Annotated in this window: 58 protein-coding genes (2 of these 58 only partly in view); 25 read left to right on the forward strand and 33 right to left on the reverse strand. The window is 74.3% G+C overall.

Going from position 1 to position 55,909, the window contains the following annotated elements:
• A protein-coding gene (locus ABD665_RS06600; protein WP_204911685.1) for a M1 family aminopeptidase crosses the window boundary here: on the forward strand, positions 1–1,318 show its 3' portion. 251 nt of this gene lie to the left of the window's left edge; 1,318 of the gene's 1,569 nt are visible here — the last part of the coding sequence; its start codon lies off the left edge, out of view; it ends in the stop codon at positions 1,316–1,318.
• A 167-nt stretch (positions 1,319–1,485) separates the two neighbouring features.
• On the opposite strand, the gene ABD665_RS06605 is transcribed toward ABD665_RS06600, so the two are convergent.
• Both ABD665_RS06605 and leuA read right to left on the reverse strand, forming a co-directional pair.
• On the reverse strand, positions 1,486–2,550 hold the full coding sequence (locus ABD665_RS06605; RefSeq protein ID WP_344741535.1) for a proline racemase family protein: 1,065 nt from the start codon (positions 2,548–2,550) through the stop codon (positions 1,486–1,488).
• 144 nt (positions 2,551–2,694) lie between these two features.
• On the reverse strand, positions 2,695–4,443 hold the full coding sequence (gene leuA, locus ABD665_RS06610; RefSeq protein WP_204911684.1) for a 2-isopropylmalate synthase: 1,749 nt from the start codon (positions 4,441–4,443) through the stop codon (positions 2,695–2,697).
• Between the two features lie 365 nt (positions 4,444–4,808).
• Here leuA and ABD665_RS06615 point away from each other — a divergent pair, with 365 nt between their 5' ends.
• Positions 4,809–5,807 carry a GNAT family N-acetyltransferase gene (locus ABD665_RS06615; protein ID WP_204911683.1) on the forward strand — a complete coding sequence of 333 codons (999 nt, stop codon included), beginning with the start codon at positions 4,809–4,811 and terminating at the stop codon, positions 5,805–5,807.
• A 34-nt stretch (positions 5,808–5,841) separates the two neighbouring features.
• Positions 5,842–6,231 carry a cupin domain-containing protein gene (locus ABD665_RS06620; RefSeq protein WP_344741540.1) on the forward strand — a complete coding sequence of 130 codons (390 nt, stop codon included), beginning with the start codon at positions 5,842–5,844 and terminating at the stop codon, positions 6,229–6,231.
• 24 nt (positions 6,232–6,255) lie between these two features.
• Here the strand turns inward: ABD665_RS06620 and ABD665_RS06625 are convergent, their stop codons facing one another.
• The 11 genes from ABD665_RS06625 to ABD665_RS06675 all read right to left on the reverse strand — a co-directional run bounded on the left by ABD665_RS06625 (position 6,256) and on the right by ABD665_RS06675 (position 15,339).
• Positions 6,256–6,633: a nuclear transport factor 2 family protein gene (locus tag ABD665_RS06625; protein WP_204911682.1), complete on the reverse strand. Its 378-nt coding sequence runs from the start codon at positions 6,631–6,633 to the stop codon at positions 6,256–6,258.
• A 39-nt stretch (positions 6,634–6,672) separates the two neighbouring features.
• Positions 6,673–7,269 (reverse strand): hypothetical protein, encoded by a 597-nt coding sequence (locus ABD665_RS06630; RefSeq protein WP_204911681.1) that lies wholly within the window; start codon positions 7,267–7,269, stop codon positions 6,673–6,675.
• 69 nt (positions 7,270–7,338) lie between these two features.
• Entirely contained in the window at positions 7,339–8,274 is a 936-nt protein-coding gene (era, locus tag ABD665_RS06635) for a GTPase Era (RefSeq protein WP_204911680.1), read from the reverse strand.
• On the reverse strand, positions 8,271–8,639 hold the full coding sequence (locus tag ABD665_RS06640; protein WP_204911679.1) for a cytidine deaminase: 369 nt from the start codon (positions 8,637–8,639) through the stop codon (positions 8,271–8,273). The genes era and ABD665_RS06640 overlap by 4 nt, the downstream gene beginning before the upstream one ends.
• A complete protein-coding gene (locus ABD665_RS06645) occupies positions 8,636–9,958 on the reverse strand; it encodes a CNNM domain-containing protein (RefSeq protein ID WP_204911678.1) in 1,323 nt (440 codons plus the stop codon). The genes ABD665_RS06640 and ABD665_RS06645 overlap by 4 nt, the downstream gene beginning before the upstream one ends.
• Positions 9,955–10,437 carry an rRNA maturation RNase YbeY gene (gene ybeY, locus ABD665_RS06650; RefSeq protein WP_204911677.1) on the reverse strand — a complete coding sequence of 161 codons (483 nt, stop codon included), beginning with the start codon at positions 10,435–10,437 and terminating at the stop codon, positions 9,955–9,957. Before ybeY ends, ABD665_RS06645 begins: the two co-directional genes overlap by 4 nt.
• A 28-nt stretch (positions 10,438–10,465) precedes the next feature.
• Positions 10,466–11,404, reverse strand: a complete 939-nt coding sequence (locus tag ABD665_RS06655) for a PhoH family protein (RefSeq protein WP_204914076.1) — start codon at positions 11,402–11,404, stop codon at positions 10,466–10,468.
• A 668-nt stretch (positions 11,405–12,072) separates the two neighbouring features.
• Positions 12,073–13,086 carry a prolyl aminopeptidase gene (gene pip / locus ABD665_RS06660; RefSeq protein ID WP_204911676.1) on the reverse strand — a complete coding sequence of 338 codons (1,014 nt, stop codon included), beginning with the start codon at positions 13,084–13,086 and terminating at the stop codon, positions 12,073–12,075.
• Positions 13,083–13,553, reverse strand: a complete 471-nt coding sequence (locus ABD665_RS06665; protein WP_344741546.1) for a DUF5709 domain-containing protein — start codon at positions 13,551–13,553, stop codon at positions 13,083–13,085. The genes pip and ABD665_RS06665 overlap by 4 nt, the downstream gene beginning before the upstream one ends.
• Before the next feature lie 29 nt (positions 13,554–13,582).
• Positions 13,583–14,410 (reverse strand): inositol monophosphatase family protein, encoded by an 828-nt coding sequence (locus tag ABD665_RS06670; RefSeq protein WP_204911675.1) that lies wholly within the window; start codon positions 14,408–14,410, stop codon positions 13,583–13,585.
• A complete protein-coding gene (locus ABD665_RS06675) occupies positions 14,395–15,339 on the reverse strand; it encodes an ROK family protein (protein WP_204911674.1) in 945 nt (314 codons plus the stop codon). The genes ABD665_RS06670 and ABD665_RS06675 overlap by 16 nt, the downstream gene beginning before the upstream one ends.
• A gap of 129 nt (positions 15,340–15,468) precedes the next feature.
• Here ABD665_RS06675 and ABD665_RS06680 point away from each other — a divergent pair, with 129 nt between their 5' ends.
• On the forward strand, positions 15,469–18,213 hold the full coding sequence (locus ABD665_RS06680) for an Ig-like domain repeat protein (protein ID WP_204911673.1): 2,745 nt from the start codon (positions 15,469–15,471) through the stop codon (positions 18,211–18,213).
• Between the two features lie 151 nt (positions 18,214–18,364).
• Here the strand turns inward: ABD665_RS06680 and ABD665_RS06685 are convergent, their stop codons facing one another.
• From ABD665_RS06685 to hrcA, 3 genes are read right to left on the reverse strand one after another with little or no spacing between them, the layout of a single operon-like run.
• Positions 18,365–19,096 (reverse strand): 16S rRNA (uracil(1498)-N(3))-methyltransferase, encoded by a 732-nt coding sequence (locus ABD665_RS06685; protein WP_204911672.1) that lies wholly within the window; start codon positions 19,094–19,096, stop codon positions 18,365–18,367.
• Positions 19,093–20,262, reverse strand: coding sequence for a molecular chaperone DnaJ (gene dnaJ / locus ABD665_RS06690; protein WP_204914071.1), 1,170 nt, complete (start codon positions 20,260–20,262; stop codon positions 19,093–19,095). Before dnaJ ends, ABD665_RS06685 begins: the two co-directional genes overlap by 4 nt.
• A gap of 54 nt (positions 20,263–20,316) precedes the next feature.
• On the reverse strand, positions 20,317–21,309 hold the full coding sequence (gene hrcA / locus ABD665_RS06695; RefSeq protein WP_204911671.1) for a heat-inducible transcriptional repressor HrcA: 993 nt from the start codon (positions 21,307–21,309) through the stop codon (positions 20,317–20,319).
• 92 nt (positions 21,310–21,401) lie between these two features.
• Here hrcA and ABD665_RS06700 point away from each other — a divergent pair, with 92 nt between their 5' ends.
• The 7 genes from ABD665_RS06700 to wecB all read left to right on the forward strand — a co-directional run bounded on the left by ABD665_RS06700 (position 21,402) and on the right by wecB (position 27,401).
• Positions 21,402–22,223: an MBL fold metallo-hydrolase gene (locus ABD665_RS06700; RefSeq protein WP_204911670.1), complete on the forward strand. Its 822-nt coding sequence runs from the start codon at positions 21,402–21,404 to the stop codon at positions 22,221–22,223.
• An 86-nt stretch (positions 22,224–22,309) separates the two neighbouring features.
• Entirely contained in the window at positions 22,310–23,158 is an 849-nt protein-coding gene (locus ABD665_RS06705; RefSeq protein ID WP_204911669.1) for a DUF4397 domain-containing protein, read from the forward strand.
• A 7-nt stretch (positions 23,159–23,165) separates the two neighbouring features.
• A complete protein-coding gene (locus tag ABD665_RS06710) occupies positions 23,166–23,897 on the forward strand; it encodes a sortase domain-containing protein (RefSeq protein WP_204911668.1) in 732 nt (243 codons plus the stop codon).
• 38 nt (positions 23,898–23,935) lie between these two features.
• Positions 23,936–24,544: a sigma-70 family RNA polymerase sigma factor gene (locus tag ABD665_RS06715; RefSeq protein ID WP_204911667.1), complete on the forward strand. Its 609-nt coding sequence runs from the start codon at positions 23,936–23,938 to the stop codon at positions 24,542–24,544.
• On the forward strand, positions 24,532–25,245 hold the full coding sequence (locus ABD665_RS06720) for an anti-sigma factor domain-containing protein (protein WP_204911666.1): 714 nt from the start codon (positions 24,532–24,534) through the stop codon (positions 25,243–25,245). The genes ABD665_RS06715 and ABD665_RS06720 overlap by 13 nt, the downstream gene beginning before the upstream one ends.
• A gap of 24 nt (positions 25,246–25,269) precedes the next feature.
• Positions 25,270–26,121 carry an NAD(P)H-binding protein gene (locus ABD665_RS06725; RefSeq protein ID WP_204911665.1) on the forward strand — a complete coding sequence of 284 codons (852 nt, stop codon included), beginning with the start codon at positions 25,270–25,272 and terminating at the stop codon, positions 26,119–26,121.
• Between the two features lie 113 nt (positions 26,122–26,234).
• Positions 26,235–27,401: a non-hydrolyzing UDP-N-acetylglucosamine 2-epimerase gene (wecB, locus tag ABD665_RS06730; protein WP_204911664.1), complete on the forward strand. Its 1,167-nt coding sequence runs from the start codon at positions 26,235–26,237 to the stop codon at positions 27,399–27,401.
• Here the strand turns inward: wecB and ABD665_RS06735 are convergent.
• Together ABD665_RS06735 and ABD665_RS06740 are read right to left on the reverse strand one after the other, a co-directional pair.
• Positions 27,356–28,537, reverse strand: coding sequence for a hypothetical protein (locus ABD665_RS06735; protein ID WP_204911663.1), 1,182 nt, complete (start codon positions 28,535–28,537; stop codon positions 27,356–27,358). The two genes, wecB and ABD665_RS06735, sit on opposite strands and share 46 nt — an antisense overlap.
• Positions 28,534–29,553, reverse strand: a complete 1,020-nt coding sequence (locus tag ABD665_RS06740) for a prenyltransferase/squalene oxidase repeat-containing protein (protein WP_204911662.1) — start codon at positions 29,551–29,553, stop codon at positions 28,534–28,536. Before ABD665_RS06740 ends, ABD665_RS06735 begins: the two co-directional genes overlap by 4 nt.
• Between ABD665_RS06740 and ABD665_RS06745 the strand changes: the two genes are divergently transcribed.
• The 4 genes from ABD665_RS06745 to ABD665_RS06760 all read left to right on the forward strand — a co-directional run bounded on the left by ABD665_RS06745 (position 29,546) and on the right by ABD665_RS06760 (position 32,426).
• Complete coding sequence (locus ABD665_RS06745) at positions 29,546–30,289, forward strand: WecB/TagA/CpsF family glycosyltransferase (RefSeq protein WP_204911661.1); 744 nt, start codon at positions 29,546–29,548, stop codon at positions 30,287–30,289. The genes ABD665_RS06740 and ABD665_RS06745 overlap by 8 nt on opposite strands.
• A 66-nt stretch (positions 30,290–30,355) precedes the next feature.
• A complete protein-coding gene (locus tag ABD665_RS06750; RefSeq protein WP_204911660.1) occupies positions 30,356–31,030 on the forward strand; it encodes a histidine phosphatase family protein in 675 nt (224 codons plus the stop codon).
• 83 nt (positions 31,031–31,113) lie between these two features.
• Complete coding sequence (locus ABD665_RS06755) at positions 31,114–31,893, forward strand: isocitrate lyase/phosphoenolpyruvate mutase family protein (protein ID WP_204911659.1); 780 nt, start codon at positions 31,114–31,116, stop codon at positions 31,891–31,893.
• Positions 31,894–32,063: 170 nt separating this feature from the next.
• Positions 32,064–32,426, forward strand: coding sequence for a hypothetical protein (locus ABD665_RS06760; RefSeq protein ID WP_204911658.1), 363 nt, complete (start codon positions 32,064–32,066; stop codon positions 32,424–32,426).
• A gap of 19 nt (positions 32,427–32,445) precedes the next feature.
• Here ABD665_RS06760 and ABD665_RS06765 read toward each other — a convergent pair whose 3' ends face one another.
• Positions 32,446–33,366 (reverse strand): oxidoreductase, encoded by a 921-nt coding sequence (locus ABD665_RS06765; RefSeq protein ID WP_204911657.1) that lies wholly within the window; start codon positions 33,364–33,366, stop codon positions 32,446–32,448.
• 123 nt (positions 33,367–33,489) lie between these two features.
• Here ABD665_RS06765 and ABD665_RS06770 point away from each other — a divergent pair, with 123 nt between their 5' ends.
• Positions 33,490–33,933, forward strand: a complete 444-nt coding sequence (locus ABD665_RS06770; protein WP_204911656.1) for a winged helix-turn-helix transcriptional regulator — start codon at positions 33,490–33,492, stop codon at positions 33,931–33,933.
• Between the two features lie 93 nt (positions 33,934–34,026).
• On the opposite strand, the gene ABD665_RS06775 is transcribed toward ABD665_RS06770, so the two are convergent.
• From ABD665_RS06775 to ABD665_RS06800, 6 genes are read right to left on the reverse strand one after another with little or no spacing between them, the layout of a single operon-like run.
• Complete coding sequence (locus ABD665_RS06775) at positions 34,027–34,404, reverse strand: VOC family protein (RefSeq protein WP_204911655.1); 378 nt, start codon at positions 34,402–34,404, stop codon at positions 34,027–34,029.
• A 12-nt stretch (positions 34,405–34,416) separates the two neighbouring features.
• Positions 34,417–35,139 (reverse strand): GNAT family N-acetyltransferase, encoded by a 723-nt coding sequence (locus tag ABD665_RS06780; protein ID WP_204911654.1) that lies wholly within the window; start codon positions 35,137–35,139, stop codon positions 34,417–34,419.
• Between the two features lie 9 nt (positions 35,140–35,148).
• Complete coding sequence (locus ABD665_RS06785) at positions 35,149–35,730, reverse strand: AAA family ATPase (protein ID WP_344741561.1); 582 nt, start codon at positions 35,728–35,730, stop codon at positions 35,149–35,151.
• 35 nt (positions 35,731–35,765) lie between these two features.
• On the reverse strand, positions 35,766–37,094 hold the full coding sequence (locus ABD665_RS06790) for an MFS transporter (RefSeq protein ID WP_204911653.1): 1,329 nt from the start codon (positions 37,092–37,094) through the stop codon (positions 35,766–35,768).
• 43 nt (positions 37,095–37,137) lie between these two features.
• Positions 37,138–37,794, reverse strand: a complete 657-nt coding sequence (locus ABD665_RS06795) for a response regulator (RefSeq protein ID WP_204911652.1) — start codon at positions 37,792–37,794, stop codon at positions 37,138–37,140.
• The gene (locus ABD665_RS06800; protein WP_204911651.1) at positions 37,782–39,053 is read right to left on the reverse strand and encodes a sensor domain-containing protein; all 1,272 of its coding nucleotides are present in this window, start codon (positions 39,051–39,053) and stop codon (positions 37,782–37,784) included. The genes ABD665_RS06795 and ABD665_RS06800 overlap by 13 nt, the downstream gene beginning before the upstream one ends.
• Before the next feature lie 158 nt (positions 39,054–39,211).
• On the opposite strand from ABD665_RS06800, the gene ABD665_RS06805 reads away from it, so the two are divergent.
• Entirely contained in the window at positions 39,212–40,165 is a 954-nt protein-coding gene (locus ABD665_RS06805) for a CPBP family glutamic-type intramembrane protease (RefSeq protein ID WP_204911650.1), read from the forward strand.
• Positions 40,166–40,185: 20 nt separating this feature from the next.
• On the opposite strand, the gene ABD665_RS06810 is transcribed toward ABD665_RS06805, so the two are convergent.
• Together ABD665_RS06810 and ABD665_RS06815 are read right to left on the reverse strand one after the other, a co-directional pair.
• Positions 40,186–40,866, reverse strand: a complete 681-nt coding sequence (locus ABD665_RS06810; protein WP_344741565.1) for a response regulator — start codon at positions 40,864–40,866, stop codon at positions 40,186–40,188.
• Positions 40,863–42,113 (reverse strand): histidine kinase, encoded by a 1,251-nt coding sequence (locus ABD665_RS06815; RefSeq protein ID WP_204911649.1) that lies wholly within the window; start codon positions 42,111–42,113, stop codon positions 40,863–40,865. The genes ABD665_RS06810 and ABD665_RS06815 overlap by 4 nt, the downstream gene beginning before the upstream one ends.
• Before the next feature lie 161 nt (positions 42,114–42,274).
• Between ABD665_RS06815 and ABD665_RS06820 the strand changes: the two genes are divergently transcribed.
• Entirely contained in the window at positions 42,275–42,616 is a 342-nt protein-coding gene (locus ABD665_RS06820; RefSeq protein ID WP_204911648.1) for an SHOCT domain-containing protein, read from the forward strand.
• A 53-nt stretch (positions 42,617–42,669) separates the two neighbouring features.
• On the forward strand, positions 42,670–43,707 hold the full coding sequence (locus ABD665_RS06825) for a substrate-binding domain-containing protein (protein ID WP_204911647.1): 1,038 nt from the start codon (positions 42,670–42,672) through the stop codon (positions 43,705–43,707).
• An 18-nt stretch (positions 43,708–43,725) separates the two neighbouring features.
• Here the strand turns inward: ABD665_RS06825 and ABD665_RS06830 are convergent, their stop codons facing one another.
• Together ABD665_RS06830 and ABD665_RS06835 are read right to left on the reverse strand one after the other, a co-directional pair.
• On the reverse strand, positions 43,726–44,340 hold the full coding sequence (locus ABD665_RS06830) for an LON peptidase substrate-binding domain-containing protein (protein WP_344741936.1): 615 nt from the start codon (positions 44,338–44,340) through the stop codon (positions 43,726–43,728).
• 681 nt (positions 44,341–45,021) lie between these two features.
• Positions 45,022–46,233 (reverse strand): Gfo/Idh/MocA family oxidoreductase, encoded by a 1,212-nt coding sequence (locus ABD665_RS06835; protein WP_204911645.1) that lies wholly within the window; start codon positions 46,231–46,233, stop codon positions 45,022–45,024.
• A gap of 114 nt (positions 46,234–46,347) precedes the next feature.
• Here ABD665_RS06835 and ABD665_RS06840 point away from each other — a divergent pair, with 114 nt between their 5' ends.
• The 3 genes from ABD665_RS06840 (at position 46,348) to ABD665_RS06850 (ending at position 48,415) form a co-directional block, all read left to right on the forward strand.
• Entirely contained in the window at positions 46,348–46,926 is a 579-nt protein-coding gene (locus ABD665_RS06840; RefSeq protein ID WP_204911644.1) for a hypothetical protein, read from the forward strand.
• A gap of 71 nt (positions 46,927–46,997) precedes the next feature.
• Positions 46,998–47,381: a VOC family protein gene (locus tag ABD665_RS06845; RefSeq protein WP_344741571.1), complete on the forward strand. Its 384-nt coding sequence runs from the start codon at positions 46,998–47,000 to the stop codon at positions 47,379–47,381.
• Between the two features lie 53 nt (positions 47,382–47,434).
• Positions 47,435–48,415, forward strand: coding sequence for an NAD-dependent epimerase/dehydratase family protein (locus tag ABD665_RS06850; RefSeq protein ID WP_344741573.1), 981 nt, complete (start codon positions 47,435–47,437; stop codon positions 48,413–48,415).
• A 21-nt stretch (positions 48,416–48,436) separates the two neighbouring features.
• Here the strand turns inward: ABD665_RS06850 and yczE are convergent, their stop codons facing one another.
• Positions 48,437–49,063: a membrane protein YczE gene (gene yczE, locus ABD665_RS06855; protein WP_204911643.1), complete on the reverse strand. Its 627-nt coding sequence runs from the start codon at positions 49,061–49,063 to the stop codon at positions 48,437–48,439.
• A 182-nt stretch (positions 49,064–49,245) separates the two neighbouring features.
• Between yczE and ABD665_RS06860 the strand changes: the two genes are divergently transcribed.
• Positions 49,246–50,259 (forward strand): substrate-binding domain-containing protein, encoded by a 1,014-nt coding sequence (locus ABD665_RS06860; RefSeq protein WP_204911642.1) that lies wholly within the window; start codon positions 49,246–49,248, stop codon positions 50,257–50,259.
• A 6-nt stretch (positions 50,260–50,265) separates the two neighbouring features.
• On the opposite strand, the gene ABD665_RS06865 is transcribed toward ABD665_RS06860, so the two are convergent.
• Positions 50,266–52,131 (reverse strand): alkaline phosphatase D family protein, encoded by a 1,866-nt coding sequence (locus tag ABD665_RS06865; protein WP_204911641.1) that lies wholly within the window; start codon positions 52,129–52,131, stop codon positions 50,266–50,268.
• A 122-nt stretch (positions 52,132–52,253) separates the two neighbouring features.
• Here ABD665_RS06865 and ABD665_RS06870 point away from each other — a divergent pair, with 122 nt between their 5' ends.
• Positions 52,254–53,120, forward strand: a complete 867-nt coding sequence (locus ABD665_RS06870) for a DUF3097 family protein (RefSeq protein ID WP_204911640.1) — start codon at positions 52,254–52,256, stop codon at positions 53,118–53,120.
• 193 nt (positions 53,121–53,313) lie between these two features.
• On the opposite strand, the gene ABD665_RS06875 is transcribed toward ABD665_RS06870, so the two are convergent.
• Positions 53,314–54,444, reverse strand: a complete 1,131-nt coding sequence (locus tag ABD665_RS06875; protein WP_204911639.1) for a VanZ family protein — start codon at positions 54,442–54,444, stop codon at positions 53,314–53,316.
• 46 nt (positions 54,445–54,490) lie between these two features.
• Between ABD665_RS06875 and ABD665_RS06880 the strand changes: the two genes are divergently transcribed.
• Entirely contained in the window at positions 54,491–55,501 is a 1,011-nt protein-coding gene (locus ABD665_RS06880; RefSeq protein ID WP_204911638.1) for an ElyC/SanA/YdcF family protein, read from the forward strand.
• Positions 55,502–55,509: 8 nt separating this feature from the next.
• Here ABD665_RS06880 and ABD665_RS06885 read toward each other — a convergent pair whose 3' ends face one another.
• A protein-coding gene (locus tag ABD665_RS06885; protein WP_204911637.1) for an SRPBCC domain-containing protein crosses the window boundary here: on the reverse strand, positions 55,510–55,909 show its 3' portion. The gene runs 110 nt beyond the window's last position; 400 of the gene's 510 nt are visible here — the last part of the coding sequence; its start codon lies off the right edge, out of view — the gene reads right to left on this strand; its stop codon occupies positions 55,510–55,512.

Genomic DNA, 55,909 nt, shown 5'->3' on the forward strand with positions numbered 1-55,909 from the left:
CCGCTACTACCCCGACGCCGGCAACGGCGGCTACGACGTCACGCGCTACCGGATCGGCGTCAGCTTCGACCCCCGCACGGAGGTGCTGAGCGGCACGACGACGATCTCGGCACGCTCGCTGCAGAGCCTGCACAGCTTCTTCCTCGACCTGCGCCTGAACATCACCGAGGTCACCGTCGACGGCCAGGACGCCGGCCTGGCCAAGGACGGCGACGCGAACTGGCGGATCACGCCCGCGACGCCGGTCGAGGCCGGCAGCGACTTCACGGTGGAGGTCGCCTACGACGGGCAGCCCGGCGACCTGACCGACGCCGACGGCGGGCACCCCTGGTCGCGCAGCGGCGAGGAGTGGCTGGTCTCGGGCGAGCCGGAGAGCGCGGCCTGGTGGTTCCCGTCGAACGACCACCCCTCCGACCCGGCGCTGATGGACATCTCGATCCGGGTCCCGCGCGGCCTGCAGGCGGTCAGCGTCGGGCGGCTCGAGAGCGCCGACAGCGCGTCCGAGGCCGACTGGGACACCTGGCACTGGGTGTCGCGGCAGCCGATGGCGACCTACCTGACGTTCGCCGCGATCGGCAGCTTCACCCTGCGCCAGGGCGTCGTCGACGGCCTCCCCTACGTCTACGCGGTGACCGACCAGCTGTCGGCCGACGACCGGCGTACGGCGTTCACCAACCTGGAGACCTCCGCGGCCAAGGTGCGCGTGCTGGCCGGGCTCTTCGGCCCCTACCCCTTCACCGAGCTCGGCGGCATCGCCGTCGCGGACCCCGAGCTGCCGTTCGACGGGCTGGAGGCGCAGACCCGCCCGGTCTACAAGGCGCGCTCGTTGATCAACCCCGACTACGCCGACGAGCTCGTCACTCACGAGCTCGCCCACATGTGGTTCGGCGACAACGTCACCGTGCGGCAGTGGGACGACATCTTCGACTCCGAGGCGTACGCCTCCTGGGCGGCCTGGGCGTGGGCGGAGCGCAACGGCGGGCCGACCGCGCAGAGCGAGCTGCTGCGGATCTTCGGCCGGGCCCGCGACGCGCGGGACTTCTGGCGCGTGACGATGATCGACCCCGGCCGGCGGAACCTCTTCACCACCGTCTACGTCCGCGGCCCGATGACCCTGCAGGCGCTGCGCAACGTGATGGGCGACGAGGCCTTCACCCGGCTCAACACGGAGTGGGCGCAGGACCCGGGTTTGCGCAGCCTCGAGGACTGGATGGCCAAGGCCCAGTCCCTCACTCCCACGGACCTCCAGCCCTTCTTCCAGGCCTGGATCTACGGCACCACCGCCCCCGCCCAGACCGCGGCCAACGGCCTCGCCTGACGGCCCCACCCCGTACTGACCACTGGTCACTTGGAGCGTGACCATCGAGCCTGCGTGCGCCCGAACTGACCACTGGTCACCCCGAGCCCGAACCCCGAACCCCGAAGTGACCAGTGGTCGCTGGGGACCCGGACCGGCACCCGGCGAAGGCGCGAAGTGACCAGTGGTCAGCGCAGGACGAAGCCCGGGAGGGTGTCGTCCGGGTCCGTCACGAACACGTGCTCGCCGGTCCGGTGCGCGGTGCCGGTGATCGAGGGCAGGACGGCGGCGTAGCCGTCGGCGGTCGTCTCCCCCAGCACGCGGGCGACGAAGCGCGAGCCGACGATCGAGTCGTGCGTGAGCACCTGGTCACGGCCCAGTGCACCCGACGCGACGAGCGAGGCCACCCGCGAGGCCGTGCCCGAGCCGCAGGGCGAACGGTCGACCTCGCCGTCGGCGAAGATCGTCACGTTGCGCTGGTGCGGCCCCTCCGCGAGCGTGCCCAGGTCCTCGAACAGGATCGTCCCGTAGATGCCGCTCAGGCGTTCGTCGCTCGCGTGCCGGGCCGCGGGGTGGTCGACGAGGGCGCGCTTGACCTCGCGGCCGAGGGCGATGAGCTCGGTGATGCTCGCCGGCTCCACGCGGAGCCCGACCCGCGCGACGTCGAGGCTGGCGTAGAGCGCGCCGCCGTACGCGACGTCGACCTGCACCGGCCCGTACGCGGTCGCGACCTCGATGCCCGTCTCGACGACGTAGCTGGCCACGTTCACGAACTCGACGTCGGCGACCCGTCCGCCGACGGTCCGGACCCGTGCGGTGACGCGGCCGGAGGGCACGTCGACGACCACGTCGGTGACGCCGTCGTCCGGCGCCGGCACGCGGCCCGACTCGACCGCCCAGGCGCCGAGGGCGATCGTCCCGTGCCCGCAGGCGGTGGAGAAGCCGTCCTTGTGCCAGAACAGCACCCCGAGGTGGGCCCGGTCGTCGTCCGGCGGCACGAGGAACCCGCCGTACATGTCGGCGTGCCCACGCGGCTCGAACCCGAGGAAGCGCCTCAGCGCGTCGGCGTCGGTGTCCCCGATCGCCCGCGCACGCCGGTCGGCGACGTCGGTGCCGGGGATCTCCACGGGCGGCTCGACCACGATCCGGAAGGGTTCACCCCCGGTGTGGTAGTCGGTCGTCCGGACGGTCGGACGCTCCCTGAGCTTGTTGAAGCGTCGTCCTGAGCCTGTCGAAGGGGGCACCTGGGGCACGAGAGCACGGTAGTGGTCGGGCCCGCGACCCTTCGACACGCTCAGGGAACGTCCGCGGTGTCCGCCGGAGGGCGTGCACGCGGGAGCACGGTGGTGGCCGCGCGCCAGCCCTCCGACGAGCTCAGGAGACGTCTGCGGCTGGGGTCAGCCGACGGCGCGGTCGACGGCGGAGGTGACGGCGCGGAGGGAGGCGGTGACGATGTTCGCGTCGGTGGCCACCCCCCACGCGACCACGCTGTTCTCGCCCTGGCCGACCTCGCACTCGACGTACGCGGCGGCGAGGGCGTCGCCGCCGGCCGAGAGCGCGTGCTCCGCGTAGTCGAGCACCCGGACGTGGTAGCCGATGCCCGACAGCGCGTCGACGAACGACGAGACGGGCCCGTTGCCCTCGCCGCTCACCTGCCGCTCGGTGCCCTGGTCCTGCACGCGCGCGGTGATGGCGTCGCGGCCGCCGCCGCTGGTGGCGGAGACGACCTCGCTCAGCTCGAGCGGCGTGGTCCGACCGAGGTACTCGGCCGAGAAGATCTCCCACAGGCGCTCGGGGCCGATCTCGCCGCCCTCGCCGTCGGTGTGGGTCTGGACGGTCCGCGAGAACTCGATCTGCAGCCGGCGCGGCAGCTCCAGCTGGTGCTCCGACTTCATGATGTAGGCGACGCCGCCCTTGCCGGACTGGCTGTTCACGCGGATGACGGCCTCGTAGCTGCGGCCGACGTCGTGCGGGTCGATCGGCAGGTACGGGGCCTCCCAGTCCAGCTCGGCGACGGGCACCCCGGCGGCCTCGGCCTTGCGGTCGAGGTCCTCCAGGCCCTTCTTGATGGCGTCCTGGTGGGAGCCGGAGAAGGCGGTGTAGACCAGGTCCCCCGCGTACGGGTGGCGCGGGTGGACCGGCAGGCCCGTGCAGTACTCCACGGTGCGACGGATCTCGTCGATGTCGGAGAAGTCGATCTTGGGGTCGATGCCCTGGCTGAAGAGGTTCATGCCCAGCGTCACCAGGTCGACGTTGCCGGTGCGCTCGCCGTGGCCGAAGAGGCAGCCCTCGACGCGGTCGGCGCCGGCCATCAGGCCCAGCTCGGTGGCCGCCGTCGCCGTCCCGCGGTCGTTGTGCGGGTGCAGGGAGATGGCGACGTGCTCGCGGTGGTTGACGTTGCGGCTGAACCACTCGATCTGGTCGGCGTAGACGTTCGGCGTGGCGACCTCGACCGTGGCGGGCAGGTTCAGGACGATCTCGCGGCCGGGTGCCGGCTGCCAGACGTCCATCACGGCGTTGCAGACCTCGACGGAGAAGTCGAGCTCGGCGGAGGTGAAGATCTCCGGGCTGTACTCGTAGCCGAACTCGACGTCGCCCAGGTGCTGCTCGGCGTACTTCATGACCAGCTCGGTGCCCCGGGTGGCGATGTTCACGCACTCGTCGCGGTCGACCTTGAACACGACCCGACGGAACAGCGGGGCGATGGCGTTGTACAGGTGGATGGTGCCCGTACGGGCCCCGGCCAGCGACTCGGCCGTGCGCTCGATCAGGTCCTCGCGGGCCTGGGTCAGCACCGAGATCGTCACGTCGTCGGGGATCAGGTCCCGCTCGATCAGCTGCCGGACGAAGTCGAAATCCGTCTGGCTCGCGGACGGGAAGCCGACCTCGATCTCCTTGTAGCCCATCTTCACCAGCAGCGCGAACATCTTGTGCTTGCGGGCCGGGGTCATCGGGTCGATGAGCGCCTGGTTGCCGTCACGCAGGTCGGTGGACAGCCAGCGGGGCGCCTGGGTGATGCGCGCCGACGGCCAGGTGCGGTCCGGCAGGTCGATGGGCGGGAAGGCGCGGTAGCGCCCGTACGGCATCGGGCTGGACGTCTGCGTCGGGACGGCTTGTGGCCGGGTTCCGAACGGGGTGCTGCTCATCGGGGTCCTCGCTGCTGGGTGGGGGTCGGCCGGACACAGGCAGAAACCCCGCAGCGAGGAGGCCGGCCGTTAAGAGGCCTCGCTGCGGCGACGAAGGAGAATCAGGGCGCTGCTCGTGAGAGCGCTGCCCAGCGCGGTTGCCACGTCGTCACAGTAACCCACGCCCTCCGTGAGGCCAACCACCCCCGCCCCTCTCCCGAGATCCCGCCCCTCCGTGCCAGCCCCCTCCCCAGGGAACGCCGTACGACGACATCCGGAGGGCGTCAGAAGCGGTCGGGGAGCCAGCGGTTGCTCGCAGCGTGGGGGTTTGGCGGGGTGTGCGGAAACCCGTCGACAGGTGAGCGGGTACGCGGGAACCTGACGGGATGCGCCTGGTGGAGGTCGACCCCGACGACGAGGGTCACGTCGGGACGCTGACCCGGCTGATAGAGGTCGCGCGGGCGCACGACGACCCGGACGCGTTCGTGCAGACGGTCGAGGACGTGCGCAACGAGGTCCGGTACGGCGGTGACCTGGAGCCGACGCAGGTGGTCCTCCTCCTCGACGACACGGGCGCGGCGGTCGGCCACCTCGGGCTGTGGGTCCCGCAGCACGACAACCGGCACCTGGTCGACGCCCGGTTCTCCGTCGTCCCGGACCGGCGGGGCCAGGGCTTCGGCACCCTGCTCCTCGAGGAGCTGCAGCGGCGGACCCTCGCGCTGGGCCGGACGACCCTCTGGATCGGGGTCGCGGCCGACGACGCGAGCTCCACCCGCTTCCTCGCCCAGCACGGGTTCTCCCCCGGCAGCCGCGACGCCCGCCGCCACCAGCGCCTGGCGCAGGTCGACCCGGAGACGATCGCCGCGGTCGAGCGGGACGCGGCCGCGCACGCCCGGGACTACGTGCTCGAGCGCGTGGACCCGCCGTACGACGACGCCCACCTGACGGCGCTGATCCCGGCGATGGCGGCGATCAACGACGCCCCCACGGGCGCGCTGACCTTCGAGGACGAGGTCTTCGACCTCGACCGGATGCGGGAGATCGAGCAGGCCCGGGCGCTGCGCGGAGAGCGGGCCCGGCGGGTGCTGGCCCGTCACCGCGGGACCGGCGCGGTCGCGGGACACACGTACCTGACCGTCCGTCCGTGGGCGCCGACCGAGGCCTACCAGTGGGACACGAGCGTGGCGCGGGTGGACCGCGGCCACCGGCTGGGCCTCGCGCTCAAGATCGAGATGATGCGCTGGCTCGCGGAGACCGAGCCGCAGCTCGAGGTGGTCGAGACCTGGAACAACGCCGACAACGTCCCGATGATCAACGTCAACGAGGCGCTCGGCTACCGCCTCTCCCGCACGTTCGCGACCCACCAGAAGGTGCTGGACGCCTGACGCCGGCGGTCCGGCCGGGCGCGATGCTGGTGCCGTGACCGCTACCGCCACGTCGATCGCCGACGAGCTCAGCCAGGTGTCCGACCACTGGAGCCCCCGGGTGGTTGCCAGGGTGAACGACCAGTACGTGAAGGTCGCCAAGCTGCTCGGAGAGCTGGTGTGGCACGCCCACCCCGACGAGGACGAGATGTTCCTCGTCGTGAAGGGACGGCTCCGGATCCAGCTCGAGGACCGGGACGACGTGCTGCTCGGCCCGGGCGAGCTCTTCGTCGTGCCGCGCGGCGTGCGGCACAACCCGGTGGCCGAGGATGAGGTGCACATCGTCCTCGTCGAGACGGTCACGACCGCCCACACCGGCGACGTCGTCGTGCCCGGCACCGTCCCCGTCGAGCGGCAGCTGCAGGCCGGAGGGCGGCCCGCGTAGACCACCGTCGGCCGAGCGGCGCCGCTACTCCGACGAGACCGTGTACGGCTGCCCGGGGAAGTACGCCCACTCCTCGAACCGCGCGACGCGACCGTCGGGGGCGAACCGCAGGACCCACAGGTCGCGGTACTGCTGCTCCTCCGGCGCCCGGTAGTCGACCTGCAGCCGCACGACTGCGTCCGTCCCGTCGACCGCGACGACCTCCGAGGTCACGTCGAACGTCGCGTCCTCGTCGGCGACCCAGAACGCCTCCAGGTCGACGTGCCCGACCAGCGGGTCCTCGTACGGCGACCGCAGGTAGGCGACGTCGGGCGTGAACAGCTCCGCCACCCCGGCCGGGTCGGACGTCCGCCACCAGCGCACGTACGCGTCGACCCAGGCCTGCACCCGTCCACGGTCCATCGGGCCATGGTGCCGGGCCGGGTCAGGCGCTGACCAGCCTCACGTCGCGGTGTCGACGAGCCAGGCGCCGTCGTCGAGGACGAGCGTCAGCTTGACGGCCGTCTTGTCGTCGTCGGTGTCGAGGGTCTTCCACTTCCCCCCGGCCCGCTGCTGACGGAGCAGCCGGTAGCTGCCCTGCGCGGTCGCCCGGGTCTCGTCGCCGGCGGTGACCTTGATCGGGGAGGTCGTCCTGATCGTCACCCGGACCCGCTGGGCGTACACCTGCTGGAACGCCTTGTCGTTCACCCTGCGCAGGTCCTTCTTCTGCCGCGCGAAGCCGCTCTTCGTCATCAGCGGCTCGACCCGGTCGAAGTAGGCGTCCGCCGACTTGTCGGGGTAGCCGAAGGTGAGAGCCGTCGACACGAACTTCTCCGCCGCGGCCTTCACCTGCGGCGCCGCCGCCGACGGGTCCGCGCTCGGCGTCGCGGCCGGGGTCGAGGGAGCCGCGGTCGAGGGGGCCGCGGCCGGAGCCGCCGCGCTGGTGGGCGCCGCCCCGGACGCCGCTGGGGCTCCGGAGGAGTCGGCGCCCCCTCCGCAACCGCTGAGCAGCACCGCCGTGCAGGCGGTCACGGCCAGGGTCTTCTTGAGCGTGCTCACGGGGCGTCGAGGCTCCTCGAGGTCGGTACGCGACCCCGGGGGAAGGTCACGAGCGCAACCCTGCCACGCCTAGAAGCCGAGGCGGTTCAGGTGCTTGGGGTTGCGCTGCCACTCCTTGAGGACCTTGACGCGGAGGTCGAGGTAGACGGGGGTGCCGAGCAGCGTCTCGATCTGGCGGCGGGACTTCTCGCCGAGCGCCCGCAGGCGCTCCCCGCGGTGACCGATGATGATGCCCTTCTGCGAGTCGCGCTCGACGATCAACGACGCGAACACGTCGAGGAGCGGCCGCTCCTCCGAGCGACCCTCGCGCAGGCCCATCTCCTCGATGGCGACGGTGATGGAGTGCGGCAGCTCGTCGCGCACGTCCTCCAGCACGGCCTCGCGGATGAGCTCGGCGACCAGGGTCTCCTCGGGCTCGTCGGTGATCTCGCCGCCCGGGTAGAGCGGCGGGCCCTCCGGCAGCATCGACACGAGGGTGTCGGCGAGGACGTCGAGCTGGTTGTCGGTGACGGACGAGACCGGGACGATGTGCGCCCAGGTGATGCCGAGCTTCTCCTCCAGGGCCTGGATCGCCATGAGGTGCTGGGCCATCCGGGTCGGTCCGACGAGGTCGGACTTGGTGGCCACGGCGACCAGCGCCGGGACGCGCGGCAGCTTGGCCAGCTCGCCCACGAGGTAGGTGTCCCCCGGCCCGATCTTCTGGTCGGCCGGCAGGCACACGCCCACCGTGTCGACCTCGCTCCAGGTGGCGCGGACGACGTCGTTCAGGCGTTCGCCGAGCAGCGTCCGGGGCCGGTGCAGCCCGGGGGTGTCGATGAGGACCAGCTGCGCGTCCGGGCGCGTGACGATGCCGCGGATGGCGTGCCGGGTCGTCTGCGGCTTGGCCGAGGCGATGGCGATCTTGGTGCCGACCAGGGCGTTCGTCAGCGTCGACTTGCCCGCGTTCGGGCGGCCGACGAAGCAGGCGAACCCGGACCGGTAGCCCTCGGGGACCTCGGTGCTCACGTCAGCACCCGGCCGCGCACGACGCCGCGGGGGTCGACGGCCCAGACGGCCACGCCCTCGCCGCCCAGGTCGCGGACCACGTCGAGGTCGCCGTCCAGGGCGTACGGGTCGGGCTCGTCGTCGGTCGCCACCGCGACGGCCTCGAGCCCCCCGGCGCCGGACGACACGGCCATCGCGACGGCCACGGCGACGGCCGAGAGGGTGAGGTGCTCGAGCGCGACGCTCGTGGCCGCGTACGTGCGGCCGTCGGTGTCGCGGACGCAGGCGCCCTGCGGTGCGCCCGTGCGCGCCAGGGCGCTGCGGGCGAGCGTGATGATCTTGACGTCCTCCGGGTCGGAGGGCGTGCTGGTGGTCTCGGTGCTCATGCCATGGACTCCTCGTGCGCGGGCGCCTGCTCGGCCGAGGGCTCGGCGTCAGGGTCCTGCTGCCGCGTGACCAGGACGGTCCCGATGCGGTTGCGCCGACCGGTCGAACGCTCGGCGACGAGCTCGAGGCCCGCGTAGACCACGACCGACCCCGGGATCGGCACCTTGTTGAGCTGCTTGGCCATCAGGCCCCCGACGGTCTCGACGTCCTCGTCGTCCAGCTCGAGGCCGTAGAGGTCGCCGAGCTCGTCGAGCGGGAGCCGCGACGAGATCCGGTAGCGGTCCTCGCCCAGCGGGGTGACGTCGGTCGGCTCCACGTCGTACTCGTCGGTGATCTCGCCGACGATCTCCTCGAGGATGTCCTCGATGGTGGCCATGCCGGCCGTGCCGCCGAACTCGTCGACGACCACGACCAGGTGCACGCGCTTGAGCTGCATCTCCTGCAGCAGCTCGTCCACCGGCTTGGAGTCGGGGCACCAGGACACGGGGCGCATCATCGAGCCGACGCGCTCGACGGACTGCGCCTCCGGGGCGTCGTACGTGCGCTTGATGACGTCCTTGAGGTAGAGGATGCCGACGACGTCGTCCAGCCCGTCGCGGATCACCGGGATCCGGCTGAAGCCGGACCGCAGGCACAGCGACACGGCCTGCCGCAGCGTCTTGTGCTCCTCGACGAACACCATGTCCGTGCGCGGCACCATGACCTCGCGGACGATGGTGTTGCCGAGGTCGAAGACGGAGTGGATCATCCGGCGCTCGCCGGAGTCGATCACCGAGCTCGTCTCGGCCAGGTCGACCAGCTCGCGCAGCTCGGCCTCGGTCGAGAACGGCCCGTCGACGAAACCCTTGCCCGGGGTCACGGCGTTGCCGACCATGATCAGCAGCCGGGGCAGCGGGCCGAGGACCGTGGTCAGCAGGCCGAGCGGACCGGCGGCGGCCAGCGACACCGCGTCGGCGTTCTGCCGGCCGAGCGTGCGCGGCGCGACGCCCCAGAAGACGAACGACACGACGATCATGGCGCCGGCGGCCAGGGCCCCGGCCTCCCACGTCACGTTCACGTTGGTGAAGACGACCTTGGCCACGATGACGATGGCCGAGATCTCGAGCAGGGTGCGGACGAACAGCGCGGTGTTCAGGTAGGCGGGCGGGTCGTCGGCCAGCTTGCGCAGTCGCGCCGCGCCGGGGCGGCCCTCCTCGCAGAGCCGGTCGGCGCGCGCCTTGGAGATCGAGCTCAGCGCCGCCTCGGCCGCGGCCAGCATGCCGGCGAGGACGACGAGCACCAGGGCGACGACGAGCTGGCCCCAGTCACCGCCGTTCATCGGGCGACCGGTTCGGGGCGGTCGGGGCGGACCGCGTCCCAGGCGGCCAGGACCTTGTCCTTCAGCCCGAACATCTCGGCGTGCTCCGCCTCGTCGGCGTGGTCGTAGCCGAGCAGGTGCAGGATGCCGTGGACGAGCAGGTACTCCGCCTCGGCCTGCGACGTACGGCCGTGCTCGCGCGCCTGCGCGTCGGTCACCGCGGGGCAGAGCACGACGTCGCCGAGCATGCCCGCGGGCGGCTCGTCCTCGTCGTCGTCCGGCGGCCGGAGCTCGTCCATGGGAAAGCTGAGCACGTCGGTCGGCCCGGGCTCCCCCATGTACTTCTCGTGGTAGGCGCTCATGGTCGCCTCGTCCACCAGCAGGATGGAGAGCTCGGCCTGCGGGTGGATCCGGAGCTGGTCCAGCGCGAAGGTGGCGAGCCGGACCAGGCCCGTACTGTCGGCCTCCAGACCGGACTCGTTGTTGATGTCGACAGTCACGTCTTCTCGATCTCGGGTGTGCGGCGGCTCAGCGGCGCGCGCCGGGCGGCGGCGGCTGAGCAGCGTCGTGGACCTCGTACGCCGCGACGATGCGGCCCACCAGCTTGTGGCGCACCACGTCGTGGGCGGTGAGGTGGCAGAAGGCGAGGTCGTCGACCTCGCCGAGGATCTTCTCGGCCTGGCGCAGGCCGCTGGTCGTGCCGTTCGGCAGGTCGACCTGCGTGACGTCGCCCGTGACGACCATCCGGGAGCCGAAGCCCAGCCGGGTGAGGAACATCTTCATCTGCTCCATCGAGGTGTTCTGCGCCTCGTCGAGGATGATGAACGCGTCGTTCAGCGTGCGGCCGCGCATGTACGCCAGGGGCGCGACCTCGATCGTCCCGGCCGTCAGCAGGCGCGGGATCGTGTCGGGGTCGAGCATGTCGTGCAGCGCGTCGTAGAGCGGGCGCACGTACGGGTCGATCTTGTCGTTCAGCGTTCCGGGCAGGAAGCCCAGGTGCTCGCCGGCCTCGACGGCCGGCCGGGTCAGGATGATCCGGTTGACCTCCTTGGCCTGCAGCGCCTGGACGGCCTTGGCCACCGCGAGGTAGGTCTTGCCGGTGCCGGCGGGGCCGATCCCGAAGACCACCGTGTGCTTGTCGATCGCGTCGACGTAGCGCTTCTGGTTGAGCGTCTTGGGCCGGATCGTCTTGCCGCGGGTGGACAGGATGTTGTGCGTCAGCACGTCGGCCGGCCGGGTGTCCGACCGCTCGGCGAGCATCGACACGATCCGCTCCACCGCGTCGGCGGTGAGGCCCTGGCCGGTGCGGAGCACCGTGACCAGCTCGGTGACGACGTCGACACCGAGGTCGACGGCGACGGGCGGCCCGGTGAGCGTGATCTCGTTGCCGCGCACGTGCACGGCGGCGCTCAGGTCGCGCTCCAGGATCCGCAGGAACTCGTCGCGGGGACCGAGGAGGTTGACCATCTCGACCGAGACGGGGACCGTGATCCGCCGTTCCTCCTCGAAACCGCTGTCCGCCTGGCCCGGGTCCACGGCGCGCGGGACGCGCTCGCCGCGGATGTCGGTCGTGCTCGCGGGCCGCGCTGCTCGCTCCGGCCTGCTGGTCTCTGACCTGCTCAGAAGGGTCCTCACCTGGTGCTGCGTGCCCGTCGGGCACATGACCTGGCCATTCTAGTGAGCCATCGCCCTACGGCACAGGGAGAAAGGGAGTCAGTCTGTGAAGACGCGCCACCCCCGGGTCCCGCGGAGGTGCGGGGTCCTGCTCGTCCCAGCGGTCCCAGGACTTTCACGTTTACGTGAAAGACCGGTACTGACCACGGCAGATCTGCCGTGGTGAGTACAGGAGTTCCGTGGTCAGTGGCGTCCGGGCTGCCGGCCGCGAGCCGACGCCCCGCACGCCTCAGGTCTTTCACGTTTACGTGAAAGACCGGTACTGACCGTGGCAGATCTGCCGTGGTGAGTACGAGAGTTCCGTGGTCAGTGGCGTCCGGGCTCCCGGCGAAGAGCCGACGCCCCTCGCGCCTCAGGACTTTCACGTTTACGTGAAAGACCGGTACTGACGGCGGCAGATCTGCCGTGGTGAGTACCGGTCTTCCGTGGTCAGTGCCTAGTGGGCGGCACCCGAGCCAGGCTCAGGGCAGCGGCCAGCGCTCCGCGAACCGGTCGGTGGCCGCGACGAGGGCCGCGCTGATCTCCGGTTCGGTCCAGGCGTGCCCGGAGGTCGGGCACATGACCAGCTCAGCCTCGGGCCAGGCGCGGTGCAGGTCCCAGGCAGTGACGGCGGGCGTGCACAGGTCGTAGCGGCCCTGCACGATCACGCCGGGGATGTCGGCGAGGCGACCGGCGTCGGCGATCAGCTGGCCCTCGCCCTCGGGCGTGGTCGAGAACCAGCCGGCGTGCACGAAGTAGTCGTTCTCGATCCGCGCGAACGCCAGCGCGTACGCGGGGTCCGCGAACTCGGCGATCAGCGACTCGTCGGGGACGAGCGTGATGGCCGAGGCCTCGTACGACGCCCAGGCGACGGCGGCCGGGCCGTGCACCGCGGGGTCCGGGTCGAAGAGCAGGTCGTGGTACGCCGCGATGACGTCCCCGACCACGGTCCCGCCGGGGGTCACCGAGACGAGCCCGCGCTCGAGCAGAGGCGCGAGGTAGCCCGCGTAGCGCTCGGGCACCAGCTGCCCGGCCGGACCGCCGTAGAAGAAGTCCAGCTCGCTGCGGCGCAACGTGAAGATGCCGCGCAGGACGAGCTCGGTCACCCGGTCCGGGTGCGTCTCGGCGTACGCGAGGGCCAGGGCGCTGCCCCACGAACCGCCGAGCACCTGCCAGCGGTCGACCCCGCGGTCCTCGCGCAGCCGCTCGATGTCGGCCACGAGGTGCCACGTCGTGTTCAGCGCCGGGTCGGCCTCGGGCGTGCTCGCGTGCGGCAGGCTGCGCCCGCACCCGCGCTGGTCGAAGAGGACCACGCGGTAGCGCTCGGGGTCGAACAGCCGGCGGACCCCGGGCGAGACGCCCCCGCCGGGCCCGCCGTGCAGGAACACGACGGGTTTGCCGGCCGGGTTCCCGCACTCCTCCCAGTGGATCTGCTGGCCGTCACCGACGTCCAGCAGACCCTCCGCGTACGGCTCGAGGGGTGGGTACAGGCTCACTCTTCGACGATGTGCATCGCGGCCTCTTCGGCGCTCGCCGCACCGCCGTCGATGCCGACGTCCTCGCCGATCAGGTCGCCGTCCTCGTCGTCACCGATGCCCTGGTTGGGGTCCATCAGCCGACCGGCGCGCGCGTCACCGACCTCGCCGTCGTCGAGGCGCTCCTCGTCCGCGCGGACGGTGAGGTTGTCCTCCTCGTCGACGTCGTCGTCGGAGTACGGGTCGGGCTCGGGGATCTCCTCCGAGAGCCGCTGGTCGAGGGTCTCGTGCGTGCCCTCGCGGATCAGGGCCGACGGGCGCTCCGGCGGGGAGTAGCCCTCGTCGAGCGCGTCGGAGACGCCCCGGTCGTTCAGGGTCTCCTCCGGCTGGATCAGGTCCTGGTCCATCTGGTCGATCTCGTCGGGCGTCTGCTCGTACGGCTGGACGTCGGCCGGGTCGTCCATCGGATCGGGGTTCGCGTCGCTCATGGGGCCAGCCTGCCATGCACCGGCAGGGCTCAGCCGGTGAGCGAGACGAGCTGGTCGAACACGGCCGGCGGCCCGGCCACGATGGGTCCGCCGTGCAGCAGCTCGGCGGCGGCGTCGCCGTAGTCGACCCGGCAGCCGGCGGCCTCGAGCACGGCGATCGCGCCGAGGCAGTCCCAGGTGTTGATGTGCGGCTCGACGTAGCCGAGCAGCCGTCCGCAGGCGACGTCGCAGAGGCCGAGCGCACCCGACCCGCTTCGGACGAACATGCCTCCGGCCCGCAGCAGCCGGTCCACCATCGGGACGACCTGCTCGGCGGTCACCCGGGGCGAGGCGCCGACGTAGACGAGCCCGTCGGTGAGCGAGGTCCCGGCGTGCGGGGTGATCGCGGCCCCGTTGAGGGTGGCCTCCCCGCCCCGGCGCCCGACGAAGAGCTCCTCCGCCGCGGGGCTGTTCACGAAGCCGAGCTCGACGCGGCCCTGGCGGACGTAGGCGATCGAGACGCACCACGAGCGCAGCCCGCTGACGAAGGGCTGGGTCCCGTCGATCGGGTCGACGACCCAGGTGCCGGCCGAGCCGTCCACCTCGAGCGAACCCGTCTCCTCGCCCAGGAAGCCGTCGGACGGGAAGGCCTCGCGCAGCCGCGCGCGGATCAGGTCCTCGACCTCGGTGTCGGCCTCGCTGACCACGTCGCGCGGGCCCTTGCGGTGCACGACGAGCGTCGCCAGGCTCCGGAAGTGCTCGAGCGCCAGCGCACCGGCCTCGCGGACCAGGTCGAGCCCGAACGCGTACCGCTCGTCCAGCCCGTCCCCGTCCCCGGAACCCCCGTCGTCCTGCCGGTCGCTCAACGCCACAGCCATGCCGCCCCTCGTACGCCGCTCGAGTCGCCGTGCGCGGCGCGCACGACCGGTGTGTAGAAGCAGGGCGAGAACGTGTACGAGGCCAGCCGCGGCGGCAGCTCGTCGTACAGCTCGTCGACGTTGGACATGCCGCCGCCGAGCACGAGGACGTCGGGGTCGAGCGCGTTCACGACCTGCGAGAGCCCGCGGGCCAGCCGGTCGAGGTAGCGCTCGAAGACGAGGCGGGCGAGCCGCTCGCCCTCGCGCATGCGGCGCACGACGTCGACCGCGGTCACGGGAGCGACGTCGACGAGGTCGATCTCGGCGTGCTGGCGGTAGTCGCGGGCGAGGCCGCGACCGGAGACCCAGCGCTCCAGGCAGCCGTGCCGGCCGCAGTAGCAGGCGGGGCCGGGCACCTCGGAGAGGTTCGGGTAGGGCAGGGCGTTGTGGCCCCACTCCCCTCCCGAGTGGTTCGGCCCGGCGTGCACGCGGCCGTCGACGGCGATGCCCGCGCCGGCACCGGTCCCGAGGATGACGGCGAAGACGGTGCGGTAGCCCGTCCCCGCGCCGTCCAGGGCCTCGGAGTGGGCGAAGCAGTCGGCGTCGTTCGCGGTCCGCACCTCGCGCCCGCCGAGGGCGGCGCGCAGGTCGTCCTCGGGACGCCGGCCGATCAGCCAGGTCGAGCTGCAGCCCTTGGCGACCCCCGTACGCGGGTCCAGCGAACCCGGCAGCCCGACGCCGACCGCGGGGGTCGCGCCCACGACGGACTCGACCTCCTCGACGAGGCGGACCACGGTGTTCAGGCAGGCGGCGTAGTCCGAGCGCGGGGTGTCCGTGCGGAGCCGGACGAGCTCGCTGCCGTCCGGCGCCAGCGCGGCGGCCTCGATCTTGGTCCCGCCCCAGTCCACGCCGACCAGGACACCGGGCGGGACGGGCTGCGAGGCGGACATCGCGTGGAACCTATCAAGCGCGTTCCGAGGCCGATTGATGTGTGAGCCGCAGGAAACTGGCCACCGCGAGGCTCCGGCGGTTACGGTACTCGCGGCTCGGGGGCCACCTTCGCACCAAGGACGGTTCAGTTGAGCTCAACCCCCACCCGCCTGCGCCGACGACTCGGCCACGGCGGGCTCTCTCTGCTGGTCCTGGCGACCAGCTCCTCCCTGCTCTGGTCGGCCTCGTCGGGCACGGCCTCCGCCGCCCCGAGCGCCCCCGACCCCGTCTGCGCTGACGGCACCTGCACCGTGACGTTCACGTCGACGGGCGCCGTGCAGACCTTCACGGTCCCGACCGGGGTCACCGCCCTCACCGCCGCGGTCGCTGGCGCTGCGGGTGGCGGCTCGACCACCACCCCCGGCGGCCTGGGCGGCCGCACGTCGGGCACTCTCGCCGTCGACGCGGGTGACGAGCTGAGCCTCGTCGTCGGCGGAGCCGGCACGTACGACGCCGACTCCGGAGCCGGGGGCGCCGGCGGGTTCGGCGGCGGCGGGGCCGGAGGCAGCTTCACCGAGCCCAGCGGCGGCGCCGGCGGAGGCGGCGGTTCGTTCCTCTTCGACGACGACACGCTGCTGCTGGCGGCCGGCGGAGGCGGTGGCGGCACCGCCGGCTCGAAGGGCGGTGCCGGTGGCGCGGCCGGCGAGGCGGCGGGTGCGGGGGCGAGCTCGATCGGCGACGGCGGCGACGGCGGCGAGCCGGGGACGCTGGACATGAACGGCGCCGGCGGCTTCGTCGGCGGCGACGGCGGCGACGGCGAGGCGACCTCGGCCACGGAGCTGCCGGTCGGCGGCCAGGGCGCCGACGGCTCGGAGCCCGAGGTCCTCGATGCCCTGCAGCCCGGAGCCGGCGGGGGTGGCGGGTTCCACGCGGGCGGTGGCGGCGGCACCGGCGGCTCGATCCCGACCGCGAGCGGGACCGCGCTGCCCGGTGGCGGCGGTGGTGGCGGTGCCGGCTTCGCCGAAGAGGCCGTGACGGACGTCGTCGGCGCGGCCGGCGTGCAGTCGGGCGCCGGGGTCATCACCCTGAGCTACACGGCGGGCCTGCCGCCCGCGAGCATCACCTTCACCAGCAGCCTCGACGGCGCCGTCGTCGGCAAGAAGCGCAACGTCTCGGCCGAGGGCAGCGGGAGCGCGCGCGTCGTGTTCAGCGCGGACCCGACCACCACCAACGGCGCGTGCACGGTCGACGGGGCGTCGGTCACGTTCGCCCACGTCGGCACGTGCGTCGTGCGGGCCGACCAGGCCGCGGACGAGTTCCACAGCGCCGGGTCCAACCAGCTGAGCTTCGCCATCGGCCAGGGCAACCAGACCCTCACCTTCAACCCGCTCCCCCCGACCGGCTCCATCGGCGACACGGTGGACCTGGTGGCCACGAGCGACGCCGCCAGCGGGTCGCCGGTCGAGCTCAGCCTCGGCGCCGCGAACACCGAGGGCGCCTGCACCATCAACGGAACCAAGCTCACGCTGACCGGCGTGGGGACCTGCTCCGTGCTGGCCTCGCAGGCGGCGACGGTCGACTACAAGGCCGCCATCAGCGTCGACCACCGGATCGCCGTGACGCTGGTCGCCACGTCCACCACCCTCGCCTTCGACCTGGAGACCCCGGTGTTCGGCCAGCCGGTGAACGCCACCGCGACCGTGACCGGCGCCGAGGCCGGGACGGTCCAGCTGTCGGTCGACGGCCAGCCGGTCGGCGAACCGGTCGTCCTCGTGGACGGCAAGGCGGGCTTCACGCTCCCCGCCGGCCTCACCGCCGGCGGTCACCCGATCGAGGCCGTCTTCACGCCGGCCGACGCCGCGACGTACGGGTCCTCGACCGGCACGGCCACGCTGGCCGTGGGCAAGGCCATGACCCGCAGCGCGCTCACCGTCCGCGCCGACGAGGCCTCGGTCGTCGTCTCCGCGGTCGAACCGGGAGCGGGCACGCCGGAGGGCACGGTCCGCTTCACCGTCGGTGACGGCACGCCGTCTGCACCCGTCACCCTGGTTCGCGGCAAGGCCACGTTCTCGGGCTCGGTCCCCGCGGACACGGACGTCCGCGTCGCCTACAGCGGGGACGACGACTTCGCCGCCTCCTCCGACTCGACGTTGCGGAAGAACCCGACCATCGAGGCGAGCGTCTCGAGCGAGTTCCCGAAGTCGCCGGCCGGCTGGTACCGGAGCGCGGTGAAGGTCAGCTTCACCTGCGACGAGGGCAGCGCGCCCCTCGTCGGCGGGTGCCCCGCGGACGTCACGCTCTCGGACGACGGGGCGTCGCAGGGCGTGACGAAGACGGTGGTCGCCGCAGACGGCGGCATCGCCACCGCCAGCGTCACGGGCATCAACATCGACCGCACCAGGCCCGAGGTCATGGCGTTCGGCGTCGAGGAGGGTGCCCGGTTCTTCTCCACGGCTCCCGAGGCCGGCTGCGTGGCCCAGGACGAGCTCTCGGGCGTCGGGCTCTGCGCCGCCACCCGCAAGGTGAAGGACAAGGCGGTGACCTACTCGGTGGCCGCGGTCGACCAGGCGGGCAACGTCACGACCGAGGTCGTGCACGCGACGACCTATAACCGCGGCATCGTCGACGTCCCCTACGAGGACGGGGCGTACACCGTCACGCCGGGTCAGTCGGTCACCCTGGTCGCGAAGAGCAGCAAGCGGCCGCAGGTCTACAAGCCGGTCGAGGTGCCCAAGAAGCCGAGCAAGAGCGGCGACAAGTTCAAGGCCACCGACGTCGACGACGAGTGGGCGCTGGGTTACACCATCCCCACGAACCTGAAGCCCGGCACGACCTACAACCTCGGCATCAAGACGACCAGCAGGTACACGATCAAGATCCGGGTGGTCGCCTGATCACGACGGGCTAGACGGCGCGGGGCGCGACGGGCGAGAGCCGGTCGCGCCCCGTCGCACGTCCGGGGCGAGAGCCCGCGACCGTCGGCGAGCTCAGCGGTCGATCAGCCGGGCAGCGGTTGATCAGCCCGGTCAGCGGTTGATCAACCCGTCAGCGGTTGATCAGGGCGGCGAGCGCGACGACGCCGGCCGTCGACGTGCGCAGCACGTGGTCGCCGACCCGGACCGTACGGGCGCCGACGGCATCGAAGGCCGCGAGCTCCTCGGGGCTGATGCCGCCCTCGGGCCCCACCACGACCACGACCTCTCCGCCGACGGGCAGGTCGACGGCCGCGATCGGCACCGTCGCGTCCTCGTGCAGCACCAGGGCCAGGTCGGCGGCCTCGAGCCGCTGGACCAGCGCCTTCGTCACGAGCGGGTCGCTGACCACCGGGACGCGGAGGCGGCGGGACTGCTTGGCCGCCTCCCGGGCGGTGCTGCGCCAGCGGGAGAGCCCGCGGTCCACGCGGTCGGCCGACCATCGGGCGACCGAGCGCGACGCCTGCCAGGGGACCAGCTCGGCCACCCCGACCTCGGTCAGCATCTCGACGGCCAGCTCGGCCCGGTCCCCCTTGGCGAGGGCCTGCGCGACCACCAGGCGCACGGCCGGCTCGCGCTCGTCGAGCAGCTCGTCGACGCGGACCCGCAGCCCGGCCTTCGTCGCGTCGAGCACCTCGCCGCGCACCCCGCCGCCGGTGCCGTCCGCCACGACCACGCGCTCACCCGCGCGCAGCCGCCGCACGGCCACCGCGTGGTGGCCCTCCGGCCCGTCGACGAGGACCTCCCCGCCGAGCGCCGGCTGCGTGCCCGCCAGGCGCTCGAGCAGGAAGAGCGGGTCGGTCACTGACCCGCGAAGGCGTCCCGGAGGCGACCGAAGACCCCGCGACCCTGCTTCTGCACGGTCACCTCGGGGGCGGTCTCCTCGCGCAGCTCGGCGAGCTGGCGCAGCAGCTCGCGCTGCTCGTCGTCGAGCCGGGTCGGGGTCTGCACGAGCAGGGTCACGCCCAGGTCGCCACGCCCGTTCGAGCGGAGCCGGGGCACGCCCCAGCCGTCCAGCGCCACGCGCGTCCCGGACTGGGTGCCGGCCGGCACGGTCACGTGGACCTCACGGTCCTCGTCGTCGGTGTCGGGCAGGTCGGCCTCGAGGGTCTGGACCGTGACCTCGGTGCCGAGCGCGGCGGCCGTCATGGGGATCCGGACGGTGACCTCGAGCTCGTCGCCCTCGCGGCGGAAGATCTCGTGGGGGGCGACGACGAGCTCGACGTACAGGTCGCCGGCGGGGCCGCCACCCGCCCCGACCTCGCCGTGCGCGGCCAGGTGGATCCGGTTGCCGGTGCTGACGCCCGCGGGGATCTTGACGTTGATCGTGCGGGCCGAGCGGACCCGCCCGTCGCCGGAGCACTCCGGGCACGGGTTGGGGATGACGGTGCCGTAGCCGCCGCAGGTCGGGCAGGGCTGCGTCGTGCGGATGTCCCCGAGGAACGAGCGCTGCACGTGCGTCACGTCCCCCTGGCCGTGGCAGGTGCGGCAGGTGACGGGCTCGGAGCCCTCCTGCGCACCGCTGCCCTGGCAGAGCGGGCAGAGCACGGCGGTGTCGACGCGCAGCGGTTTGGTGATACCGAAGGCGGCCTCGGCCAGCTCGAGGTCGAGCCGCACGAGGGCGTCCTGGCCGCGGCGCACGCGCGAGCGCGGGCCGCGGCTGGTCTGCCCACCGAACATCGCGTCGACGAGGTTGCCGAAGTCGAAGCCGCCCTGCGCGCCGAACCCGCCGGAGAAGCCCCCGCCCAGGCCGCCGCCCAGCGGGTCGGCACCCCGGTCGTAGAGGTCCTTCTTCTTGGGGTCGGCGAGGACCTCGTACGCCTCGGCGACGGCCTTGAAGCGCTCCCCCGCGTCGGCCTCGGTGGCCACGTCCGGGTGCAGCTTCATCGCGAGCTGCCGGTACGCCTTCTTGATCTGCTCGGGCGTGGCGTCACGGGAGACGCCGAGCGTCTCGTAGTAGTCAGCAGCCATGGGTGCGGCGCTCATCCTTCGTGCTCAGGTCCTCGGTCATCGATCTCGTGAACATCACTGGGCGAGGAACCGGCCCACGTACCGCGCGACCGCGCGGACGGAGGCCATCGTGGAGGGGTAGTCCATCCGGGTCGGACCGACCACCCCGAGGGTGGCGCGGCTGCCGTAGCCGCTGGCGACGACCGAGGTCGTCTGGAGCTCTTTGAACGGGTTCTCCTGCCCGATCCGCACGGTGACGACGTCGGCGCTCGCCTCGCCCAGCAGGGTGAGCAGCACGACCTGCTCCTCGAGCGCCTCCAGCACCGGCTTCATGCTGCCCGGGTCGGTGGCGTAGCGGGTGAGGTACGGCATCCCGCCGATGACCATCCGGCTCGAGGTCTCGCTGCCCAGCATCTCCAGCAGCGAGGTGATCACGGACTGGCCGAGCGTGAGGGTCTGCGGGGCCAGCGAGGTGAGCAGCCCGGTCAGCCCGACGGCGGCCTCCTCGGGCGTCCGGCCCGCGGCCGCGGCGTTCAGGTGCGTCCGCAGGTCGCCCAGCGTCGTCTCGTCGAGCTCGGGCACCTCGAGCGAGCGCTGCTCGACCCGGCCGCTGGAGGTGATGAGCACCAGCAGCACGCGGGTCGTCGACAGCGACACCAGCTCGACGTGACGGACCGTGGAGTGGCTGAGCGTCGGGTACTGCACGATCGCCACCTGCTGGGTCGCCTGCGCGAGCAGCCGGACCGTGCGGAGCAGGATGTCGTCGAGGTCGAGCGCCCCGGACAGGAAGGTCTGGATCGCCCGCTGCTCGGCGGCCGACAGCGGCTTGACCTGGCCCATCCGGTCCACGAACAGCCGGTAGCCCTTGTCGGTCGGGATGCGGCCCGCGCTGGTATGGGGCTGCGTGATGTAGCCCTCCTCCTCCAGCGCCGCCATGTCGTTCCGCACCGTCGCCGGGGAGACCCCGAGGTCGTGCTTGTCGACCAGCGCCTTGGACCCGACCGGCTCCTGGCTGGAGACGTAGTCGGTGACGATGGCGCGGAGCACCTGCAGCTTGCGGTCGTCCATACCGGTCACCCCCTTCGCCTGACTTCGCAACACCCGACCCCACGCCGCCGTGGCTCTTGGCACTCGCGTGGGGTGAGTGCCAGTGTAGTGCCGTGACCGACCCCGCGGACCCCTCGACAGGCCCAGGTCCCGGGGAGGGGGCCCCCGACACCGGGGCCTTCCGCCTCGGCCCGTGGGAGGAGCTCGCCCCGTCCGTGTGGCGGGCGGTCGCCGAGCCGGACGCGGTGAACCTCGTGCTGGTCGCCGGCACCGGGCGCGCGCTGCTCGTCGACACCGGCTCGAGCCCCGAGCAGGGCCGGGCCGTGCGGGCCGCCGTCGCCGAGGTGACCGACGTCCCGCTGGAGGTCGTGGTCGTCACGCACGCCCACCGCGACCACCTGCTCGGGCTGCCGGCCTTCGCCGACCTCGTCACCGTCGGCCACGAGGACGTTCCGGGCCCCAACCGTCCGATCGTGCTGGCGGCCGCCTTCGACCTCGGCGGTCGTCGCGCCGAGGTGGCCCACCTGGGGCGCGGCCACACCGGCGCGGACCTGGTCGTCGTGCTGCCCGGGGCCGACCTGGTGGTCGTCGGCGACCTGGCCGAGTCCGCGGCGCCGCCGTCGCTCGGTCCGGACTCCTTCCTGCAGGAGTGGCCGGTGACGCTGGACGGTGTCATCGGGCTCATGACCGGCGCCACCCGCGCCGTCCCCGGGCACGGCGACCCCGTCGACCGCCCGTACGTCTACGAGCAGCGCGGCCGCCTGGCCGCGGTCGCGGGCGAGGTGCGCCGCCTGGCGGAGGCCGGCGTGAGCGCGGCGGACGCGGTGGAGCAGGGCGAGTGGGCCCTGCCGGTCGCGACGCTCGAGCCGGGGCTGGCGGCGGCGTTCGCCCAGCTCGGCCCGGTCACGCCGCGACGCACGCTCCCGATGGCCTAGGAGCCCGCCGGAAGTTTTCTCGGCGGCGCCGCATCCCGATCGCCGTCCCGTGCGCAGTCCAGGTATCCACGCCACCTGGAGGTCGCATGAGAACGTCCGTCCCCACCCGCCCCGTCATCGGAGCGATCGCCCTGGCCGTCGCCTCGGGAGCCCTGCTGCTCCCGGCCACCACCGCGTCCGCGGCCGACACGGCCACCGTGTCGATCCTGCACGCGGTCCCCGGCGCCACCGTCGACGTCTACGCCAACGGCAAGGCCCTGCTGACCGACTTCGAGCCCGGCACCCTCACCGACCCGCAGATGCTGCCGGCCGGCACGTACGACCTCAAGGTCGTCGCCGCGGGTGACGGCGCCGACGGCGACGCCGTCGCCGAGCTCGACGACGCCGAGGTCCCGGCCGGCGCGAACGTCACCGTCGTCGCGCACCTCGACGACGGCGGCGACCCCGAGCTGACCGCGTACGCCAACGACGTCTCCGACCTCGACGCCGGCCAGGCGCGGCTGATCGTGCGCCACGACGCGGCGGCCCCGGCCGTCGACGTCCGGGCGGACGGCGACGTCGCCTTCTCCGACCTGGAGAACCCGAAGGAGGCCAGCGCCGAGCTGCCGGCCGGCACGATCAGCGCCGACGTGACGCTGGCGGGCAAGGACGACAGCGTCATCGGCCCGGCCGACGTCGACCTGGCCGAGGGCACGACCACGATCGTCTACGCGTGGGGCTCGGCCGAGGACGACAACCTGAAGCTGGCGGTCCAGACGATCGACGGCATGGGCGGCAGCCCGGGCGGCGTCCCCGGCGGCACGGGTGGCCAGGCGGGCGCGGCGTCACCCGCGACCCTCGGGCTCCTGGGTCTCGGCCTCGCCGGCCTGGCCCTGGCGAGCACGCGGCTGGTCGGCCGGTCCGGCCGGGCGGCGAAGGCCACCTCGCTCCGGTGACCTCGCGTTGACCGTACGACCCTCGCGGCGGGACGGCTGGCTCTGGCCAGCCGTCCTGGCCGCGTCCGCCCTGCTGGTCCTGCTCGCGGGCCAGCAGGTCGTCGCCACGCCCACCGTGGCTGCGAACGTCCCCGTCGAGACGCTCGAGCAGGTCGGGACGCCCGAGCCGGCCGCGTCGGGTGGACCGGTGCTGGCGCTCCCCCCGGCGGTCCCGTCGCCGACCCCGACGGCCCGTGACGTGCCGGTCCGTGCCTGGTCGACCCGGTCGGCCGCCCCGCGCAAGCCCGACGCCCCCGTCGCGCCCGAGCGCGTGGTCGCGAAGGCGGTCGGCCTGGACCTGCGCGTGGTCCCGACCGGCGTCGCCCGCGACGGCCAGATGGCGCTGCCGGACAAGCCCACCGAGCTCGGCTGGTACCGCTTCGGCGCCGCCCCCGGCGACCGCCGCGGCGCCGTCGTCGTGGCCGGCCACGTGGACAGCGACCGCTACGGCGCCGGACCGCTGACCCGCGCGGCGGGGCTCGAGCGCGGCGACCGCGTGGAGCTGCGCGACGCGGACGGCGGGACGGTGACGTACGAGGTGCGCAAGGTCCAGCGCATCCGCAAGGCCGACTTCTCCCCGGCCGACGTGTTCGACCGCTCCGGCCCCGCGGTGCTCCGTCTGATCACCTGCGGGGGCGCGTACGACGCCGACCGCGGGGGCTACCAGGACAACCTCGTCGTGACCGCGGTGCCCCGGTGAGCGCCGACGTCGCCGGTCGTCCGTCACCATGGGTGCCGGTGGCCAGCCGGACCCGTCCGGCCGACGTCGACGTGGACGTCAGGGCCGGGGGCGAGGAGCCGATGGACGACGACCGTCTCGCGCACGGCTTCGCCGCGGGCGACCGGGCCTGCCTCGAGGAGGCCTACCGCCGCTGGTCCCCGCTCGTGCACACGCTGGCGCACCGCGAGCTCGGCCGCACCGCCGACGCGGAGGACGTCACGCAGCAGGTCTTCGTCAGCGCCTGGCGCAGCCGGGCCGACTACTCCCCCGACCGCGGCAGCCTCCCCGGCTGGCTCGTCGGCATCACCCGCCACCGCCTCGTCGACCACCACCGCCGCCAGCAGCGCCAGCTGCGGCTGGCCACGACGCTGGAGTCCGAGGCCGTCACCGGCCCGCCGGCCGCCCCACCCGAACGTGACCTGGAACGCCTCGTGCTCGCCGCGGAGATCGCCCGGCTGCCCGACCCGCGTGGGACGATCGTGCGGATGGCGTTCTGGGAGGGCTACACCCACGCCCAGATCGCGGAACGGCTCGGGCTCCCGCTGGGCACGGTCAAGAGCCACGCGCGCCGGGCCCTGCTGCACCTGCGCGACCGGCTGAAGGAGGTGGCGGCGTGGCCCACCTGAGTCCTGAGCAGCTCGCGGCGCTCGCCTCGGAGCCCACCCTCGTGCCGTCGCCCGAGGAGCGCGAGCACCTCGCCTCGTGCCCCTCCTGCAGCGCCGGTCTCGCCGAGCTCGGTGAGCTCGTCGGCGAGGTCCGCGCCGCTCGCCCCACCGAGGTCCGCGAGCCACGACCGCAGGTGTGGGCCGCGATCGAGCGCGAGCTCGACGCCGACGCGACCACCGGACCCGACGCGCCCGTCCACCTGCCCGCCGCGAGGCGCCGTCGCCGACCCGCCCGGCTCGCCGTCGCGGCGGCCGTCGGGCTCGTCGTGGGCGTCGGCGGCACCCTCGGCGTGCTCGCCGCCCGCTCGGCGGAGGGTCCGGCCCTGGTCGCCAGCACCGTCCTGGCCCCGCTGCCCGGCGAGACCGGCGAGGGCACGGCCGAGCTGGTCCGCGAGGACGACACGGTCCGGCTGCGGGTGCACGCCACGCTCGGGTCGTCGCCGTCGGGCGACTACCACGAGGTGTGGCTGATCAACGGCGACGGGCGCCGCATGTACGCGCTCGGCGTCCTGCCCTCCTCCGGCGACGCCAGCTACTGGCTGCCGGCCCCGCTGGGCGCGCGGCTGGACGGCTACGAGACGGTCGACATCTCGCTCGAGCCCGAGGACGGGGACGCCGCGCACTCCCAGCACAGCCTGGTCCGGGGCCGTCTGCCCGCCTGAACGGCCGGGGCTAGCGTCGGCCCCATGATCCTGGTGACGGGTGCGACGGGGAACGTGGGGCGTCAGGTCGTGGCGCAGCTGGTGGCGGCCGGCGAGCCCGTCCGCGCGCTCAGCCGCCACCCCGAGCGGGCGGGCTGGCCGGACGGCGTCGAACGGGTGGCGGGCGACCTCACGCAGGAGCTGCCGGCCGGCCTCTTCGCCGGCGTGGACGCCCTCTACCTGTTCCCGGAACCCTCCCGCGTCGACGAGGTCGTCGCGGACGCGGCGGCCGCCGGCGTCCGGCACGCGGTGGTCCTCTCGTCGATGGCCGCCGGCGCGTCGGACGAGGGCCTCGAGGTCCTGCAGCGCCGCCACCTGGACGTCGAACGGGCGGTCGAGGCGTCTCCCCTGACCTGGACCCACGTGCGCCCGGGCATGTTCATGACGAACACGCTCGGGTGGGCGGAGTCGGTGCGCACCGCCGACGTCGTGCGCGATCCCTACCCCGACGCCACCGCGGCGCCGGTGCACGAGGCGGACATCGCCGCCGTGGCGGTCGCCGCCCTGCTCGAGCCCGACCGGCACGCCGGGCGGGCGTACGCGCTCACCGGCCCGGAGGCCCTCAGCCAGCGCGACCGGGTCCGGGTCCTGGCGGAGGTGCTCGGCCGGCCCGTGCGGTTCGAGGAGCGGAGCCGCGAGCAGGCGCGCGCGGCCCTGCTCACGAACCCCTGGATGAACGAGCGCCTCGCCGACTCCCTGCTCGACATGCTGGCCGCGTCGAGCGGCGTCCGCGAGGGCGCCGTGCTGCCGGGCGTGCGGGACGTGCTGGGGCGCGCGCCGCTGGACTTCGCGACGTGGGTCGACGAGCACCGGGCGGCGTTCACCGCGACCGCCTGACGCCTCGGACGCGGGAGCCGCGAGCGCCGCCGGGCGCAGCCGACGAGAACTTCTCGTTACGGCTCGATGTCGTGGGCTGACGCGGGCGCCCCGGGGCCGTAGGTTCTCGGGCTATGGAACCGGGGGGTCCCGCGACGCGCCTGCCCGTCGGGGTGGTGCTGGGCACGCGGCCCGAGGTGGTCAAGCTCGCGCCCGTGGTCGCCGCGCTGCGACGCTCACCGACGTTGCGTCCCGTCGTCATCAGCACCGGCCAGCAGCTCGACCTGCTGCCCGGCGCGCTGGCCGAGCTCGGCGTGGAGGTGGACGTCACGCTTCCGGTGCGGCGTACGGAGCACCTGGCCGACCGGGTCGCCGCGATGCTGCAGGCGACCGCGGACCTGCTGGCCACCCTCGAGCTCGCCGCCGTCGTGGTGCAGGGCGACACCGCCACGAGCCTGGCCGCCGCGCAGGCCGCCTTCTACCGCCGGGTCCCCGTGGTCCACGTGGAGGCCGGGCTGCGCACCGGCTCGCCCCGCGAACCCTTCCCCGAGGAGGCCAACCGGCGGATGATCGCGGTCCTCGCCGCCCTGCACCTGGCGCCGACCGAGGACGCCCGCGCGAACCTGCTCGCCGAGGGCCACGACCCCACGACCGTCCGGGTCACCGGGAACACCGTGGTCGACGCGCTCCTGGGCCGGGCGTCCGGACCGCTGGCGGACCCCCGGCTCGCCCGCGTGGTCGCGGGCGACCGCAAGGTCGTCGTGCTGACCATGCACCGGCGCGAGAGCTGGGGCGAGCCGATGCGGGCCGTGGCCGAGGTCGTGGCGAAGGTGCTCGAGCGCCGCGGGGACAGCACGGTGGTCGTGCCGGCCCACCCCAACCCGGTGGTGCTCGAGGCGCTGGCCCCGCTCGTCGCCTCGCCGCACGCGCTGGTCGTCGAGCCGCTCCCGCACGGGCCGTTCCTCCGGCTGCTCGCCGCGGCCACCGTCGTGCTGACCGACTCCGGCGGCGTGCAGGAGGAGGCGCCGACCCTGGGCGTGCCGGTGCTCGTGCTGCGGGCCGTCACCGAACGGCCCGAGGGCGTCCGCAGCGGTGCCGCGACCGTGGTCGGGACCGACCCGGGCGAGGTGGCCGCCGCGCTCGAGGCCGCGCTCGACCGGCCGCGGCGCACCACGGGGCCCAACCCGTACGGGGACGGTCACGCCGCCCAGCGCTGCGTCGACGCGATCGCCGGGCTGCTCGGCGTCGCGGACCCTCAGCCCAGCCGCGCCAGCAGCGCCGGCGCCACCACGTTGCGGTAGAACCAGACGCCGTCGATCCGCCCCGAGAACGACGCCTCGCCGCCCGTGCCCGCGTCCCGGTGGCGGCCCGCGCCCAGCCCCATCCCGACGATCCCCGGGACCGGCGCGCCGTCGACGACCAGCGCGCCCGACGGGTCGAAGGACGTCCGGCCCGGGCGCCCCGGCAGCAGCGGGGACACGGCCTCGCGGTAGCCGGTCGCGGCCACCACGAGTCCCGCGCCCCGGACGTGCGCGGGCGCGAGCGGGCCGTGGTGCAGCCGTACGCGGGGCTCCTCGCCGTCGCGCACCGAGCGGTAGAGGGCGGCGGAGTCGCCGCGCAGGCCGCCGAGGCGGAAGACCCGGCCGGTCTGCGGGCAGACGTCCTCGGGCCCGAAGGCGCACCCGTCCCGGGTCGCCGCGGCGGCGTCCGGGTAGGTCACGCGGACCGGCGAGCGGTGCACGAGCGTGAGCCACCCCTCCGGCCGGCGGCGCCCGGGGTCGGCGTCGAGCAGCACCCGGGCCGCCGAGAAGGCGCTGTGCGAGCCGCCGACGACGGTGACCGGGCCGTCGGGCACGGGCACCCGGCGCCCGATGACGGCGTCGCTGTGGACCGCTCCCGGCGCGAGGCGCGCAACCTCCGACGCGACGTGCGGCCGGCCCCCGTTCGCGACGACGACCCGCTCGGCCACGTGCTCGGCCACGGACGCGGACCGTCCGGTCGCCGTCTCGACGACGACCCGCGTGCCGTCCGGCCCGGGCTGCAGCGCGACGACCCGCCCGGCCACGGTCGCGTCCGGGTCGGCGGCCCCGACCCGGTCCAGGACCGGGCGCGCGGCGGCGGCCAGCAGCGCGGCCGCCGTGCCGAGCGGCACCGGGTCGTCGGTCCCGCAGCGGTCGCAGAGGTCGGCGCCCGGGCCCTTGCGGGGTGGCGCGCCGGCGTACGCGGCCTCGACGAACACCCGCCCCGCGGTGTCGGACCGGACGGCGTAGTCCCCGAGCCGCCCCGACCCGGCGCGGGCGAGGACCGGGTCCACCACGCGCAGCCCGCCGTCGAGGAGCGCATCGAGCACGCCACCCTGCTCGGCGGCGGACAGCAGGGCGAGCCCCGCCGGGCCGAGGCCGACGACGAGCGTGCCGACGCGGCTGCGGAGGCTCATACGAGGTCGCTCCCCCGGACGGCCCGCAGCACGTGGCCGTCGGGCGCGAGGGCCTGCGCGGCGAAGATCGTCGGCCAGGCCGTCCGGTCCTCGGAGCCGGGCTCGTAGCGGACGCCGCCGTCGGGGTGGACGCAGGAGAGCAGGAACGCGGAGCCGGCGGCGACCTCGGACGCGTAGCCGGTGGGGTCGACCAGGCGGAAGAGCCGGACGGCCTGCGCCGTGACGTCGGTGCGCAGCGGGTTGTCGCCCTCGTACGGGCCGGCCCACGCCGGGAACCCGCCGTCGGGCCGCTGGACCTGCGCCAGCCAGGCGACGCCGGCCCGGACGGCCTCGTCCGCGCCGCCGGCCATGAGCAGGCCCTCGACGGCGTAGCAGTGCGCGTGCAGGTAGGTCAGCGGCGACAGGGCGTGCACCCGAAACCGCCCGTCCGGCTCCTGCAGCGCGACCGTCCCGTCCCGCAGCCGGTCGACGGCGTCAGCGGCGCCGGGCAGGCCCAGCCGGTCCGCCGGCACGAGCGCGCCCGCCAGCTTGGCCTCGTGGGCCCCGAAGGCGAGGCTCCAGCGCGTGTCCGCACGCCACGGCGGCGCCGGCGCGCACCCGCGGCCGCTCCCGACCGCCTCCACCAGCGTGGCCGTCCACTCCCGCGCCGGGAAGTCGCCGGCCCCCTGCTCGCCGCGGTGCTCGAGGACCCCGCGCAGCGCCATCGCGGTGTCGAAGGCGTACGTCGTCGCCCCGCGTCGTACGCCGTCCGGCGAGGCGCCGACGCACAGCGCGTCGTGCAGCTGCCGGGCGCGGGCGGGCGCCGAGCCGGACCGGACCAGCAGGCTGAGCAGCAGCCCGCTGAGCTCGGGGTAGGCGTAGCCGGGGTGGGCGGGGTTCACCCAGCTCAGGCAGTGACCGCCCTCGCCGATAAGTTCGTCCGACGACAGCCACGCAGAGAGCGGGTCGACGACCATCGAGCAGCACCACCCCTCGTCCGGGGCGCCCACCGGGGCCCGCGTCGACGACGTGCACATCGACCTGTGCTCGCGCGAGGAGATTCTGGACGAGATGGCGTCCGCGCTCGGCGGCGGGGTCCCGCTGGCGATCGCCTCGGCCAACCTCGACCACCTGCACCACTTCGCGGCCGGCGGCCTCGACCTCCCGCCCGACCAGACGGTCGACGGCGTGCGCTGGCGGACGCTGCTCGACGGCGTCCCGCTGCTGCGGGCCGTCGAGCGCACCGCGCGGCGACCCGTCGAGCTGCACACGGGCAGCGAGCTGCTGCCCGAGGCGCTGCGGCTGGGCGCCGAGGTCGGCGCGCGCGTGGTGCTCGTCGGCGGTGGGCCGGTGCTGCGCGAGCGGTGGCCGGCGGCGCTCGCCGAGCAGTACCCGGGCCTCGTCGACGCCGGCACGCGCGAGGTCGCCTGGGCGTGGCTCGACCGCGCGGGTTCCGGGGAGCAGCTGGCCCGCTGGGTCGCCGACCGACGGGCCGACGTCGTCGTCGTCAGCCTCGGCAAGCCCCGCCAGGAGCGGTGGCTCCGCGACCACGGCGCACGGACGGGCGGGCGGCTGCTGCTCGCCGTCGGGTCGGCACCGGAGTACGTCGCCGGCACCGCCTACCGTGCTCCCGACTGGGCCCGCCGGCACGGCCTCGAGTGGGCGGTCCGGCTGGCCCGCGAACCGCGGCGGCTCTGGCGGCGCTACCTGCTGGACGACGCCCGCGTGTGGCTGGGGCTGCGGCGCCGGCTGCGGACGACGCCGCCGGCCTGACGCCGTCCGCTCCCCACCCCCTGACACACCCCCCGACCCGACCACCTCGACCGAAGGGAGCGGCCCGTGCGGCTGCTGCTGATCCGCCACGGGCAGACGCCCGCGAACGTCCGGGGCGCGCTCGACACCGCGTTCCCCGGCCTCGGGCTGACCGACCTGGGCCAGGCCCAGGCGGCCGCCGTGCCCGCCGCGCTGGCCGACGAGCAGGTGGTCGCCGTGTACGCGAGCCCGCTCGTCCGCACCCAGCTGACCGCGGCCCCGCTGGCCGCCGCGCGCGGGGTGACCGCCGAGGTGCGGCCCGGGTTGGAGGAGGTCTCGGCCGGTGCGCTCGAGATGCGCGAGGACCCGGAGGGCATCCAGGGCTACGTCGACGCGCTCGCCGCCTGGATGGCCGGCGACCTCGACCACGCGATGCCGGGCGGGCCCGACGGGCACGCCTTCTGGCGCCGCTACGACGACGCGATCGCCGCCCTGGCCGAGCGGCACCCCGGCGAGACGGTGGCCGTGTTCAGCCACGGCGCGGCGATCCGCGTCTGGAGCGCGCTGGCCGCGCACCTGTCCGTGGAGCGCGCGGCGGAGCTCAGCATCGCCAACACCGGGATGGCCACGCTCGAGGGCGACCGGGAGTCGGGGTGGCACCTCGAGCGCTGGCACGCGGACCCCCTGGGCGGGCACGACCTGCTCGACGTGGCCGCGCAGGACGTGACCGGCGAGAGCGCGGAGGAGGCGACCGGCTCCTGAGCCTCGGGACGGCCGGGGGCGTACGGCGGACCCGTACGGCCGGGGCGGGGAATGCCGGCCCCGTCGGGGAGGTTGGCCCCGCCGTGACCGACCTCGCCGCCCGCGCGCGCACCCTGCTGGACCTCCACACCTCCCCGGACGTCCTCGTCCTGGCCAACGTCTGGGACGTCGTGTCCGCGACGACCGTGGCGGCGACCCCCGGGGTCGCCGCCCTCGCCACCGCCAGCCACTCGATCGCGGCGACGTTCGGCTACCCGGACGGGGAGAACATCCCGCTCGACCTGCACCTCGACATGGTCGCCCGCATCGTGGCCGCCGTGGACCTGCCGGTGAGCATGGACCTCGAGGCCGGCTACGGCGACGCCGGCGCGACCGCGCGCCGCGCCATCGAGGCGGGCGTCGTCGGCGGCAACCTCGAGGACCAGATGAAGCCGCTGGACGAGGCCGTCGCCGCCGTCGAGGCGGTCCTGGCGGCCGGTCGCGAGGCCGGCATCGACTTCGTGCTCAACGCGCGGACCGACGCCGTCGTCCGGGCCGGCGACACCCCGCGGGCGCAGGTGCTCGACGAGGTCGTCCGGCGTGGTCGGGCCTTCCTCGCCGCCGGCGCCCCCGTCGTCTTCGTGCCGGGGCTGGTGGACCGCGAGGAGATCCGTACGGTGGCCGCCGCCTTCGGGCCGCAGCGCCTGACCGTGATCAGCGTTCCCGGCGTCTCGCTGCCGACCCGCGAGCTGCAGGAGCTCGGCGTCGCCCGCGTCTCGACGGGCCCCTTCACCCAGCGCGTCGCCCTCACCGCGCTCCAGGACGCCGCCGCCGCGGTCGTCGGGGGCGGCACCCTGCCGGCCGGGACCCGCGCCCTGAACTGAGCCCGGACCGGGGGCGCCCGCGGGTCCCGTCGGGCGCCCTCCAAAAGGTGGCGGAGGGGCGCGCCGACGCGCGTGGACAACGGCCGCGCTGCGGTGCGATGGTTGCGCCAGCCGTGGCCCAGGTCGATGCCTTCCCCTCTGCGGCTCCGACGAAACGCACGAGGAGAACCATGACCGGCCGCACCGACGGGCACGACGCCCCCCAGACCCACGACTCCGTCCAGGTCAGCCGCGACGGCCAGGTCGTGGCCTCCGCCGACATCTCGACCACCCCGGAGCCGGCGGACCCCGCCAAGGTCGCCCTCAGCGCCCGCCGCGGCGTCACCCCGCCCGGCGCCCGCGGCGAGCTCGTGGACCAGGTGCTCGAGCACCCGGACGTGGCCGCCGGCGACAGCGTCCACGTGGTCGTGCCGCTGGGCGACACCGAGTCGATCAGCCGGCTGAACGAGCGCACGACCAACGTGAACGCGCGCGCCGCGGGCGCGTCCTCGGTCATCGACGCCGACGTCGTGCACCCCACGACGAAGGACTGACCCCGAGGGTCGGCGGGGCTCAGGCCCCGGCCGGCCCCGGCCGACCGATCCGGTCCAGCGCGACCAGGTCCTCGTCGGTGAGCCGGAGCGCCGCACCGGCCACGTTCTCGTGCAGGTGCGCGACCGACGAGGTGCCCGGGATCAGCAGCACGTTCGGCGAGCGCTGCAGCAGCCAGGCCAGGGCCACCGCCATCGGGGTCGTCCCGTGGTCGACGGCGACCGCCGCCAGCGCCTCGGACTGGAGCGGGCTGAAGCCGCCGAGCGGGAAGAACGGCACGTAGGCGATCCCGTCCGCGGCGAGCGCGTCGACCAGCGCGTCGTCGTCGCGGTGCGCGAGGTTGTAGAGGTTCTGGACGCAGACGACCGGCCCGATCGACCGGGCCTCCGCCACCTGGTCGGGCGTCGCGTTGCTGACGCCGAGGTACCGGACCAGCCCCTCCTCCTGCAGCTCGACGAGGGTCGTGAACGCCTCGGCGAGCGAGCCCGGCTGCGGGCCCGCGGCGTCGCCCAGCCGCAGGTTGACGAGGTCGAGGACGTCCAGCCCGAGGGTGTCGAGGTTCTTCTGCACCGCGCGCCGCAGCTCGTCGGGGCGACGCGCCGGCGGCCAGCCGCCCTGGGCGTCCCGGGTCGACCCCACCTTCGTCACGACGTGCAGCCCCTCCGGGTAGGGGTGCAGCGCCTCGCGGACCAGCTCGTTCGTGATCCGTGGCCCGTACGCCACGCTGGTGTCGACGTGGGTGATGCCGAGGTCGGCCGCCGCGCGCAGGACGGCGAGCGCCCCGTCGTGGTCGGCGGGCGGACCCATCACCCACGGCCCGGCGAGCTGCATGGCGCCGTAGCCGAAGCGGGTGACCTCGAGGTCCCCCATCGTCCAGGTGCCGCCCGGGAGCGCGCCCGCGACGGGGACGGGGGTCGTGGTGGTGCCGGGTGTGGTGGTCATGGGCTGCCTCTCGTGGCGGGCCGCGCGGTGGTCCCGGACGGCTCCTCGAACTCCATGGTGGGAAGTACCATCCGATTCGGAAGTACGCACCTGAAGGTGCGTAGGGCACCTGGGAGGACGACCATGGCGACGACGACCGCGGCGCAGCAGCGCGAGCAGGCCCGGGTGGAGTACGACGCGTTCCTCGCGGCCTGCCCCAGCCGCCAGCTCCTCGACCGGGTGTCCGACAAGTGGGTCACCCTCGTCCTGTCGGCGCTGGGCACCGACGGCACGAACGCCCCGGGCGAGCGCTGTGGCGGTGAGCCCCGGGTGATGCGCTACTCCGAGCTGGCCCGCCAGCTCGGGGGGGTGAGCCAGAAGATGCTCACCCAGACCCTGCGCTCGCTCGAGCGCGACGGCCTCGTGACCCGGACCGTGGTCGCCAGCGTGCCGGTCACCGTCTCCTACGAGCTCACGGCGCTCGGGTTGTCCCTGCACGAGACCATGCGCGCGGTGAAGGACTGGGCCGAGGACCACATGGACCAGGTGCTCGCCGAGCGCGCGACGTACGACGCCCGGGTCGCCTGAGCGGCGTCCCGCCGGTTTTTCGACCCTCGTCGCCCGATACGCCTCCGAGAAGCCGGTCCGCCGCGACGGGTGCCGGGAAACCGGCGGACGAGCTCAGACCGCGTCGACGCCGGCGGGCTGCCAGAGCTGGACGGGGTTGCCCTCCGGGTCGTGCAGGTCGGCGAAGGTGCCGTTCGGGTAGGTCTCCGGGTCGACGACAACCTCCACCCCGGCTGCGCGGAGCTGCGCGACCATCGCCCCGAGGTCCGCGACGCGGAAGTTGACCGCCCACGGGTGGCCGGGCCCGCCCACGTGCGGGGCGTCGGCGGGCATCGGCGTGAACACGGTCGGGCCGGCCTGCTGCCACCACGAGGTGTCCCCGTACGACGCGGGCGCCGGGTCGACGCCGAGGTGGGTGGCGTACCAGCGGGCGAGGCCCTCGGGGTCCGCCGCCCGGAAGAACACATCGCCCAGGCCGGTGACCCGCTCCACGACCGCTCCCTCTCAGGCCAGGTCCGCGGCGGTGGTGAGCGCCACCGTCGTCTGCGTCCCGACCGTCTCGAAGCCGAGGCGGCGGGCGAGGGCGAGCGCGGCCACGTTCTCCGGCCGGCACCGCCACTGGGGGACGAGGCCGGAGTCGAGCGCGTCGTTCGTCGCCATCGCCCCGGCGAGCGTGCCCAGGCCGCTGCGGCGCACGGCCGGCGGGACCAGCACGCCGAGGTGGGCGAGGATCCCCTCCCACTCGTCGTAGCCGGAACCGGCGTCCGGGGCCTCGCGGTCGTCCAACAGCACGAACCGGTCGGAGCGCGCGCTGAGCCCGACCTCGGTCACGTCGTCCGGCGGGCACTGCCGCTCGAGGTCGTGGGCGGACTGCGGGTCGTCGGCGACCACGACCGTCTCCAGGGCGTCGTGCTCGAGGTAGACGTCCGTGAACCCCAGCACCGCCTCCCCGACCAGCCGCCCGCGGGCCCGGCCGCCGGGGGTCGGGGCCGTCAGCGCCAGCAGGCCCGAGCCCGACGCCAGCACGCTGTCGTCCACGCCGTCGGCCCGGTCGAGCAGCCAGTCCGGCCCGACCAGCACCCGGTGCTCCCACAGGCTCACGAACATGGCCACCGCGTCGTCGACCCGCGTCACCCGCCACGACGTGCCCGGCTCGAGGGCGTCGTCGGGCAGCCCCAGCCGCCGTGCCCACGCCAGCTCGACGATCGCGCGCGTCCCCGTCTCCACCCCGCGAGCCTAGGAGGCAGTCGCCGCGTTCGGCGAGGTGTCCCCCGGCGCGACCGTGTCGTCGACCAGGGCCTCGGCCAGTCGACCGTGGACGACGGCCGCGGTCGTCGACGGGTCCTGGTCCGAGGTGTCCAGCCAGAGCCCGATCCTGGGCGTGGCCGATCGCAGGTCCGCCACGAAGTCCTCGGGGCGCCAGGCCGGCCCGTAGCCCGTCTTCGGCCGCGCCGCCTCGCGCTCGGCGACGACGGCCGGGTCGGGGTCGAGCACGACCACGTACCGCGGCCGGGTGCGGATCATGGCGACGACGTCCGCGAGGACGGGACCGACGACGACGTCCTGCACCACCGCGGTGAAGCCCGCGTCCGCGTACGCGTCGGCCGCCGCCGTGGCGATCCGGTAGCGGAGCAGGAGCTGGGCGTACGCCTCGGGCGGCATCTCCGGGGACGGCTCGACCGCGCCGGAGACGACGAACCGGCGGAACACGTCGCCGCGCACGTGCACCGACCGGTCGAACCGTTCGGCGAGCAGCTGGGCCACCGTCGACTTGCCGGCGGCCATCACCCCGGTCACGAGGATCACCGCGCCACCCACGGCACGATCGTGCCGCTCCGGCGCCGCCCTGTCGATCACCCCGCGGCCGGGACGAGCGGCGCGCGGCTCGTCTCGTGCAGCCCGCGGCCAGTGGTCTCGGGCGCCATCACGTGGGAGACGACGGCACCGGCGACGCACACGCCCGCCGCGATCAGCATGCACGCGCCCGTGCCCAGCGTCGTGATGCCGACGGGGAGCAGGAAGGTCCCGACCGCGGCGGCCACCCGGCTGCACGCGGCGGCGATGCCGACCCCGGTGCTGCGGACCTCCGTCGGCAGCATCTCGATCGGGTAGACCGCGGTGAGGTTGGCCTGGAGCGCGTTGCAGAAGGAGAAGACCGCGAAGAGGGCCACGACGACCAGGCCCGGGGCGCCTCCCCACAGGCCGATGGCGGTGAGCGCGGCGGCCATCACCCAGAAGGTCGGGATGAGCTGCACCCGCCGCCCGACCCGCTCGATGGTCAGCATCCCGACCAGGGCGCCGAGGGCGGCGACGGCGTTCAGGGTGATGGTCCCGGCGGCCGGGTTCGCCAGCCGCAGGGACTCCAGGACGGTCGGGGCGAAGGTGAAGATCGCGAAGTACGGCGCGACGTTGCACCCCCAGAACACGCAGATGAAGGCGAGGCGCCGGCGGTTGCCCCTGCGGAGCAGCGCCTTCAGCCCGCCCTGCTCCTCCCCCTCGGCCCCGAAGTCCTCCCGGGCGAAGTAGCCCGCGCCGAGCCGGGAGTCCACGATGCGCTCGGCCTCGTCGGCGCGCCCGCGGCTGATCAGCCAGCGCGGCGACTCCGGCAGCCCGCGGCGCAGCAGCATCGTCACGAGGGCGGGGACGGCGCTGGTGACGAGGACCCAGCGCCAGGACAGGCCGACGGCGTCGAGCAGCACGTACGAGACGACGACCGCGAGCAGGTAGCCCACGTACCAGCTGACCAGCAGCCCGGACAGGCGCCGGCCCCTGCCCTTGGCCGGGGCGAACTCGGCCAGCATCGCGGCACCGATGGCGTACTCGGCGCCGATCGTCATGCCCAGCAGCACCCGGACGACGAACAGCTGCCAGGGTTCGGTGACCACGCCCTGCAGCGCGCCGAGCACGACGAACAGCAGCAGGTCGACGCTGAACATCAGCCGGCGGCCGTAGCGGTCGGTCAGGAAGCCGGCCAGCGGGCCACCGACGAAGATGCCGATCAGGGAGGACGCGCCGATCAGGCCGGCCTCGACCGGGCCGGCGCCCAGCGCGGTGGCGATGAAGGGCAGCGTCACGCTGACCACGCCGAGGTCGTAGCCGTCGACCCCCTCGCCCCACGCGCAGGCCAGGGTCAGTCGTCGGAGGAAGCCCGGCTTCGGCTCGGTCGTGGTCGCGGCGCTCACCAGACCGACATACCCGGGACCGCCGAGCCCGAAAACGCGGGGCTCAGCGGCCGGGAGGCTCGTGCAGGTAGCGCAGGACGGCCACGACCCGGCGGTCGGCCTGGTCGTCGGGGGCCAGGTCGAGCTTGGCGAAGATGCTTCGGATGTGCTTGTGGACCGCCCCGTCGGTGATGACGAGCGTGCGGCCGATGGCCGTGTTCCCGAGGCCCTCGGCCATCAGGGCGAGGACCTCGAGCTCGCGCGGGCTGAGCCGGGACAGGGCGCTGCGGGCCGTCCGGCGGGTGAGCAGCTGCTCGACGACCTCGGGGTCGATGGCCGTCCCGCCGTCCGCGATCCGGCGCAGCGCGACGAGGAACGCCTCGACCCGGCCGACCCGCTCCTTGAGCAGGTAGCCGAGCCCGGCCGCGCCGGTGGCGAGCAGGTCAGTGGCAAAGCTCTGCTCCACGTACGCCGACAGCACCAGCACCGCGAGCCCCGGCTGGCGTCGCCGGGCCTCGACCGCGGCGACGATGCCCTCGTCGGTGTGCGTGGGCGGCATCCGGACGTCGACGATGGCGACGTCGGGGTCGTGCTCCTCCACGGCGGCGAGCAGCGACGTCGCGTCCTCGGCGGTGGCGACGACCTCGATCCCCTCGGCGCGCAGCAGCAGGCTGAGCCCCTCCCGCAGCAGCGGGTCGTCCTCCGCGATCACGACCCGCACGGCAGCCGCACCTCCAGGACCGTCGGTCCGAAGGCCGGGCTGTCCAGGCGGAAGGTGCCGTCGTGCGCCTCCACCCGCCGCCGGATGCCGGCCAGCCCGGAGCCGCGACGCTCGTCGGCACCCCCGTGGCCGTCGTCGGCCACCCGGAGCAGGAGCTCGCCCGCCTCCGTACGGAGGTCGACCCGGACGAGCGCCGCGCCGCTGTGCCGGGTGTTCGTCACGGCCTCGGCCACGGCGAAGTAGGCGGTCGCCTCGACCGAGGCCGCGCACCGCTCCCGGAGGTCGACCTCGACGACGCACGGCACTGGCGCGCCCGCCGCGAGCCCGTCGACCGCCTCGGCGAGGCCGCGGTCCAGGACCGGCGGCAGGATGCTGCGGACGACGCCGCGGAGCTCGGCGAGCGCCTGCTCGGTCGCCGCCTGGGCCTTCTCGAGCAGCGCGTCCGCGGCCGCCGGGTCCCGGACCACCGCGCGACGGGCGGCGCCGATGAGCACGTTGGCCGCGACGAGCCGGTTCTGGGAACCGTCGTGGAGCGAGCGCTCGATGCGCCGGAGCTCGGCGGCGTGCGCGTCGAGCGCGGCGGCGCGCGTGCTGACGAGCTCGGCGACGCGCCGGGACAGGTCACCCCCGAGCGGAGCGAGCAGCGCGACGCCCGGCCAGCCCTGCAGGCGGGCGACCAGGGGCCCGAGGACCACGAACGCGACGGCGAAGACGAGGCCGAGGAGCGCGACGAGCAGGGCGTCGCCGAGCCCGTCGACGCGGGCGAAGACGACGCTCGGCGCGTGGTCGACCAGGCGGTACCAGAGCGGGAACGTCACGTCCTGCACGACCCACAGCGGCATCGTCAGCCCGAGCAGGCCGACGGCCACGCCGAACGTCGCGTGCAGCACGAGCCAGCCGAGCTCCCGGCGGACCACGGGGTCCTGGGCGGCCAGGCGGGCCGTGGCCGGCGCCGCACCGGCGGGCGGGAGCGGCCAGTCCGGGCGCGAGAGGCGGGCCCGCTCGCGGTCGGCGACGGCCCGCAGCAGCCGGAGCGTGACCGGCACGGCGAGCAGCCCGACCCCGACGAGGCAGAGGGCGGCGACCGCGAGGACGACGACCAGGACGAGCAGCGCGAGCACGCCGGTGGCCAGCCCCGCCAGGATCTGCTCCAGCGCGTCGACCGCCGCCCGTAGCCGTACGCCCCAGCCGGCGGACGCCACGACGGGACCGCCGCGATCCGCGGACCGCGGCAGCACACCCGCCCGGTGACCCTGCACGTCGCCGACCCTAGGCCAGCACGAGCGCCGGACCGGCCGTCCGGGCCGAAGAGTAGAGCCTGCTGCACCACGGTTCGGGCAGCCAGCGGGATCGTGCGGCGGGCCCCGGATTTCTAGCGTTGACGGAGTCCGATCCCTTCACCACCAGGAGCGCTCCGATGCCCTCGGAACCCTTGATCAACCACCTCTCCTCCCCAGCGGAGCCCCGCGTGACGACGCTCGTCCGTCGCCACCCGACCGCCGCCTTCTTCCTGCTCGCCTTCGGTCTCAGCTGGCTGGCCTGGGCGCCGTACGTGCTCGGCGGGACCGGGCTGGGGGTGCTGGGGTTCAGCGTGCCCGGCGGCCAGCTGCTGGGCGTGCTTCCCGGCGCGTTCCTCGGACCGCTGACGGCCGCGTTCGTCGTGACCGCGCTCGTCGACGGCCGCGCCGGCCTGCGGCACTGGGGAGCCCGGCTCGTGCGGTTCCGGGTCGGCTGGCGCTGGTACGTCGGCGTCCTGGTCGGCGTGCCGACCATCCTGGTCGCGACGACGATGCTGCTGCCCGCCTCGTGGGGCCACGTCGCGAACCCCGGCCTGAGCCTGCTCGCCCTCTACCTGCCGATGCTCGTGCTGCAGTTCTTCACCACCGCGATGGCGGAGGAGCCGGGCTGGCGCGACTTCGCCCTCCCCCGCCTGCAGGAGCGCTTCGGCGCCGTCCGCGGCACCGTGCTGCTCGGCACCCTCTGGGGCTGCTGGCACCTGCCGCTCTTCATGACCGACTGGGGCGGCTGGCCGGACGTCTCGCCGTGGGCGCCGATCGAGTTCGTGGCGGCCTGCGTCCCGCTCAGCCTCGTCATGACCTGGGTCTTCAACCGCACCGGCCAGAGCCTGCCGATCGTGATGATGCTGCACGCCGGCATCAACAGCACCTACAGCTCGGTGTGGACCACGATCTTCCCCACCCTGGACGTGATGCGCGACCCGCTGCACGTGCAGCTGGTCGCCACGAGCGTGATCGCCCTGGTGCTGATCATCGTCACCCGCGGGAAGCTCGGGCTCTCCACGACGTCCTTGATCGACACCGCCGGGCCCGTGCACGAGGAACGTCCGCTGGTCACGACCCCGACGCGTTGATCACGGTCCTAAGACCATGATCAGCGGACCAGCCCCGACTGGTAGGCGATCACCACGAGCTGGGCGCGGTCCCGCGCGCCCAGCTTGGTCATCACCCGGCTGACGTGCGTACGGGCGGTCGCCGGGCTGACCACGAGCCGGGCGCCGATCTCGTGGTTGCTCAGGCCCTCGCCGATCAGGGCGAGCACCTCGCGCTCCCGCTCGGTGAGGTCGCCGAGACGGTCGCGACCGCCACGGTTCACGGGGCCCCGCGCCGTGAACGACGCGATCACCCGCCGCGTCACCGACGGCGACAGCAGGGACTCCCCCGCCGCGACCAGCCGGATCGCCCGCAGCATGTCGGCCGGTTCCGAGTCCTTGATCAGGAAGCCGGCGGCACCCGCCTGCAGCGCGTCGAACACGTGCTCGTCGGTCTCGAACGTGGTCAGCACGATCACCCGCACGCCCGCGAGCGCGGGGTCGGCGACCACGGCCCGCAGCGCGGCGATCCCGTCCAGCCGGGGCATCCGGATGTCCATCAGCACGACGTCGGGGCGCACCCGCCGGACGACCTCCAGGCCGGCGCGGCCGTCCTCGCCCTCGCCCACCAGCTCCAGGTCGTCCTCGGAGTTGATCAACGTGCGCAGACCCATCCGGACCAGCGGCTGGTCGTCCACGACGACGACGCGGATGCGGCCGGCTGCGGCCGTCGACTCGCTCACGTCGGCATAACCTGCGCGGCGGCCACGACCGGCAGCTCGGCGTGGAGGACGAGCCCGCCGCCGGCGCCCGGCCCCACGTCCACGCGTCCGCCGAGGGACGCCGCCCGCTCCCGCATGCCGCGGATGCCGTTGCCCTCCTCGAGCCGCGGCGCGCCCGGACCGTCGTCGGCGACCTCGACGACCAGCGCGTCCGGTCGGCGCAGGACCCGGACCGTCGCCCGGGCCTCGCCCGCGTGCCGCACCACGTTGGTGAGCGCCTCCTGCACGATCCGGAACGCCGCCTGGTCCACCGCCGCCGGCAGCTCGCCCAGGTCCTCGGGCGTGCGGACGACGTCGATCCGTCGACCGGCCGCCCGCAGGGCCCCGACGAGGTCGTCCAGCCGGTCGAGCCCGGCCGTCGGCGCCCGCGGCTCGCCGGCCGGCTCCCGGAACATGCCCAGCGTGGTCCGCAGCTCGGCCAGGGCGTCGCGGCTCGAGCGGCGGATCGCCTCCAGGGAGGCGCTCACCTCGGGCGAGACCGGCTCGCCCGCGGCCCGCTGCTTGTCGAGCACGTGCAGCGCGACGCCGGCCTGCATCGTCACGACCGAAAGGCTGTGGCCGACGACGTCGTGGACCTCGCGGGCGATCCGCAGCCGCTCCTCGTACGCCGTCCGGCGCCGGTCCTCCTCGCGCTCGCGGTGCACGGCCTCGCGCCGCCCGCGGCGCAGCAGCGCGACGAGGACGGGCAGCACGGCGAAGGCGACGGCCATCACGAGCTCGGCGTAGAGGAGCGGGTCCAGCGCGCCGAGGTAGGTCTCGCCGACGTGCGCGGCGAGCACCACCGGCACGAGCAGGCCGAGCAGGCCCACCCAGCGGCGCAGCGGAAGCGTCACGGCCATCGGGTAGACGGTGAGCGCCAGCGCGACCAGCACCGGGCCGAAGAAGCTCGTGACGCCGAAGAAGCCGCCGACGCCGACCGCGCAGGCCACGAACGCGGCCCGCGGCCAGCGCCAGCGCAGCGCGACCCCGGCCGCCAGCAGCAGGAGGAACGGCACCGCGAGCCAGGACACGTCGCTGACCCAGAGGACCTCGTCGCCGCGCCGCCCGGGCCCCCCGCCGCCACCCGGGCCCCCGTAGCGCGGACCCCCGTACGGGGCGCGGCCGGTCTCGCGGTCCTGCCAGACCACGTGCGCCCCGACCCAGGCGAACCACGCGACCAGCAGCCCGAGAGCGGCGTTCAGCAGTAGCACCCGGCGCGATCGGGTCACGTCGCTCCTCCTCGGGTGCGTCAGGCCTGGACGTCGAACCTAGCGCCGCGACGCCCGGCCCACATCCGTCCCGGCGCGTAGCCGGCGTACGTCAGGAGGCGTACGCGAGGTGTCGCCTGCCGCCCGATGTGCGGGAGGCCCGACCGGGACATCGTTGAGGCATGCCACCACACGGACCCGGCGGGCCCGGACTCGACGCCGCCGCCCAGCACGCCCAGTGGGCCGCCCACGGCGGACCCTTCTTCCCGTTCCTCGGAGGTCTCATGTTCCTGCTCTTCCTGCTGCTGGTCGCCGGCACGCTGCTCTACCTGCGCAAGACCGGTCAGCTCGGCGCCCCGCCCTGGGCCCGCCGGGTCAGCCCGGAGCACGAGGCCCGGGAGATCCTGGCCACCCGCTTCGCGAGCGGCGACATCTCCAGCGACGAGTTCCTCGAGCGCGCCAGCGTCCTGAACTGGACGCCCGGGGTCGAGCCGCTGCCGGTCCCCCGCGGCCGCAAGCGCTGACCCTGCCGCCGTCGCGACGAGCGTCCCGCGGCGTCCGTCGGTAGGGTCGACGGATGCCGCGGGTCACGCTCAAGACGGTGGCGGCCGAGGTCGGGGTCTCCCCGGCCACGGTCTCCAACGCCTACAACCGCCCCGACCAGCTCTCGGCCGAGCTACGCAGCCGGATCCTCGCCGTGGCGGCGGAGCTCGGGTTCACGGGGCCGGACGCCGCCGGGCGAGCCCTCCGCACGGGCCGCTCGGGCGCGGTCGGCGTCCTGCTGACCGGACACCTCTCGTACGCCTTCTCCGACCCGTACGCCGTCGGCCTCTTCGCCGGGCTGGCCTCCGCGGTCGAGCGCACGACCTCGATCGTCCTGCTCCCGCTGCCCCTCGACGAGCACGGCGAGCCCGACCTGTCCGTCGTCCGGCGGGCCAACATCGACGCCCTGGCGCTGCTCTCCCTGCCGGCCACCCACCCCGTCGCCGACCTCGCCCGCGCCCGCGGCATCAGCGTCGTCACGACCGACCCCCTCGACGACCCGGACGCGAGCTGGGTGGCGATCGACGACCGGCGTACGGGGGTCCTCGTCGGCGAGCACCTGGCCGCGCTGGGCCACGGCGACGTGCTCGTGGTCGCTCCCGCCGAGGACGCGCCGGCGGGTTCGGCGGTCCAGGTGGTCGACCCGCCGCGGATCGCGATCGTCGACTACTCCTCCCGGCTCTCCGGGCTGTCCGACACCCTGGGCGGCCGGATCACGATGGTCACGGCCGGGCAGAACGACTTCGCCTCGGGCCAGCGCGTCGCGGAGTGGGTGCTGGAGCGCGAGGTCCTCCCGACCGCCGTCGTCGGGCTGAGCGACGTGCTGGCGCTCGGCGTGCTCGAGGGCCTGCTCGCCGCCGGCGTGGACGTCCCCGGCCAGGTCTCGGTCTGCGGCTTCGACGACATCCCGGCCGCCGCGCCCCGCGGCCTCACGACCGTCCGGCAGCCGATCACCGAGCGCGGCCACGAGATCGGCCGGATGCTCCTCGACCCCGACCAGGGACCGCGCCAGGTGATGATGCCGATCGAGCTCGTCGAGCGCCGGACCTCGGGGCCGGCGAGACCCGCCTGAGCGCGTCCGGTCTCCGGGCTAGGACTCGTCCTCTGGCCAGGGCATCGAGAAGGGCACGCGGGCGTCGCGGGTGAGCTCGGCGGTCCGGTGGAGCAGCTCCTCGGTCGACGCGACCCGCAGCAGGCTCTGGCGGTCCAGGTCGCCCAGCGGCGTGATGCCCGCGAGCTGCCAGCAGCGGTCCATCGGGTCCTCGGCGAGCTCCACGTCCGGCGACCAGCCCGTCTCGGCGAACTCCGAGGCCTCGGCCAACGTGCGCCGGACGAGCTGCTCGGTCTCGACGAGCAGCGGTTCGAGAGCCTCGTCCCAGACCAGGTCGGGCAGCACCCGTACCTCCGCGCGCGGGTGCGGGGCGTCGTCCAGCCACTCCACGATCTCGAAGCGGGTCGAGCCCTGAGCCGCGAGGCCCACGACCCCGTCCTCGGCCACGACCTGCAGGATGTCGGCCACCGTCCCCATGCCGAAGCGGTGGTCGCCGCCGCCGACCTCGAAGCCCCGCTCGATCAGGACCACGCCGAAGCGTGCGTCCTTCGCCGCCACGAGCTCGGAGAGCATCAGCAGGTAGCGCTCCTCGAAGACCCGGAGCTGCAGCGGCATCGCCGGGAGCAGCACCGAGCCGAGCGGGAACATCGCCATCTCAGCCACCGCCCCAGGGTGGCAGGGCGGACCCAACGGGCCGGACGCGGGACCCGTCACGCCCCCTGAGCTCGTCCGACGGAAGAAGCGCCGACCCGTTCCGGGCCCTTCGACAGGCTCAGGGGACGTCCTTGCGGCTGCGCGAAGGCGACCCTGCCTCGGCGCGCACTCCCTGAGCTTGTCGAAGGGCCTCGAAGAGGTCGGTGTCCTCTGTGCCCGTAAGGACGCCGACCCGTTCCGGGCCCTTCGACAGGCTCAGGGAACGTTCTTGCGGCTGCGCGAAGGCGACCCTGCCCCGCGCACGCCCCCTGAGCTTGTCGAAGGGCCTCGAAGAGGTCGGCGTCTGTCGTGCCCGAAAGGACGCCGACCCGTTCCGGGCCCTTCGACAGGCTCAGGGAACGTCTTCACGGCTGCGCGGAAGGCGACCCTGCCCGGCGCACGCCCCCTGAGCTTGTCGAAGGGCCTCGAAGAGGTCGGCGTCTGTCGTGCCCGAAAGGACGCCGACCCGTTCCGGGCCCTTCGACAGGCTCAGGGAGCGTCTTCACGGCTGCGCGGAAGGCGACCCTGCCCGGCGCACGCCCCCTGAGCTTGTCGAAGGGCCTCGACGAGGTCGGCGTCTGTCGAGCCCGCCCGGACGCCAACCCGTTCCGGGCCCTTCGACAGGCTCAGGAGAGAGGCGGGTCAGCCCCAGCCGGGGTCGGCCGGGCCGTCGCCGAAGTCGGGCACGTCGAGGCGCTCGCCGTCCTTGTTCGCGGAGTCCCAGGCCACGATCCCCGGCAGCGTGAACCGGGCGGCGCGCCAGGCGTTCACCGGCGGCTGGGTGTGCGTGGCGACCCCGCGGACGAAGTCGTCGGCCAGGAAGTGGTGGCTGCCCTCGTGCCCGTTCGGGGCGCCCTCGAACGCGGCCGGGAGGCGGGTCCGGTCGTGCACCTGCGCCATGCCGGACTCGAAGCTGTGCCGCAGGGCCGGGTCGATCCCCTCCAGCACCCGGGGGTCGGTGACGACGCCCTGGTGCGTGTAGGTCCGGAACAGGTCGCCGATGTCGGAGATCTCGTCGCGGGTGCTCCAGGAGGCGCCGGTCGAGGTCTGCTCCATCACGCCGTCGGTCCCGTAGAAGCGGAACCGGGACTCGTGCACCCGCGCGGGGTGCCCCACCCGACGGAACTCGTTCGTCCGCATCGTGCCGCCGTCGGCGAGCCCGAAGAGGGCCGTCATGTTCGAGAACTCGTTGCCCCACAGCGAGACGCCCGCGTCGAAGACCCCGTCGCCGCGGTCGTCGCGGATCCCGAGGCAGGACACCGAGGTCGCGTGCGTCGGGAGGACGCCGAGCACGCCGCCGACGGCGTGGGTCGGGTAGAGCATGGGCGGGTACGAGGCCGTCGACTTCCAGGCGTCGCCCCCGCTGAACTGGTAGGCGGCGTAGAAGCCGTTGTCCATGTCGTGCACGTAGTCACCCTCGGCGTAGAAGACGCGCCCGAACGCCCCGTCGGCCCGCTGCGCCCGCGCCCACACGACGGCCGGGTTGTAGTAGCTGGTCTCGCCCATCATGTAGACGAGCCCGGTCTGCTCGACCTTGGCGACGATGGCCGCGATCTCGTCCACCGTCAGGGCCATCGGCACCGCGGAGTAGACGTGCTTGCCGGCGTCGAGCGCCCGCAGGACCAGCTCGGCGTGGGTCCAGCGCTGGGTGAAGACACCGACCGCGTCGCAGTCGGAGGCCAGCAGCTCGTCCACGTCGGCGTACGAGCCGGCGAGGCCGTAGCGCTCGACGTGCTCGGCGGCGCGCTCCGCGACGAGGTCCGTGACGTAGACCGCCTCCACGTCGGGGTGCAGCTGCCAGAGGTGGATGAAGCTCCCGGCGAACTGTCCCGTCCCGATGACACCGATCTTCACGTCGTGCCCGTCCTTCCCCGTTGCCGGGTCGTAGTGGGCCGAACGTCGGCCGCCCGCACAATCTAAACGATTAGACCGCTCTCCTGTCCACCCCGCGCGTGCGAGATTGGCCCCGTGTCGCAGACCCCACCGGGCGGTGCCGACGAGGGACCCGTCGTGCTCGTCCAGATCACCCCGCGGAGCTACCGGGTCCGCAGCGTCGCCGCCCTCGTCGCCGGGGCGGTCTGGACCCTCGTCGCGGTCGTGCTCGAGGCCCAGGACGCCGGCTCCGGGCCGAACCCGTTCCTCGGCGTGGCCGTCATCGGCTACGGAATCTGGTGCGCCGTCCAGGCCCGCCACCAGGTCACGCGAACCCTGCTGCGCGTCGACCGCGAGGGGTTCCGGTCGGACGAGGGCGCGTACGACCGGGGCTGGGCCGGCGTGGTGATGGTGTGGGTCGGGTCGTCCACCGGGCTGCGGCTCCCGGTCGTCGTCTCCCCCACCGTCAGCGTGTTCACGGGCGGCGGTGTCGACTTCGCGCGCCGAGCCGGCACCGCGCCGAAGCCGCTGCACACCCTCCCGGTGGGCGGGACATGGACGGTCGACCGGCTCTGCGCACAGCTGCGGGAGATCACCGACGTCCCCGTCGTCGACGGCACGAAGACCTCCCGGCGCCGGGCCGCGGCGGCGCTCGCCGCACCGCACGTGCCCTGACCCGCACCACGGGACCCGGAGCGTACGAGGGCGGTGCCGAGAGCCCGGGCGGGCGCGGCTAGTTTGCTCGGATGGCCAGTCGGATCGGCGAGCTCGTGCTCGCGTGCCGCGACCCGGAGGCGTTGGCGCGCTTCTGGTGCGAGGTCCTCGACTTCGTCGTCCTCGACCGTGAGGACGACGGCAGCATGCTCGAGATCGGTCCGCGCTCGGGCTGGGGCGGCGCGCAGGCGACGATCATCCTGAGCCGCGAGGCCGAGCCGGCACCGGCGCGGTCCCGCCTGCACATCGACCTGAACACGACCGACCGCGACCAGGAGGCCGAGCTCGAGCGGCTCCTCGCGCTCGGGGCCCGGACGGCCGACGTCGGTCAGACCGGCGAGGAGTCCTGGCACGTCCTCGCCGACCCCGAGGGCAACGTGTTCTGCCTGCTCCGGGCCCGGCTCGACCCCCTCTGACGCCGGTCGATCCCGACCTCCCTGCACCATCCCGCACCACGAGAGGCACATACGTGAAGGCACTGTTCATCGGCGGCAACGGCATCATCAGCTCCGAGAGCAGCCGGCTCGCGATCGCGCGCGGCTGGGACCTCACGCTGCTGAACCGCGGGGTCGACGGCACCCGCCCGCCGATCGAGGGCGCGACGAGCATCGTCGGCGACGCCACCGACCCGGCGTCGGTGCGCGAGGCGGTCGGGTCGCGGACGTTCGACGTCGTCGTGAACTTCCGCGCCTTCACCCCCGACCAGGTGCAGGCCGACGTCGACCTGTTCGCGGGACGCACCGGCCAGTACGTCTTCATCAGCTCGGCGTCGGCCTACCGCAAGCCGGTGGTGCGGCTCCCGATCTCCGAGTCCACGCCGCTGCGCAACCCGTTCTGGCGCTACTCCCGCGACAAGATCGCCTGCGAGGACCTGCTCGTCGCCGCGTATCGGGAGGACGACTTCCCGATGACGGTCGTGCGGCCGTCGCACACGTACGACCCGACCCTGATCCCGCTCGAGGGCGGCTGGACGGTCATCGACCGGATGCGGCGCGGGCGGCCCACGGTCGTGCACGGCGACGGCACGTCCTTCTGGACGCTGACGCACTCCCGCGACTTCGCGAAGGGCTTCGTCCCGCTCCTGGGCGACCCGCGCGTGGTCGGCGACGACGTGCACATCACCACCGACGAGCACCTGACCTGGGACGACGTCGCGCGCGGCCTCGCGCGGGCGGCCGGTGCGGAGGCCGACATCGTGCACGTCGGGTCCGAGCGGCTCGGTCGGGCGATCCCGGCGTGGAAGGACGGCATCGTCGGCGACAAGGCCCACTCGTTGATCTTCGACAACAGCAAGATCAAGACGCTCGTGCCCGACTTCGTCGCGACGACGACCTGGGTGCAGGGCGCGCAGGAGATCGTCGACTGGTACGACGCGCACCCCGACCAGCAGGTCGTCGACGAGGCCCTCGACGCCCAGCTCGACCAGCTGGCCGCGGACGAGACCGCCTGAGCCCGGGTCCGGGCCCACCGCTCAGGCGGGGCGGTCCCGGCGCGTCGGCCCGAGCGTCAGCCGGGGCAGGACGCGTCCCACCAGCGGGCCCACGGCCAGGGCGTAGACGACGGTCGCGAGCCCGACCGTGCCGCCGAGCAGCCAGCCGATGAGCAGCACGGTGCCCTCGATCAGCGTCCGCGCGAGGTAGAGGGGCAGGCCGAGCCGGACCAGCCCGGTCATCAGCCCGTCGCGGGGACCCGGCCCCCAGCCGACGCCGACGTAGAGCCCGGTGCCGACGGCGACGAAGGCGACGGCCAGGACCACGAACAGCACCTGCAGGGCGAGCGCGTCCGGCGTCGGCAGCCACGCCACCCCGAGGTCGAGGACGGGCCCGACCACGAGCGCGTTGGCGACGGTCCCGAGGCCCGGCCGCTGCCGGAGCGGGATCCACAGCAGCAGCACGACGACCGAGCTGATCACGGTCACCTCGCCCAGCGTGAGCGTGACGTGCCGGCTGACGCCGAAGCTGAAGACCGTCCACGGGTCGAGCCCCAGCCCGCCGTGGACGAGCAGCGCGAGCGCCAGGCCGAAGAGGACGAGCCCAACCAGCAGACGCAGGCTCCGCACCACCGGCCGGTCGGCGAGGCGGCTCCGGCTCAGCTCCACCACTGCCCCCGTACGCCTCTGCTCACGCGGAGAACCTAAGTCGCCGCCGCCCCGGGGCGGCGGTTTTCTCACGCCACGGGGACACGTAGGCCTAACGGTCGTGAGCGGCTCTCCTCCTCGATCGCCTCGAGCGACCGCGGTGGCGGTGGCCCCGACCCACCGGCCTGAGAGAAGGTGGGGGCGTGCCGCAGCCCCCCGAACCCGCACGCCGCGCGACGGCGGCCGAGGTCGCGCGGCTGGCCGGGGTGAGCCCGGCGGTGGTCAGCTACGTGCTCAACGAGGGCCCCCGCCCGGTGGCGCCGGCCACCGCGGAACGGGTGCGGGAGGCCGTCCGGCAGCTCGACTACCGGCCCAACCGGGCAGCGCGGGCGTTGCGGGTCGGTTCGACCGGAATGGTCGGCCTGGTCCTGCCCAGCGTCACGAACCCCTTCTTCGCGGCCTTCTCGGAGGCCTTCCAGGCGGCCGCCCACGACGAGGGGCTGGCCGTGATCACGGCGAGCTCGGACGCGGTGCCGGACCGGGAGCAGGAGCTGGTCGAGAGCCTGCCGCGGCACGGCATCGACGGCGTCGTCGTCGCCACGGTCATGCACCTCACCGGTCGCCCGCCCGCCGTGGCTCCCGGGGTGCCCACGGTCGTCGTGAACGCGCCCTTTCCCGTGCCCGGCGTCCACGCGCTCGGCCCGGACACCCGCCAGGGCGCCGAGCTGGCCGTCGAGCACCTGCTCACCGTGCACGGGCACCGCTCGGTCGCGATGGTCAGCGGCGAGGTCGCCGCCGAGCGACCCGTCGCCCGCGAGCTGGGGTGGCAGCAGGCCCTCGCGGCGGCCGGCGCCGAGCCGGGGCCGGTCGTCCGGGTCCCGTTCGAGCGCTCCGGCGGGCAGGACGCCGCCGCCGAGCTCCTCGCGCTGCCGAACCGCCCGACCGCGGTCTTCGCCACGTCCGACGCGCAGGCCTTCGGCCTCCTGCACGGCCTCTGGTCCGCCGGCGTCCGCGTCCCCGAGGACGTCGCCGTCGTCGGCTTCGACGGGACCGACGACGGCGCGTACGCGGTCCCGCCGCTCACCTCGGCCCGGCAGCCCGTCGCCGCCATGGCCGAGGCCGCGCTCGACGCCCTCCGTCAGCCGGCCGGGGAGTCGCACCGGCTGTTCGCCCTGGACCTCGTGGTCCGCACGTCCTGCGGCTGCCCCGGCGCCTAGACCCGCCTAGTGCTTGCGGTGGTGCGGCTCGTCGTGGCGGCGCCCCACCGGCCCGTCGGCGGGGGCGACGCGGCGCGTGCCGTGCGGGGTCCGCCAGCTCGTCGCGTACGCCGGCTCCACGTCCGGGTCGACGCGCGGGTCGGGCAGGCCCGAGGTCGGGACCGGCGTCAGGTAGTAGTCGGCCTGCACGCGCTTGCGCGTGACGTCGAGGACCACGAAGCCGTGCCCGATGCCGTCGAGGTAGCGGACCCACGGGTTCGTCGCGGCCACCGCCGTGGTCAGGCCGCGGGTCGTCTGGACGGCCGTCGGCACGGGAGCGGTCTTCGCGGACGCCCGGACGAGCTCGTAGAAGCCGTCGCTCGTCACCGACGGGCACACGAACTCGACCCCGGCCGACCGGTAGCCCGCCTTGCGCTCCACGGGCACGTCCATCGCCCACGACGAGTGGATGTCGCCCGTCAGGAACACGGCGTCGCCGTGGCGGCTGTCGTGCTCGTCGAGGTGGTCGATCAGCCTCGTCTGGTCGGCCTGGTAGCCGTCCCACTGGTCGGAGTTCAGGTAGTCCCCGGCCGGCAGCCCGAGCGCGGCCCCCGGGAAGCGGATCGGGGTGAAGATCACCTGGTTGCCGACGAGGTGCCAGGAGCGGCCCTTCTTCGCGACGGCCTTCTCGAGCCAGCGCAGCTGCTCCGGCTCCGGCAGGTGCCGGTCGGCGTCGGCGAGCTCGGCGGCGACGGCCGGCGCGCTGCTGGGGATAAACCCGCCGCCCGTCTTCGTGAACCCGGCGACGTCCACCTGCGCGCTGCGGTTCTGGCGGGTCTCCAGCACGGACAGGTCGGCCAGCTTGCCGAAGGTGAACCGCTTGAAGAAGCGGGTGCCCTGGTGGTCGACCGTGTGCTGGTTCGGCAGGCGGAACGGCATCCACTCGAGGTAGGCCTCGTACGCCTGGCGCCGGCGCGTGAGGAAGTCGCCCTCGGCCCCGGGGGTGTGGTTCTCGGCGCCGTCGCTCCACGCGTTGTTGGCGACCTCGTGGTCGTCGAAGATCGTGATCCACGGGTGGCGGCGGTGCGCGAGCTGCAGGTCGGGGTCGGCCTTGTGGAGCGCGTGCCGCAGCCGGTAGCCCTCCAGGTCGACGGTCTCCGTGGCCGGGATGCCGTCGCGCTTGCCGACGAGGTCCGCGGGCCCGTAGCGGTCGGGTCCGTTGCCGTACTCGTAGACGTAGTCGCCGACGTGCAGGACGAAGTCGAGGTCGTCACGCTCCCCCAGCGCCCGGTAGGCCGTGAAGTAGCCGCCGGTGTAGTTGCTGCACGAGACCAGCGCGAAGCGCAGCGCGTGCTCGCGGCGCGGCTCGTCGGGCGCGGTCTGCGTACGCCCGACCGGGCTCCACTCGCCGGCGGCGCGGAAGCGGTACCAGTAGCGCGTGTAGGGCCGCAGGCCGTGGACGTCGACCTTGACCGTGTGGTCGGACTCGGCGCGGGCCGAGGCGGTCCCGCGCTTGGCCACGTGGCGGAAGTGCTTGTCGTACGCCAGCTCCCAGCGCACGCGCAGCGGCTTCCCGATCCCGGAACCCGGCGTCGCGACCGGCCCGTCCGGCGTCTCCGGCGGCGGGGTCGCGCGCGTCCACAGCACGATCGCGTCGCCGGTCGGGTCGCCGCTGGCCACGCCGTAGCCGAAGACCCCGTGGTGCGCGGGCGCCGCCGCGGCCTCGAGGTCGAAGGTGCGCAGGCTGCCCAGGCCCCCGGAACCGGCCGCGACGGCGGCCGCGAGCGCCGCGCCCTTCAGCACGGTGCGGCGGGTCGGGGTGGTGCTCGGGACGGGGGTGGTCAGGCCGGTGGGCTCGTTCGTCGGGCTGGCCGGTTTGGGGGGGTTGGTCACGAGGGGTGAGCCTGCTCCTCCCGCATGAACGGCGCGCGGCGGCCAGGCGAATGTCGTCCGACGGATCCGACGCGCGGCGCCGCCTCCGCGGCACGGGGTGGACCGCCGCCTAGCCTGCCGCGGTGAGCCCCCTCGACCGCTACAACGGCGACGTCCTCAGCGCCGGCTGGAACGCGCCCCGCAAGCCCGTCAGCGAACCGCTGACCCTCGAGCGCGACCTCGTCGTCGAGGACGCCACCACCGGCTTCTGCGGCGCGGTGCTGCGCTGGGAGAACGGCATCGTCCAGCTCGAGGACCGCCGCGGCAAGGTCCGGAGCTTCCCGCTCGGCGCCGGCTTCCTGGTCGACGGCCGCCCGGTGACGCTGCAGGCTCCCGTGCGGGCGGCCTCGGCCCGCGGCGGGAAGCGGACGGCGAGCGGTTCGGTGGCCACGCCCGGCGGCGACAAGGCCAAGGTGGCCCTGCCGAGCCGGATCTACGTCGAGGGCCGCCACGACGCCGAGCTCGTGGAACGCATCTGGGGCGACGACCTGCGCCACGTGGGCGTGGTCGTCGAGTACCTCGGCGGCATCGACGACCTCGCCGGCGTGGTCGAGGAGTTCGCACCGGGGCCGGGGCGTCGGCTCGGGGTGCTCGCCGACCACCTGGTGCCGGGCAGCAAGGAGACGCGCATCGCGCAGGCCGTGGAGCGCGGCCGGTACGGCCAGTGGGTCCGCGTGCTCGGCCACCCGTACGTCGACGTCTGGCAGGCCGTGAAGCCGGAGCGCGTCGGGCTCAAGCGCTGGCCCGACATCCCCCGCGACGTCGAGTGGAAGGCCGGCATCTGCGAGGTGCTCAAGCTGCCGCACGCGGACCAGGCCGACATCGCCCGCGCCTGGCAGGCGATCCTCGGCCGGGTGCGGTCCTGGAACGACATCGAGCGCCCGCTGCTGACCACGGTCGAGGAGCTGATCGACTTCGTCACGGTCGACCACGTGGCCCAGGACACCTGACCAGGAGGGGTTTTTCCGGGCTGGGACTCACCCCGGCGACGGACGTCAGGGAAGTTCCCCACTCTTCCCACCCGCGCACCGGGCCCGCTGAGAAGGTGTGGTTCCCGGCGTGGCCCCCCCGCGCCGGACCACCTCCGTCCCGGGTGACCCTCCCCGCCCGGGACGGACCCCCGTGTCCGCACGGGCGCGGGCGTCAGCCGCTGGTCCGGGTCAGGGTGGGCACCGCCGGGGACCGCGAGTCGACGAGGTCGGCGCGGGCCAGCACCAGGCTCAGCCCCCGGGACCCGCGGGTGAAGGGCACCGAGAGCACCGCGAGCACGGCCGGGACCGACAGGACGAGCGCGACGAGCTGCCAGGGACTCTCGCCGTCGACGACCGCGCCGAGCGCGAAGGACAGCGCCCAGCCGGTGCCGACGGCTGCGAGCAGCAGGCGGCGGACGAGGGAGGGCGGGCTCCCCCACCGGGGCCGGAGCCAGACCAGCCGCTGCCCCAGCGAGGCCCCGCGACGGGTGAGCACCGGCACGACGAAGGTGGCCACCCCCGCCAGGAGCGTGGGCACGGCCGGCGCGAGCCCGCCGAGCAGCGAGGCGTCGGGCAGCTCCAGCAGCTCGGCGAGGACCCGGCCGACGAAGGCGACCACCGCGGAGGAGACGGCGAAGACGGCCGCGTCGACGACCATGCCGGTCCAACGCCGGACGACGGTGACCCGCCGCGGCTCCAGCCGGCGGGGCACGAGCTGGGCCGGCATCGGGAGCCAGGCGAGGAAGCGGGGCGCGAGCAGCGCACCGACCAGCGCTCCCGTCGTGTTCGCGATCAGGTCGTCGACGTCGGCGACGCGGTAGGAGCAGGCGTAGAGGCCCCAGAGCGCGGTGCCCTGGCTGACCTCGACGACGAGCGAGGTGAGCAGGCCGAGCAGGACCGTGGTGCCCAGCCGCCGCCCGGCGAACCGTCGCACGAGCAGCCCGAACGGGACGAACAGCGCCACGTTGAACACGACCTGCAGCGTGACCGCGCTGGTCAGGGTGGCCACGACCCCGAGCCCCGCGGTCTGGCGGGCGATGTCGTGGACGAACGTGAACGGCACGAGCTGCACCCGGGTGCCCCCGCGGGGGCCGCAGTTCTCGGTGGTCGGGGGCAGCGGGAGCGTCGTGTAGGCGACGAGCGCGACGGCGTACACGCAGACCGCGGAGACCGCGAGGACCCGGCGCGCGCTCAGCCGCCCGAACCGTCGGTACTGCACGACCAGGACGGGCACGAGCAGCACCGCGAACAGCGCGAGCCCGCCCAGGACGGCGACGTCGAAGGGCAGGCTCCACCGGCTCACCTGCTGATCATGAGGGTTCCGGGCGCTGCGCCGTTACCGTGACGGGGTGGTGAGCCTGGCGATCGGTGCGGTCTTCGTGGTGCTGTACGCCGTCTACCGCCGACGCGACCGCCGGCTGCTGCGCAACGGCGTGTTCCTGGTGGCCGCCGCGTGGTTCCTCCTCTCGGGGGCGTTCACGCTGCTGGCCGGCGTCTCCCCCGCCTTCGGGCTGGGGGTGGTGCTCCTGGTCGGCCTCGCCCCGCTCGCCGTCGTGGTCCTCGCGGGCTTCGCCATCGCCAACGGGGTGAAGGTCATCCGCGCGGAGGGGCTGTCGCTCGCGACGAGCCTGTCGCTGCTCGCCGGTCTCGCGCTCCTGGTCCTGCCCGTGGTCGGGGCCCTCCTGTTCCTCACCCGGAACCCGTTCGGCATCGGCGCCGCCGCCCTGCTCTTCCTGCTGAGCGCGTACGCGGGCGTGGTGTTCGTCGTGTTCCTCGTCTACTCCGTGGTCTACGGCCGGACCGCCGAGCGGGTCCGGCCGGCCGCCCTGGTCGTCCTGGGCTCCCGCATCATCGACGGGCGGGTCCCGCCGCTGCTCCGGAGCCGGCTCGACCGGGCCCTGGACCTCTACCGCCGCGCCGCTGCCGAGGGCCGGCCGCCGCTGCTCATCCCCTCCGGCGGGCAGGGCGACGACGAGTCCCGGTCGGAGGGCGCGGCGATGGCCGAGTACCTGCTCGCGCAGGGCGTCGACCCGGCCGACGTCCGGCCCGAGGTGGAGGCACGCAACACGCGCGAGAACCTGCTGCTCTCCGCCGCCGTGCAGCGGGACGCCGGGCGACCGGGCCCGGCGCTCGCGGTCACGAACAACTACCACGTGCTGCGGACGGCGATCCTCGCCCGGGAGATCGGCAGCGACACCCAGGTCGTCGGCTCGCCGACCGCGCGCTACTACGTCCCCAGCGCCTTCCTGCGCGAGTTCGTGGCCGTCGTCGTCGAGCACCGCACGCTGCACCTCCTGCTGGTGGTCCCCTTCGCCGCGCTCATCGTCGTCGGCATGGTCGCCATCAACGTCGTCTCCTGAACCGCCGGCTACCGGTACGCGGGGACGAGCGCGGTCCAGCGCTCGCGCCACGCCGGCGCGGCCGCCTCCGACGACCAGCCCTCCGGGTGCACCGGACCGGCGCCGGACACGGACCGGCCGAGGTCCTCCAGGTGCGCCTGCCACCCGGCCCCGTAGTAGTGCAGCTCGTCCCCCGGCAGGCCGCGCTCCTCGACGACGAGCCGCGTACGCGAGCCCTCCGCGGTCAGCCACGCCTCGATCTGCGTCTCCTCGTCGGTGCCGGGGTGACCGGTGACGAGGAGGTGGTGGGGGGCGTCGCAGACGTCGATCCGCAGCGGCCCCGACCACGTGCTGGTGAAGACGGCCTGGACCGTCGCGCCCAGCTGCGGTTCACCCTGGAGCTGCGCCATCCACCGGGCCAGCCGCTCC

The organism is Microlunatus spumicola, from assembly GCF_039536445.1.
Taxonomy (GTDB): domain Bacteria; phylum Actinomycetota; class Actinomycetes; order Propionibacteriales; family Propionibacteriaceae; genus Microlunatus; species Microlunatus spumicola.

Bases quoted from the DNA above. Each gene is read 5' to 3' on its own strand.
- wecB (WP_204911664.1), top strand. From the start codon at position 26,235: ATGGAACCGGGGGGTCCCGCGACGCGCCTGCCCGTCGGGGTGGTGCTG.
- ABD665_RS06670 (WP_204911675.1), bottom strand. From the start codon at position 14,410: ATGGCTGTGGCGTTGAGCGACCGGCAGGACGACGGGGGTTCCGGGGAC.
- ABD665_RS06645 (WP_204911678.1), bottom strand. From the start codon at position 9,958: ATGAACGGCGGTGACTGGGGCCAGCTCGTCGTCGCCCTGGTGCTCGTC.
- ABD665_RS06770 (WP_204911656.1), top strand. From the start codon at position 33,490: ATGGCGACGACGACCGCGGCGCAGCAGCGCGAGCAGGCCCGGGTGGAG.
- ABD665_RS06640 (WP_204911679.1), bottom strand. From the start codon at position 8,639: ATGAGCACCGAGACCACCAGCACGCCCTCCGACCCGGAGGACGTCAAG.
- ABD665_RS06760 (WP_204911658.1), top strand. From the start codon at position 32,064: ATGACCGGCCGCACCGACGGGCACGACGCCCCCCAGACCCACGACTCC.
- ABD665_RS06615 (WP_204911683.1), top strand. From the start codon at position 4,809: ATGCGCCTGGTGGAGGTCGACCCCGACGACGAGGGTCACGTCGGGACG.
- ABD665_RS06825 (WP_204911647.1), top strand. From the start codon at position 42,670: ATGCCGCGGGTCACGCTCAAGACGGTGGCGGCCGAGGTCGGGGTCTCC.
- dnaJ (WP_204914071.1), bottom strand. From the start codon at position 20,262: ATGGCTGCTGACTACTACGAGACGCTCGGCGTCTCCCGTGACGCCACG.
- ABD665_RS06845 (WP_344741571.1), top strand. From the start codon at position 46,998: ATGGCCAGTCGGATCGGCGAGCTCGTGCTCGCGTGCCGCGACCCGGAG.
- ABD665_RS06735 (WP_204911663.1), bottom strand. From the start codon at position 28,537: ATGAGCCTCCGCAGCCGCGTCGGCACGCTCGTCGTCGGCCTCGGCCCG.
- ABD665_RS06665 (WP_344741546.1), bottom strand. From the start codon at position 13,553: ATGAGCGACGCGAACCCCGATCCGATGGACGACCCGGCCGACGTCCAG.
- ABD665_RS06655 (WP_204914076.1), bottom strand. From the start codon at position 11,404: ATGGTCAACCTCCTCGGTCCCCGCGACGAGTTCCTGCGGATCCTGGAG.
- leuA (WP_204911684.1), bottom strand. From the start codon at position 4,443: ATGAGCAGCACCCCGTTCGGAACCCGGCCACAAGCCGTCCCGACGCAG.
- ABD665_RS06625 (WP_204911682.1), bottom strand. From the start codon at position 6,633: ATGGACCGTGGACGGGTGCAGGCCTGGGTCGACGCGTACGTGCGCTGG.
- ABD665_RS06820 (WP_204911648.1), top strand. From the start codon at position 42,275: ATGCCACCACACGGACCCGGCGGGCCCGGACTCGACGCCGCCGCCCAG.
- ABD665_RS06830 (WP_344741936.1), bottom strand. From the start codon at position 44,340: ATGGCGATGTTCCCGCTCGGCTCGGTGCTGCTCCCGGCGATGCCGCTG.
- ABD665_RS06725 (WP_204911665.1), top strand. From the start codon at position 25,270: ATGATCCTGGTGACGGGTGCGACGGGGAACGTGGGGCGTCAGGTCGTG.
- ABD665_RS06805 (WP_204911650.1), top strand. From the start codon at position 39,212: ATGCCCTCGGAACCCTTGATCAACCACCTCTCCTCCCCAGCGGAGCCC.
- ABD665_RS06705 (WP_204911669.1), top strand. From the start codon at position 22,310: ATGAGAACGTCCGTCCCCACCCGCCCCGTCATCGGAGCGATCGCCCTG.
- ABD665_RS06765 (WP_204911657.1), bottom strand. From the start codon at position 33,366: ATGACCACCACACCCGGCACCACCACGACCCCCGTCCCCGTCGCGGGC.
- ABD665_RS06675 (WP_204911674.1), bottom strand. From the start codon at position 15,339: ATGTCCGCCTCGCAGCCCGTCCCGCCCGGTGTCCTGGTCGGCGTGGAC.
- hrcA (WP_204911671.1), bottom strand. From the start codon at position 21,309: ATGGACGACCGCAAGCTGCAGGTGCTCCGCGCCATCGTCACCGACTAC.
- ABD665_RS06740 (WP_204911662.1), bottom strand. From the start codon at position 29,553: ATGTGCACGTCGTCGACGCGGGCCCCGGTGGGCGCCCCGGACGAGGGG.